Genomic DNA, 57,671 nt, shown 5'->3' on the forward strand with positions numbered 1-57,671 from the left:
CCGCCGAGGCGCGGGCCCGCCGGGCGAACACGGTCATCTCGCGCTGGATGGTCTCCACGGCCGCTTCGGCCGTCGCACCGTCCGCCGTCCCGGCCCCGCCCGACTCCTCGGATGTCATCGGGACCTCCCTTCACCACCTTGGTTGCATAATACAACTCGGTGGTCCGAGAGGGGTGAGAGGGCCGTGGACGGACGCCGACAGCAGGGGGATCCGACGCTCACCGGCCCCCCGTGGACGTGACGCGCACAGGCCGCGTGCCCGCCCGCCGCGTGCCGGACCCCCCCCGCGAAGGAGGCCGAAAAGGGAGCGCTCGGTGACTGATCGTTCCTGTAGGGTGGCCGTCCCGGCCGCGGACCGTCGCGACCGATGAGAGCCGAGGAGGTGAGACCCATTACCGCTGTGTCAGGTCGGGTGCTCTCCTCCCCGAGCAGTACGGTCACCGTCACCGGGTGACTGCGGGAGCGCCCTTCGGATCGTCGAAAGGCTCTCGGCTCCATGCCTCCTCTCACTCCTGATGCCCTCGATTCCGCACGCCCTCTGGTCGCCGCGCTCCGCTCCGCCGGTTGCGTCTTCGCCGAGGACGAGGCGGAGTTGATCCTCTCCACCGCCCGCACCCCGGACGAGGCCGCCCTGATGGTGGACCGGCGTGCCGCGGGACTGCCCCTCGAACACGTCCTCGGCTGGGCGGAGTTCCACGGGCTGCGCATCAGTCTCGACGCCGGTGTGTTCGTGCCGCGGCGCCGTACGGAGTTCCTCGTCGAGCAGGCCGTCGCGCTCGCGCGCGGCGCGTCCCTCGTGGTGGACCTGTGCTGCGGCTCGGGCGCGGTCGGCGCCGCGCTCGCCACGTCCCTCGACGGCCCCGAACTGCACGCCGCCGACATCGACCCGGCGGCGGTGCGCTGCGCCCGCCGCAACCTCGCGCCGTTCGCGGGGCAGGTCCACGAGGGGGACCTCTTCGCGGCACTGCCCGCCACGCTGCGGGGCCGTGTCGACGTCCTGGCCGCCAACGTGCCGTACGTCCCGACCGGCGAGGTCGGCCTGCTGCCGTCGGAGGCCCGCGACCACGAACCGCTGGTCGCCCTCGACGGCGGCGCGGACGGACTCGACCTCGCCCGCCGGGTCGCCGCCGAGGCGCCGCGCTGGCTGGCCCGCGGCGGCTGCCTCCTCGTCGAGACGAGCGAGCGGCAGGCCCCCGCGGCCGTCGAGGCCTTCGCCGCCGCCGGACTGATCGCCCGACTGGCCGTCTCGGAGGAGCGCTGCGCCGACGTGGTGATCGGTGTGAAGCCCTGACCCGGAGGGCCGGACGCGCGGGGCGACATGCCGCGTTCGGCCCCTGATCAGCCGTTCTCCCCGCTTCGCGGGCCACACTCTGGCTGACCGCAGGCGCCAGAGGAAGGCCCGGACATGAGCAGCGCCCCCGAGCAGTTCGACGCGTGGGACATCAAGGAGTCGGGGCCCGCCGACGCGGACACCCGGGTCTTGCTGCTGCCCGGCGCGATGTGCGGAACCGTGTTCTACGAGGACCTGATGGCCGCGCCGTCGCTCGCCTCCGCGCCGGTGCGGCTGGTGGCCGCGACCCTCCCCGGGCACGCGGGCACCACACCGCCGCGCGATCTCTCCATGGAGAACTACGCGGCGCTCGCGGGCGCCCTGGCCGCGGAGCGGGGCTGTGGCGTCGTGGTCGGGCACAGCCTCGGCGCCAACGTCGCCCTGGAGATGGCGGCCGGCGGGCACTTCGCCGGACCCGTCGTGCTGCTCTCCCCGACGTTCTCGGCGTCCGACGAGGACAGGGCGCTCGCGATCGCCAACAGTCTCGGGAGGGTGCCCGGCATCGGGGCGCTGACCTGGATCGGCATGATGAAGGCGACACCGCGGGTCGTGGGGCAGATGCTGCCCCCGGCCCGCCGCGAGGAACTGAGCGCCGACCTGGCCAAGAACGATCCGGAGTTCTGCCGCCTGATGATCCGGCGCTACTTCGACCACCTGGACCGGTACGGGAGCCTGGTCGCCCGGCTCCGTGACTCGGGGGTGCCCGCCTGGGTCGTGCGCGGTGACCGTGACGAGGTCGGCCTGACGGACGAGGAGCGGGCCGGGCTGGAGGCCAGCCCCGACGTGACGATGGTCCCGGTTCCCGACGCCGGCCACATGGTGATGGTCGAACAGCCCGAGGCGGTCGCCGCCCTCGTGGCCCGGGTGGCCCTCGGCTGAGTCGCGCCACCGGCTCCAGGCCGGGTGCTCCACCGGCCGGCGGCGGCACGCCCCGGTTCCGTACCGCCGTACGCCGGTGGCCGGCCGAGTGATCCTCCTCATTGTGCAACTAGTTGCACAATGCGCGGCCCGTCGTCTACAACAGTCGTACGACATCGCGCACGGAGGGCCAGATGAGCCGTTACCCGCACCTGCTGAACCCGCTCGACCTGGGCTTCACCACCCTGCCCAACCGCGTGCTCATGGGCTCCATGCACGTGGGCCTGGAGGAGGCCGAGCGCGGCTTCGAGCGCATGGCGGAGTTCTACGCCGCCCGCGCGCGAGGCGGCGTCGGTCTGATCGTCACCGGCGGCATCGCGCCCAACGACGCGGGACGGCCCTACGAGGGCGGCGCCAAGCTGACCACCGAGGCCGAGGCCGAGCAGCACGCCGAGATCACCGCCGCGGTGCACCGCGAGGGCGGGAAGATCGCGATGCAGATCCTGCACTTCGGCCGCTACGCCTACCACCAGGACCTGGTCGCCCCCAGCGCCCTGCAGGCCCCGATCAGCCCCTTCGTGCCGAACGAGCTCAGCGACGCCGAGATCGAGCGGACCATCGACGACTACGCGCGAGCCGCCCGGCTCGCCCGGCGGGCCGGCTACGACGGCGTCGAGATCATGGGCTCCGAGGGCTACCTCATCAACGAGTTCATCGCCCTGCAGACCAACCGGCGCGAGGACCGCTGGGGCGGCTCGTACGAGAACCGGACGCGCTTCCCCCTCGAGATCGTCCGCCGGGTGCGCGAGGCCGTCGGTGACGACTTCATCATCATCTACCGCCTGTCGATGCTCGACCTAGTGCCCGGAGGCTCCTCGCTGGAGGAGGTCGTCACGCTCGCCCGGGCCGTCGAGGCCGCCGGGGCGACGATCATCAACACCGGCATCGGCTGGCACGAGGCCCGCATCCCCACCATCGCGACCTCGGTGCCGCGCGGCGCGTACGCCTGGGTGACCAAGAAGGTCATGGGGTCCGTCTCCATCCCGCTGGTGACCACCAACCGCATCAACACCCCCGAGATCGCCGAGCAGTTGCTCGCGGACGGCCACGCCGACATGGTCTCGCTGGCCCGGCCGATGCTCGCCGACCCCGACTTCGTCGCCAAGGCCGAGGCCGGCCGCCCGGAGGCCATCAACACCTGCATCGGCTGCAACCAGGCCTGCCTCGACCACACCTTCAGCGGCAAGATCACCTCCTGCCTGGTCAACCCGCGGGCCTGCCACGAGACGGAACTCGTCCTCGCGCCGACCCGGCTGCGCAAGACCGTCGCCGTCGTGGGCGCCGGGCCCGCCGGACTCGCCTGCGCCGTCAGCGCCGCCGAACGCGGCCACGACGTCACGCTGTTCGACGCCGCGGCCGACATCGGCGGCCAACTGAACGTGGCCCGCAAGGTGCCCGGCAAGCAGGAGTTCGACGAGACGATCCGCTACTTCCGCACCCAGCTCGAACTGCACGGCGTGGACGTCCGGTTGAACACCCGGGCCACCGTGGACACCCTGGAGGCGTACGACGAGGTCGTCGTCGCCACCGGCGTCAGCCCGCGCACCCCGCAGATCCCGGGCGTGGACCACCCGAGCGTCGTCGGCTACCTCGACGTGCTGCGTGACGGTGCCCCCGTCGGCGACCGCGTCGCCGTCCTCGGCGCCGGCGGCATCGGCTTCGACGTCGCCGAGTTCCTCACCGACAGCGGCGACAAGGCGAGCGAGGACCCGGCGACGTACTTCCGCGGCTGGGGCGTCGACATGGACTACCGGACGCCGGGCGGCCTCGCGGCCCCCGAACGGCCCACCCCGCCGCGCACCGTCCACCTCCTCCAGCGCAAGGCGTCCAAGGTCGGGGCCGGACTCGGCAAGACCACCGGCTGGATCCACCGCACCGAGCTCAAGCACCGGGGCGTCACCATGGTCCCGGGCGTCCAGTACGACCGGATCGACGACGCCGGGCTGCACGTCACCGTCGACGGCCACAGCCAGGTCCTGGAGGTCGACACGATCGTGCTGTGCACCGGACAGGAGCCGCGCCGCGACCTGTACGACGCGCTGCGCGCCACGGGCCGCGGTGTCCACCTCATCGGCGGCGCCGACGTGGCCGCCGAGCTGGACGCGAAGCGGGCCATCAAACAGGGCACCGAACTGGCGGCGGCACTCTAGAGGGCCAAAACACACGAACCACGGAGAGGACCGTCCGGTGCCCGGCACGTCCGGGCACCGGACGGTACCTCCGGTCTCCCTAGGATGACCCCATGTCACTCCCGCACGCGATCCTCGTCGCCCTGCTCGAGAAGCCCTCGTCGGGCCTCGAACTGACCCGGCGGTTCGACAAGTCGATCGGCTACTTCTGGTCGGCGACGCATCAGCAGATCTATCGCGAACTGGGAAAACTGGAGGGCGAGGGGTACATCCGGGCGCTGGCCCCGCAGCAGCCCGCCCGGGGTCAGAAGAAGAGCTACGAAGTCCTGCCGGCGGGCCGTGCCGAACTCGCCCGCTGGACCGCCGTCTCCACGGACCCGAAGCCGCTGCGCGACACGATGCTGTTGCGCCTGCGCGCCGCCGCCGTCGTCGGCACCGAGGGCATCGAGGCGGACCTGCGACGCCATCTCGACCTGCACCGGAGCCAGTTGGCGGAGTACGAGGCCATCCAGGAACGGGACTTCCCGCCGGGAAAGGACACCCCCGAGGACCGGCTGCGGCACCTCGTCCTGCGGGCCGGCATCGACCTCGAGACCTTCTGGACCCAGTGGCTGACCCACGCCCTGACGGAGTTCGAGGCGCTGCCGGGGCGGGACCGGGACGGTTCCTGACGGCGCCGGGGGCGCGCCTGACCGCCCCGGCGTGACGGACCGCGGATCAGAGCCGGTGGGGCTTGGAACGGCGGCGCAGGAACCAGGCCGCGGCCACGGTGCCGGTCACGACCAGGGCCGCGCCACCGACGACCGTGGCCGTGCCGTAGTCCTTCACGGCGCCGCCGAGCCCGCCCATGACACCGCGTGAGGGCGAGGACGAGGGCGAGGGCGAGACCGTGGCGGCCGGCGTGGCGGTCTGGGTGGCCGTCGCCGAGATCGTGGGGGCCGAGACGATGATCGACTGAGTGCCCGCCGTCGAGCCGTCCTGGCAGACCACGATCACCGTGTAGGTGCCGGCGCCCACGCCCGTCCAGGACGCCGACTGGCTGCCGCTCGTCCCGGTGAGCGACATCTGGCGCCCCTGGGCGAAGTTCGCCTGCCCGCTGGAGAGCAGCGAGGCGTCACCGAAGCTGCTGCCGTTGCTGGGGCAGGCACTGGTGGTGACCGAGACCGTGGTGCCACTGGTGCTCACGGAGATCCCCGAACCCCAGGCGACGGCCGCCGGGGTGGCCAGGGTGAGCGGAAGCGCAGCGGCGGCGGCCACGGTCAGGCCGGAGCGGAGAAGTGACTGAGTGGTACGCATAGGTACTTCCCTCCAGCGGCACGGTTGGCGGTACATCCCATGCGCCGCCGAGGATCGGAAAGGCCCGTACTGCCTCAGAGCGAGCCAATGCGCCCCGGCTCGGGCCCGCACGCGGACGGGGACCGGGCAGGTGACGGATTCCATCGTCCGGCGCACTGCCGACGGACCTGACGCGGCTGACGGCACGCCGATCCGGCGTCCACCGCCGACGGGCGGGGATCGCGCGCGACGCCGGTCACCAGGTGCGGCCGCCCCCGCCCGCGTGCTCACCGGCGGGGGTGCCGCCCGCCGTACGCGTCGCCCCGCACAGGGGTCGGCTCCCGGCGCCGGTCACCAGGCGCGGGCCGCCCGCAGCAGCCGGTCCCGGACCAGGGCGACGTGCGGATTGTCCGAGACCCCCGGCCGCTGGGTCAGATAGCCGGTGTTGATCGGCGGGTCCTCGGGTGCCGCCAGGGCGACCAGCGCGCCGGAGGCCAGCTCGTCCTCGCACAGGTAGCGGGGGAGCACGGTGATCCCGGCGCCCGCCGTGACCGCCGCGAGGACTCCGCGCAGATCGGGCACGGTGACCGCGGCCTGCGCGGACAGCCGTACGCCGAAGACGTGCCGCCAGTAGCGGCGGGCGATGGGCAGGTCCTCGGCGTACGTGACCAGGGGCAGCTCGTGCAGTGCCGCGGCACCCTCGGAGGCCACCCGGCCGGGACCGATGCGCTCGGCCCAGTCGGGGGACGCGACGAGCACGAACTCCTCGTCCATCAACGGGACGGACTCGAGGACGCGCCCGCGCGGCCGGGTCGTGGCGATCACCAGGTCGAAACGCCCGCCGCGCAGGCCCTCCAGGAGGTCGTCGGTCAGCCCGGTGCTGATCCGCAGCCGCACCCCCCGGGCGGTCAGTGGTGCCAGGGCCGGCAGCACCCGGGTGCACAGCAGCTCGGCGGGGCCCGCCACCTGGACCGGATCCGGCGGCCGGCCGACGCCGGGGCCACCCCGTTCGGCGACCGCCGCCAGCGCGTCCAGCGGCGCCCCCACCTGCGCGGCCAGTCCGTCCGCCACGGACGTGGGGATCACACCCCGCGGCCCCCGTTCGAACAACTCCCGCCCCAGTTGCTCCTCCAGGGCCCGGATCTGCGTGGTCACCGTCGGCTGGGAGAGGCCGAGCAGCCGCGCGGCGGCGGTGAAGGACCCGGCCCGGTGCACCGCGAGGAAGGTGCGCAGCAGCGAGAGGTCCAGCGGCGCGCCGGTATTGGATTCCCTATGGGCCATGAGGTCAACCCTATGCGCAGCTATCGCTCGCCCCGCCGGCCGACCCCGACCCGGGCGGACCGCGGGGGCCGGCGCCGGCCGAGCTGTCAGGGGGCGTCGACCCGCCGGTCGGTACGGAGCCGTCGACGGCACCGGCCTGCCGTCCGGCGACCTGGCACGGGTGTCGGCTCACTGGCGGCCGGTCGTCACGGAACGCTCCGGCGAGAACCCTCCCCACGTGCCGTCGGGCAGCTTCGCCCGGATCCGCACCCGGTGCGCCGCGTCCGCTTCACGGCCGACGTAGAAGCTGTGGTGGTTGGTGCCGCGGGGCGCGTCGCCGCCCCAGACGAGCGAGGTCACCGGGCGCCCGTCGAGATGGATCTGGTACTCCGTGATCATTCCGTCGACCTCGGGCGCGATCCACGCCAGGTCGATGTAGTACGCCCCGTCGGCCCGGTGGGTCGTCGCCCGGAAGCCGGTCGGCGCCGTGCCCCGGCCGTCGTCGGAACCTGGTGCGGTGGTGATCCGGACGGTGTCGCTCGCCGGTGAGAGGTTGTCCGCCGCGTCACGGGCCCGCACCGTGAACGCGTAGGCCGTACCGGGCCGCAACCCCGTGACGACGGTGGCCGTCTGGGCGCCGCCGACGCTGTGGATCTTCGAGGTGCCCTGGTAGATGTCGTACGACGCCACCCCCCGCGCGTCGGACGACTTCGCCCACGACAGCTGGGCCGCCCGGCTGCCGACCGTCCTGCCGTGCGGGCCGCCCGGGCGGGTGGGCGGTGTGCGGTCGGCCGCGGCCGCCGCCGGGGTGGTGGCCCGCGCCGCCTTGCCGGGCGGCCCCGGGACCCCGGCGGTGGTACGCGCCCTGACGGTGAAGACGTAGGTGGTGGACGGTTCGAGCCTGGTGATGTCCACCATGTGCTCCGAACCGGGTACCTCCTTGACCTTCGTGGTGCCGCGATACACCTCGTAGCGGGCGACCCGCGGGTCCTCGGGGAGCAGGTTCCACATCACGTGGACGCTGGTCGCGCTGCCCGCGGCGGCGGTCACGCCCTGCGGCGCGGCGGGCGGCCCCTCGCCCCGGCCCGGCGTCCGGGCACCCCATCCGCAGGACGCCAGCACGAGCAGCGCGCCGCACACCAGCGCGCGCAGGAGGGTGGGGGGAACGCGTCGCACGGCTCTGCCTTCCCTCGGCCGGGTTGGTCTGTACCTATAAGACACGGCTGACGCGGCCACATCAAGAGGGGGGCGGTCGTCGCCCGGCCCGTCCGGGAGGTACGTATGCTGATCCCTGACGCGGCGTGAACTCGCCCCGATGTCAGGGGAGTTCTCGCCCTCGGCGCGGACCGCTGTCGTCGCTGATCCCGCGCCGCCGCGTGCGGTCGAGTGGCTGGAGCCGACTCCGGCTCCGGCCCTCGTCCGTGCGGCGCCCGGGGAGGACCTCCCGGAATCACCCGTGCACCGTCCGGCCCCCTCCCGGTGGACGCGCCGAGGGACGCCCACCAGATTTGGGCGAATGAGCGTCCGTATCCCCCAGGAGAGGTTCTCCCATCGTGCGTGTCCAGTCGCTGATGCTGGCCGCGGCCGCCGCCGCCCTGCTCGCCCCGGCCTCGGCGGTGCTGTCCGCCACGCCTGCCGCCGGACCCTCCGGCAACCATGGGGCGCCCGCGCGGGAGGGTGCCGTCCTGGCCGCCGGCCTGCTGGCGAAAGTCCGTGGTTGCGCCGTCGTCTCGAACGGGCGCTACCGCAGCGACGACGGCACCCGGGCCGACATCCCGGTCTGCGGTGCTCCCGGCGCGGTCTACTGGAAGGCCGACATGGACATCGACTGCGACGGCAGACCGGGCCCCCTGTGCAACGGCCGCACTGACCCGCTGTTCTCGGACACCACGGCCTTCCAGCAGTCCGACGGCCGCTACCTGAGCGCCGAGACCCTGCCCTACATCGTCGTACCGGCGGCCAGCGGTGTCTGGAACTTCCGGGACCACGGCATCGGGCAGGGTTCGGTGGCGGCCGTGATCTACGGCGACCGGGTCCAGTACGCCGTCGTCGGTGACACCGGCCCGGAGGACATCATCGGCGAGGCCTCGTACGCGACGGCCAGGGCGCTGGGGATCCGCGCCGATCCGCGCGGCGGCGGCACGCCTTCCGGGGTCACCTACCTCGTCTTCAAGAACTCCCGCGTGTCCCCCATCGAGGACCACGACGCCGCAGTGGCGACCGGTGAGCGGCTGGCCCGGGAGTTCGTGAACGCCGCGAACGACGTGCGGGACGTGTCCGAGGGAAGGGACGCGCACGACGCGAGGGACGCAAGAGATGCAAGAGACGCAGGAGATGCGGGGGGCGCCGCCGACGCGAGGGAACGGCGGGAAGGGAGGAGTGCAAGGGATGTGAGGGGTGCGGCCGACGCGGGGGACGTGAGCGACGCGGACGATCTGAGTGACGTAGGTGATGTGGGGGACGTGGGCGACCTGAGTGATGCCGACGACCTGGGCGACACCGGCGACGTGAGCGACGTCGACGAAGGGTGAGCCGCGGGACCGGTGCGGAGGGTGCCGGGCCGTGCGACGTGGCTTGCCCGCCGGTCGGCGACCCGCCCGGCGACCTGTCTGCCGGGCGGCCTGACGACCCGTCGCCCGGCAGCTTCGTGACCCGCCGCCGGGTGCTCCCGGCGGCCCCCCCCCGACTGGCGGTCCCGGCCGCCCGCTCGCCAGACAGGCCACCCCCGCTCGCCAGACAGGCCACCCCCGCCCGCCGGTCCGGCACTCGCACCGCACTCGCATCGCAATCGGGCCGCCGGGCCCCCGGGCCCTCGCCGTTCGTCCGTCCGTCGGACCGCGGCCCATCCGTTGTCGACGGGCAGGATCGCGCCGTTGATGTTGTTCGCCGTGTCGGAGGCGAGGAACGGGATCGCGGCGGCCTGCTCCTCGGCCTCGGCGAGCCGGCCGACGTTCCCCATGCACGTGCCGAAGGCGGCGGGGCCGTCGGCGCCGGGGTCGACGGCCGAGGAGAGCCGCGTCAGCCCGCTGTTCGCGGCCGGCATCGACGCGATCGCCGCGGCGCTGCGTGCCCGGCCAGCCGACAGCCCGTTCCAGGACGCGCTGGACCGGGCGCCGATGAGCGGTGAGGACCCGTTGGGGAGGCCGCAGCCGTCGAGGGTCCGCACGCTGCTGGGGCTCACTCGCACCGAGCCGGGGCTGCAAGCCGCCTGGCTCCAGGCCCACGACGAGGCCGAGCCGGTGTTCGCCCGCGCCCTCGCCGACCGGGCCGGGCTCGCCACCGTGGATCTGCGTTCGGAGATCCAGGCCGCCGTGCTCGACGCCGCGCTGAGGGCGGCGTCGAGCACTACGCCTGGCACACCGACGACGGGGACGCCACCCCGGACACGGCCCGGGCGGACCGGGCGGCGGCCATCCGCTCCGCCCTCGTCGTCGCCGCGCGGGGCATCTCCTGACACACCGGGGGCCGCGCCCCTCGCCGCGGAGGGTCGGTCGCCGTGGAGACCGCGGGTTCCCTCCGTGGGCCGCGGGTGGGTCCTCAGACCTTCCGGTAGGTGTACGCCTCCGTCGCCGCCGCCTCCACGGCCGCGAGGTCGGCGCCCGTCGAGGCCGTGACGAGCGCGGCCACCGTGCCCTCGACGAAGGGGGCGTCCACCAGACGCGTGTTGTCCGGGAGTTCGTCGCCCTCGTCGAGAAGCGCCTTCACCGTGAGCACGGCGCTTCCCAGATCGGTGAGTACGGCGACCCCGGCGCCCCGGTCCACGGAGGCCGCTGCGGCGGCGATCAGCTGGGCGCTGGTGCCCAGGCCCCCGTCCACGGTGCCGCCCGCCGGGGCGACGGGGGCGGTCGTGCCGCCACCGGCGAGGCCCGTCGCCAGCGCGGCCACCGACTCCGCCACGGCGGCGCTGTGGGAGACCAGCACTATTCCCACGAGTCCGTCGTCGGTGTCACTCATCGGCCGCCTCCACGAGTGCCGCCACCAGCAGCGCAGAGGAGGTGGCGCCCGGATCCTGGTGCCCGATGCTGCGTTCGCCCAGGTAGCTCGCCCGGCCCTTGCGGGCCTGCAGCGGTGTCGTGGCCACGGCGCCCTCCTCGGCGGCGGACTTGGCCGCGGCGAACGACTCGGCCAGCGCGTCGACGGCGGGCACCAGAGCGTCGATCATGGTCTTGTCCCCGGGCGCGGCTCCGCCCAGCGCCATGACCGCGTCGACGCCTTCGCGCAGCGCGTCCGTGAACCGCTCCTCGGTCACCTCGGCGGAATCCCCGAGGGCTTTGCCGGTCCGGCGCAGCAGAGTGCCGTACAGCGGCCCGGACGCACCGCCCACCGTCGAGATCAACTGCCTCCCGGCGAGCGTGAGAACGGCACCGGGGGTGTCCGGCGACTCCTTCTCCAGGGTGGCGCTCACGGCGGCGAACCCGCGCCGCAGATTGCTGCCGTGGTCGGCGTCCCCGATGGGCGAGTCCAGGTCGGTGAGCCGCTGCGCCTCCCGGTCAACGGACGCGGCGGTCGCCGTCATCCAACGGCGGAAGAATTCGGCGTCGAGCACGGAGTCTCCTTGCGTGGTACGAAACGTGACCTGATGACGGTGCGAGGTCGAACGGCGTCCGCTCTCACATGCCCCAGCGCAGCCCCGGTGTCCGCACCGGCGCGTCCCACAGGCGCAGCAGTTCCTCGTCCACCTGGCACAGGGTCACCGAGGCGCCGGCCATGTCCAGGGAGGTGACGTAGTTGCCGACCAGGGTGCGGGCCACGGGGACGCCGCGCTCGGTGAGCACCCGCTGCACCTCCGCGTTGAAGCCGTACAGCTCCAGCAGGGGGGTGCCGCCCATGCCGTTGACGAGGACCAGCACCGGATCGCGCGGCGCGAGATCCTCCAGGACCGCCTCCACGGAGAAGTCGGCGATCTCGTGCGACGTCATCATCGCGCGCCTCTCCCGTCCCGGCTCGCCGTGGATGCCGACGCCCAGCTCCAGCTCCCCGGGCGGCAGGTCGAACGTCGGGCTGCCCTTGGCCGGAGTCGTGCAGGCGCTGAGCGCGACGCCGAGACTGCGGGAGTTCTCGTTGACCTGCCGGGCCAGTGCCTCGACCCGTTCCAGGGGTGCGCTTTCCTCGGCGGCGGCCCCCGCGATCTTCTCCACGAACAGGGTCGCGCCGGTTCCGCGCCGCCCGGCCGTGTAGAGGCTGTCGGTGACGGCCACGTCGTCGTCGACGAGGACCTTGGCGACGCGGATGCCCTCTTCCTCGGCGAGTTCGGCGGCCATGTCGAAGTTGAGGACGTCGCCGGTGTAGTTCTTCACGATGAACAGCACGCCCGCGCCGCTGTCCACGGCCGCCGCGGCCCGCAGCATCTGGTCCGGCACCGGTGAGGTGAAGACCTCGCCGGGGCAGGCCGCCGACAGCATCCCGGGGCCCACGAACCCGCCGTGCAGCGGCTCGTGCCCGGAGCCGCCGCCGGAGACGAGGCCCACCTTGCCCGCGACCGGGGCGTCCCTGCGCACGATCACGCGGTTCTCCACGTCCACGGTCAGTTCCGGATGGGCCGCCGCCATGCCCCGCAGCGCGTCCGCGACCACCGTCTCCGCCACGTTGATGAGCATCTTCATGGGTACCTCCCGGTGAGATTGATAGACGGGTTCCTGGTCTGCGTTTTCCCTGTTCAAGCCTGGTGCGGATAGTTCTTGATCTTGGCGCTTCGTGGCGCTCGTTGTCGGGCTCCGGTGATACTGATGCTGACCCGATGCCGACTTTCGTGACGGTCTGTCAGACGTGTGGGGCAGCGGGACGGGGGTCGGCGGGAGTGCTGTCCCTTGCAGTATTGACCTTGCGGTAGCGAAGGTCACGCGGGCGGACGCTCGGGAATGTACGCGTGTGCTCGAACCGCTCTCTGTCGCCTGCGGTTGGGGCGGGGGACGGGCTGGGCTGATCCCGGACGGTGATCGGCTCCTCGCGCGTGCAGGCTGGCCAGCGGAGTCCCGGCTCGGTCTGCCGAGCATGTTCGGGCGGCGAGCGCTACCTCATCGTCGACGGGTAGGGCGTCCCGCTCGCGGTGTCGCTGGCCGGCCTGGCGGAAACCGCGGGTGACGTCATCCGGCTTCTGGCTCTGTCGGACAAGATCCCGGCGATCGCAAGCCGGGTGGGCGGACAGCGCTGACGTTTCGATGCGCTGTCTGCCGACTGCGGCTGCGACCATGACAAGTACCGCTGTGGGATCCGACCCGTGAGCGTTTTCCCGCCTCACGCTGACGTGTGGTGAAGGACGAGGACAGCCTTCACGATTTCCTTCATGACGATGCCGGACGGAACACCCCCACGTCGGTGGGGAGGACGTCGGCAACGCCCGAACCATGGAGACGGGGGTCGGAACACCCCCACGTCGGTGGGGAGGACAGGAGGCGGTTCCACTCCTGGAACGCGCCCGCGACCTGCTGGGTGACGTCGAGGACCAACGGCTGCTGGGAAGCGTTCTGGAAGAACTCAGCAAGGCCCAGACCATGTGCGGACAGTACAAGGGAGCCGAGGCTTCACTGCTGGCGGCGGAAGAGATCTACACGGAGCTGGGAGACGAGGCCCGTCGCGCGAAGCTGGCGCCCGTACTGGACCTGCTGCGGGCCGCCCTGGGGCCGAATCAACTTGCCCCGGCCCCAGGGTGTGGCACAGCTGGCGGCTGCGCCGGAGCCGATAGCGGCGCGAGCACAGGCTCAAGGGCCTGCTGGGCCCAGCGGCGGGCGGAACACCGCCGCGGCGCAGGCCGCGCTGTGCAGGCAATGGGCAGACACGGCCGGTGTGCTTGACTCCGAAGAGCTGCGATGGCGGCATGCTCAGGGCTGGCTGCGGCCTTCAGCCAGCCAGTGAGTTCTTCGTCTGCTGCTGGTCGGGAGCGATGCCTATGCTGACCTGAGGTAGATGCGACTGCGGGCGCAGCTGGCCGGATCTTGGTCCGGGCGGGCGCTCCAGACCGTGCCGGGGCACCTGGCGGAGGTGGCCAGCGGTTTGCGATGCGCTCCCTGCCGCTTGGCCCGAAACCCGTGAGTGATGCGGCCCGGGTGATTTGAGCCTGATCGGTGTCGGCCGCCGGGGATTGAGGAGCGGACTGCACGGGCGGCGAGACCGCCGGCTACGCAGCTCGACGGGGTGTGAGTACAGCTTGCAGGTGAGGATCAGCAGGCCTAGCCCGCCGATGCACCATGGCGGGCAGCGACACCGGCAGTCCCTCATTGCCGGCAGGTGTACGGCGCTCGGCGCCCGTCGTTGCTGACACGGCTGCTGGCCGTCCGACCCAACAGGGTTTGCCCGTGCCGTGGCGCAGCCTCGGCGCCGGTGCCGCCGCCCAGCTGGCAGGGCCAGCGTTGTTTCCGTCTTGCGGCGCAACGCTTGCGGCAGGTGCCGTCCACGGACTCACATGATCATGAACCGGGCGTTAAGGAACTCGCAGAGACCCTGCCGCAGGGCCGGTCGGGAAAGTATTCCCTTCGGAAGCATGGCATTTGAGGGCTCGGTTTCGCGGGGCTGGCGGGAACAGTGCGGCGTGCCGGGCCAGCAGATTTTCCAGCACGTGCCCCAGTGGCGGACTGCTTCCGTGAGTTGAAAAGGAGCTGCCGGTATTTGATGAGGCAGCACGCTGCGGTTATGTGAACCGGGATATCTGATTGAGGGTATTGGGCGCCCCGGCATCGATTCTGCTCCGCTCACGCCTAAGAGCTTGCATAAATCTATATCGACTCGGGTCAAACCGGACGCAAGCGTCATTCTTCGTGAACCGCTTGCCGAGGCCGCTACATTTTCCATCTGACGGTCTTTTATGCGAAGATGATTGTCGCCTGGGGCCCACTGATGCCTCTTTGGGAGCCGCAAGCAAAGTGCGGTGAGCTGCGCGTCCCAGTGTTTGAAACCGGACAAATTTCCGTCATTGAATGTTCACTTGTTGCAAAAGGGACTTAGGGTCGTATGCAGGAAAAGGCCTCGCCAGATGCGCCGCCGGGCGATCGGTGCTCATCGCCTCTGGATCCGTCAGCACCTGCAAGAGCCGGAGACGAGGATGCAACGCACGTGACGGGTCGCGGCCGTACCGGGATCGCATGCCTGTGGAGGGTGTCTGCCTATCTGGTGATGGCGGCGCTGTGCGCGCTGGTGGCTTACCTGTTCTGGGTTATCACCATGATGGGCGGTGGCTTGTATCTCCTCATCGGCGCTTTCGTCTTGTGCGCACCCCTTCCTACGCTGCACCTGATCACGCGGATTCAGAACAAGCGGCATTGACGTGCTTGCGGCACAGAATTCCGCCGCAATCATCACCGCCGCCTCGTCTCGCCCTCCGCGTTTCTCTCAACCAGGCCGCAAGCGGAGCAGGGCCGTCTGCCGATCCTGTCAGCATACGGTCGGCCAGCGAGGAGCTGTAGTAGATAGGCGGGGTATTTAGCCGGGTAATTTCCTTAGGGGCCGGTCTTTCCGAATGGAGAAGCCGGTCTTTTTTTTGGCCCTTCCTCTCCGGGCCTGGACGGATCATCTCTCAGGGGAGAACGAGACCCGGGTGCCGAGTGCAAGATGCCCGGCCCATGTGTCATGGGCGACTAAGCCTGCAGGCAGGGGACCAACTGCGTGTCGAGGTGACACTTGCGTCACCTTGCAGTCACCTCGCCCGTGCGAAAATCGCGTGAATCGACGATGTTCAGGTCCAGCCGCGGGGAAGGCGGCCGGGTAAGGCGACGGCTCATCCGGCTCATCAGAACCTCACCGAAGCTCGCCAGGGTTTCGCAGTCGTGAGCCACCCGACGTTCGTGCACCAGCGATGGCTGCGCTTGACGATAGCGAGAATGAGCCAGGCCTTTCTCTCGCGCCCAACAGGCAAGACTGCCCGCGCCGCATCTCATACTCGACGGATACCGGACCGCCCAAACAGGCCGGCCGGCTGCGTTCCGTACGCAAACGAGGGGGAATCACGCGATCGGGCACCGGAGTTGACGCCGGCCGCCGCGACTGCATACGACGGCGACAACAGGGCCTCCTGGCACTACTCGGGTTGCTTCGCAGCTCCGAGCCGCCAAGAGGCCCTGCCTTCATTCACCTACCGGGAAAGGCCACCCGGGCGGGAAACCCCTTCCGCAGACACGTTCCATGATCGGTTGAGATACGGACTGTCAGCCGATGGTGACCCTCTTCTGCCAGTAGTCATTGGCAGGGACCACTTCGGTTCCGGATCCGGTGAGGGCGGTCTTTCCGCCCGCGTGGAAGCGGACGGAGCCGTCCGGGCGTACGGACCAGATGTCAGGGATGCCGTCCTTGTTGACATCGGGTGTGCCGAACAGGAACGGCACACTGCTGCTGAACCAGCCGGAGGCACCGTATTCGGTGTCGCTGCCGCCGGATGAGTCGGCGCCGGAGGCCAGTGAGTTGAGGTCGACGCCGCCGTCCGATGAGCTGATGCCCTTACGGAGCATGAGGCGCCCGGTCGCGTCGGTTCGGTAGACGAGGTCAGCGATGCCGTCGCCGGAGACGTCCAGGGCAAGGACGAGGTCGCGGTCCTTCCACGCCGAAGCGGACAGGCGGATGACCTGGTCGACGGTGGCACCGTGGTAGCCGGTGAAGGCCCACAGCTCGTCATCAGTTCCCGCGCTGTTCCTGACAGTGGCGAAAAAGTCGGTGCGGCCGTCGCCGGTGACATCACCTGCGGCCACTATCTGGGTAAAGGAGGCGGGGCTCGGTGCGCCTGAGGGCAGGAGGATCTCTCGGCGCTTGTCGATGTTGACAGCGCCATAGCCGTCTCCGGGGTAGACCCAGAGCCTGCCCTCGGTCCGGACGATGAGGTCCTGCAGACCGTCGCCGCCGTAGATATCGCCGTTGTGCGTGATCAGTGCGCCCTTGAAGTGGCCGCCTGGCGCGGCGATATTCGGGGGCAGGTCGTCGCCGTTGGGATCCTTGTCCGGGTTGGCCCGGTAGGCGCCGGGCATCGAGTAGTCGAGGTCTCCGGTGCCCTTGGCCAGGTCGTCTTTGTTGGCCTGGGAGGGGTAGAGGGAAAGGTTGCCGGCCTCGGTGACCGCCATGAGGTCCGGTAGCTGGTCGCCGGTGAAGTCGCCGGGCTTGTCGGCCTGGTCGCGCGGGGTGACGTAGAAGAAGTACTTGGTCGGCTCAGAGACGTTGTCGGCGCTGTCGACGGTACGGACGTACAACACGTTGGGTCCCGCAGTGGGAGGTTTGGCGTTGGTGATGGTTGCGCTGACGCTGGTGGCGGTGCCGGGGGTACGGCTGACACTGCCGGTGTAGTTGGCTGAGTTGAACCCGTACTCGTAGCGCTTCACGTCGGTGTTGAGCGCGCGCACGGTGAAGGAGCCGGCCGTTCCAAACTTCTTGGCGGACCAGATGGCGTCCTCAGAACCGCTGCCGAAGCCGTTCTCGCTGGCGTCCGCGTTGGGGAAGTCGGTGGAAGTGATCTTGGGCGGGTGGGGGGCGGTGGTGTCGAGCACGAACCGGCAGGGGGTCGTGGCCGGGTACCAGTTGGAGGTGGAGGCGGCGTCGTCGACCGCTCTCACTCGCCAGGAGTACGTGGCCCCGCTCTTGAGTCCGCTGGTGGGAAACGTCTTGGTCGTTTTCAGAGCTGCGCCGGTGTCAGCGCCTACGGAAACCTTCCCCGTCGCCTTCAGAAGGTCGCCGGTGGAATCCCACTTTTTTGTCTCCCACAGGTCGAAGTCGAGGTAGTCGAGGTTCTTGTCCTTGTCGGCGGCCTTGGCGGTGAACGTGAGATCGCCGGAACCCATCCGGACGTACGGCTTGGTGGTGGTGCACTTGCCGTCCGGGCCGAGGTCAAGGGAGTTGGACGTAATCGTGGGCTTGCGGTTGTAGACCAGCTCGAGGACGGGTGCGAAGTCCATGTCGGCCTGGAACTTCTTCCATGCGTACTGAGCATTTTCGTCACGGGCCCGCATGCCGAAGGTGATGCCTTCCTCGCCCCTGTCTGCTGCCTTCTGAGCTCCCTTCTTGACGTCGAACGTCTCGAAGGCATCGCGGCAGCCAGCCTTGTACCCGTGTGCGAAGCTCTTGGTGGCAAGCTTGTTGCCGTCGTGGAGTTTTGGTGCGTTCTTCCAGTTGGTGTGGGAGTTGACCTCACTGGTGAGGTGGACGCTCATGGAGCGGTCCTGACAGGACCAGGAGTAGGTCTCCAGCACCCTCAGCTTCGCTTTGGTGATCTTCGTGCCCTTGAGGTCCTTGTCGAAGGTGATGTTGAAGTAGGAGCGGGAGGTGCCCCAGGTGTCGGACTCGAAGCCGACGCGGGCCTCGTGGCTGCCGCCCTTGTTGAATCCTCTGCCGTTGTAGAAGGTGGCGTTGGGGAATCGGTTGTAGGCGGTGGTCCAGTTCTGGGTGTGCTTCTTGACCGACGGGTCAATGAACACCGGGTAGGTCGTGGCTGAGTCGGCGAGGAAGCCCTGGTCCGGCGTGAGCGTCCACTGGCCGGCGGACAGATCGGCTTCGACGATGTCGCCGCGCGAGTTGGGTGAGGGCCCATCCAGTGAGGCCAGGCTCAGCGTTGCGGCGGATCCGGTCTGCGTAGGCGCGGGCGTCGGCTCGGCAGGTGCGGACGGCAGCGCGGAGTCAGAAGCCGTCGGTTCAGGGCCGTCAGTGGCCGACGGCAATGCCTCGACGTCGGCGTCCTTCTGCTCGTCGGATTCAGTTTCCTCCTCCTCGGACGGGCTGGGTGTGTCCGAGGGGGACGTGTCGGCGGAGTCGGTGGGATTCGGGGACTCGGCCTGTGTGGGCTGCGCGGTGGCGCCGACGGTGCCGTCGGTGATGGCCGGCTGCCCGCTGTTGTCCCACATCAGAGGTGTCGGGGAGACGGCGACTTCTTCTCCGTAGGCATTCTCCGCACTCACGATCCCGGAGACAGGGTCGAGCCGGAAGGTCAGGTCAGCGGAGTGCAGGCCATAGGCGAGCTGCTGCACGTGAGGGTCGGAGGCGGCCTGACGGTTCTTCAGGACGATCACCTGCCCGAAGCCGTCGTCATCGGCGGTCAGTACAAGGTCAGCGCCCGGGAAGATCTCCGGGTACAGGGCGCGGTTGCCGTCGATGACCGGGGCCGGGATCGCGCCGGGCCAGGTGAGCTGGATGCTGTGGTCACCGCCGCCGACGTACAGCGTGATCAGTGGAGTTCCGGTGTCGGCTGCTGCGTTCAGCAGGGAGACTCGTCGCACGGATGAGCGGGAGGCATGCTGCTTGTCATCGCCGTGGGAGCTGTCCTTCGAACCGGCGGAGAATATCATCCGCGTGTTCGTGGCCTTCGGTTCCCAGCCGGCTTTGGTCTGATGCAGGCCAGGGTCGATTTTCTTCCATTCACCGCCGACCTTGGCCTGGAACGGGGAGGAGTGCAGCTGCTTCTCCATCAGCCCGTCGGGACGGGCCCAGGTGCTCGAGCGTGCTGTTCGCGCCGCAGTCACCTCGACGTTCTTGCCCGTCTTGGCGGCCTGCGCCACCGCGGCGGACTCAGTAACCGTCTTGGACTGACGCCCGGCGCCGCCTGCGCCGTCCCCGTTGTCGCCGTCCAGCCGGAATCCGGCGTAGACGATGCCGCTGGTTGCCACTGCGGTCGCGAGCAACGCTGCGCCGACCCGACGGTCGGTCGGGCGAAGCCAGTTGCGCGTCATCAGACGAGGTTCCCTTCCCCAGAATGCCACCGGCCATGAACTTCCGCTTCCTGGTATGGGAGCGGATCCCCTGATGACAAGGGGCATGCCGACGCGAGCCGATGATGACTCATGGAGAGGCTGTCGTCACGGTGCGGAAAAAGGGTGAGGAACGCGCGAGCGAGTTCGAGGAGTAGGAGCTTTCCAACGCAGGCGGGTGCTTTTGCAGGTGAAGCGGGCCCTGGCTCACATGAAGTAATCGCCTGTATCTGTAGCAATTATGACAAAGGGTCAAGCGACTCATGCGCTTAGCTGCTGACTGGAGTCACTGGTCATGAATGTGGCTAATGTCGGATTCATGGGAGCTTTGCTTGATCATGAATATTTGACTGGTGTTGTGCTGTTACGGTGTGTGATCATGCTCACGCCAAAAGAAATGATCTAGCGCTTCTTCACAGTAGGGCCACAGAATCTGACGGTCTGCCAAATCGTCACGCGTGGTCGGTCACCGGTCCCGCCTCGAATGGTCCGGGGGGATCTCGTCGTGTTCGGCCGTCTTCCGCACGCCCGTCGTCGCATGGCCCGCGCTGCCATACCGACCGTGGCTGGCGCATTGCTGGTGGCATTGCTGCCCACTCAGTCACTGGCGCTGCCGCCTGACCCTGATCCCTCGCACGACGAGGCCGGCAGGCAAGCGGTGGAACTTGAACAGCTGGAGAACGAGGAGCCCATTCCGGGCATGAAGTCCTCCCGTGATCTCGACACCCTCAAAGCCGATATCCCTGAGGACCTGCTCACCGCACCAACAGGTACAACAACCGCACCGTCCAACCTGACGGGCACGGTGAGCTTCGGCTCGGCCTCGGCCCCGGCGTCTTTGCGCACCATCACCTCCGCCGGGCAGACAGCTATGTCGCCCGTCGGGAATCTGCCCGTCAGCCTCGGCCAGGCTCCCGACCAGCCGGCCCCCACAGGCACCTGGCAGGTGACCATTCCCGACCGCACGTCCGCTGTCAGCCAAGGTGTTGACGGGGCAGTTTTGAAGGTGCAGGGACCGGCTACCGGGGCCGTCCCGGTCAACGTAAAGCTCGACTACTCCGACTTCGAGAGTCTTTACGGCGCCGACTGGGCTACCCGCTTGCACTTCGTGCAGTTTCCCGAGTGCTACCTGACCACGCCGGACGACGAGGCGTGTCAGGCATACGAGGAGCTGGAAACCACCAACGACACGGCGGCGAAGTCGATCACGGCCACCGTCGACCCGGCAGCGCAGGGCATCACCTCGGCCGTGGGCAAGCCCTCACCGGCATCGCGTTCGGGAGCTGCCCCGGCGGCGTACCACGCTTCAACTTCGGCAACTCCTGTGGCTGCCAGCACTACTGCGGTTGTCGGCGCTGTCGACTCCGGTGCCGGCAGCGGCGGAACTTTCAAGGCGACGCCCTTGGCATCCGACGGAAAATGGGAAGCCGGAGGCTCCTCAGGAGCTTTCTCTTGGTCATACCCATTGACGATCCCCACAGCGCCCGCCGGTCCGGCCCCGAAGATCTCCTTCAACTACAGTTCCCAGACCGTAGACGGCCGCACCGCGATCTCGTCACCGCAGGCGTCATGGATCGGTGAAGGCTGGAACTACGAGCCTGGTCACATCGAGCGCCGCTACCGTTCCTGCCAGGAGGACCGGAAGGCGTTCAAGGCAGGTACCCCCAACAATGCAGCCAAGAAAGACAAGACGTCCGACCAGTGCTGGGTGTCGTACAACGCGGTGATGTCGCTGAACGGCAAAACCACCGAGCTGGTCCGCGACGCCGGCTCCGGCAGCGACCCGGACAAAGACACTGAGCTCTACCGCCCCCAGCAGGACGACGGCACCCGCGTCCAGCATCGCGTCGGCGGGACCAACAGCGACAACAACGGCGAGTACTGGGTCGTCACGACCACAGACGGTACGCAGTACTACTACGGCCTGAACAGCGTGGGCGGCGGCCACGCCAACACGAACTCGGTCTCCACCACACCGGTGTTCGGCAATCACCCGGGAGAGCCGTGCCACGCCGAAGCCTTCGCCGACTCCCGCTGCGGCGCCGGGAAACAGCAGGCCTGGCGCTGGGGCCTGGACAAGGTGGTCGACGTCCACGGCAACACGATGATCGTCAACTGGAACCAGGAGACGAACTACTACGCCGTTCGCAAGAAATTCAAGTCTCCCGAGAAGTATGACCGTTACGCCTACCCGGCCTCCATCGAGTACGGCATGAGACCCGACAGCCTCAACAAGCCGTCCGCAACGGTCGAGTTCGGTGTCAAGCAGCGCTGCCTGAAGTCGACCACCTCCTGCGACCCCGCCAACTTCGCCAAGACCGACGACCCGGGCGCATACCGCCCCTGGTGGGATACGCCCGGCAACCTCAACTGCAAGTCCACGTCCAAGATGTGCCCGGCGTTCCCATCCTTCTGGACCCAGCTGCGCCTGGACACGGTGACCACGAAGGCTGCCCGTGCAGGACAGACCGGCCTCGGCCCGGTCGACACCTACACGCTCCACCAGTCCTTTCCTGAGGACTGGTACGACACCGCACCTGGCCTGTGGCTCAACTCGATAACGCGTACCGGCTACGGCCCCGGAGACACCACAGGCACTCTCCAGTCCAAAGACGGCATCAGTTTCGGGCACTACACCGTGGGATCGGCCTCCCCACTGCACGCCCGGCTGAAGGACAGACAACTGCCGAATCTCGTCCTCACGGGCAAGAGCGACCAGCGGCCCGGATTCACCCGGCCCCGCATCGGCGTGGTCTCCACCGAACACGGCGGTGACATCGAGGTCGAGTACACCGGAGGCTGCGCGAGCGAGCCCACCGAAGACAAGGGCAAGGCCAACAGCACCTGCTACCCGGTGCGCTGGTCACCCGACGGCGACGAGAAGACCCCGGCCAAGACGTGGTTCAACAAATACGTCGTGGCTTCCGTCACCGAGAACGACAAGGTCACCTCGCACGGCAAGCCCGTCATCACGACCTACCAGTACTCGGGCCCGTCCTGGGCCACAAGCGACGACGAGTTCACGCGTCCAGCCCTGCGCACCTTCAGCGACTGGCGAGGATACCGGCAGGTCAAGTCCCTCAAGGGCAGCAAGTCGGCTTCTGAGCAAGGCGACGTGAACTCCCAGTCGATGTCTGTCACCCGCTACTTCCTAGGAAACGGCGGCGAGGTCAAGGACTCCAAGGGCGAGCGCATCCTGCTCCCCGACGACGCTCCCCAGTACGCCGGCATGACCGCAGAGACGATCACCTACCGAGACTCCGACGGCCAGGTCCTCCGGCGCACCCTGAACTTCCCGCGGTCCAAGCAGACCGCCTCCCGACCGCGTGAAAACGAGGACGGCACCGCAGGCGAACCACTGCTGGCCTTCCACACAGACGTCAAACAGACGGACGAGATCCAGTCCCTGGACGACAACGGCTGGCAAGCCCTGCGCACCCTCACACAAGTGGACGACACCTACGGCCTGCCGATCCAGGTGGAGACGGCAGTCGTCAAACCCAACGGCTCCAACGAGACGCTTTCCAACCAGACCTGCACCAAGACGTCGTACGTGCACAACACCTCAGCCTGGCTGATCGGACTGCCCAAGGAAGAGCGGACAACCGCCACCTCCTGCGCCGGCTACGCCGACGCCGACCCGGCCACCCAGCTCAAGGCGGCGATGCAGACCAGCTACGACAAGCTGGCCTTCGGCGCAACTCCGACAAAGGGCTCAGCCACTTCGGTCGCCGAGATCGACGCCACCGGCACGTCCTACTCCAGCGTCACCACCACCACGTTCGACGACCTCGGCCGTGTCCGCACCATCACCCACCCCGGCGTCGGCCCCACCGAGACGCAGTACACGCCCGAGGCAGGCGGCCCAGTCACCTCGACCAAGACGATCAACGCCGCAGGCCAGGCCACCACAACCACGTTCGATCCCGGACGCAGCCTGCCGCTGACCGTGACCGACCCCAACGGCCGAATATCCCGGAGCGAGTACGACTCTCTGGGCCGTCTGGTGAAGGGCTGGTCCCCGTCCCGCTCCTCGGGCGGCAAGTCCCCGAACGTCACCATTGACTATCAACCGGCCATTGCCACATCCAGTGAGAACCGACCAGCGTCCGCAACGGTCAGCACACTCAAAGACGACGGCTCCTACGCCCGCGACATCACCCTGTACGACGGTCTGATGCGCGAGATCCAAAAGCAGTCCGAGGCCCACGGTCCAGGCCGGATCATCGTAGACACCGACTATGACGATCACGGTCTGCCGCGCGAGCGGACCGGTGCCTACCTGGCGAAGGGTGAGCCCGGGACAGAACTCTTCGCTCCTCGGTCGAAGTCACTGATCCCCAGTTCGGTCAGGCACCGCTACGACGGCCTGGAACGCGAGATCCGCTCGTCTGTCTACCACGACGGCGACTACCAGTACGCGACGTACACCTCGTACAGCTGGACCAGCACGTACGTCGACCCGGCAGGCTCGACGCTCCCCAAGACGCGCACCAACTACGACGCCCTCGGCCGGGTCACGTCGGTCAAGCACTACTCCCAGAACGCCGAAGACTCAAGCGCGGGGAGCACGACCACATACGAGTACGACACCCGCGGCAACCAGAACAAGGTCACCGACCCCGCCGGCAATGTCTGGTCGTACGTGTACGACGCTCGCGGACGCATCAAATCCACAAGTGACCCTGACACCGGCACCACCGACACCTGGTACGACTCCGCGGACCAGCCAAACCGAGTCAAAAACGCGCTCGGAAAGGAAACCTTCACCCATTACGACGCCCTCGGGCGTATCACCGACGTACGGCTGGGCTCCGCAACCGCCACCCCCATCAAGGAATACACCTACGACGACGCGCCCGGCGGAATCGGCCAGCCCTCAAGCTCCAAGCGGCACACCGACGACGGCGACTATGTCGACAAGATCACCGGCTATGACGCCGAGTACAACGTCATCGGCACTCAGACGGACATCCCGCCCAACCCGATGACGACGGGGCTCGCCGGCACATACGCCTACTCCTACACCTACACGCCGACAGGCAAGCCGCAGTCGGTCACCCTGCCAGCCGTCGGCGGACTCGCCCAGGAAAAGGTCGTCACCCGCTACAACACCGACGGACTGGCGGAGTCGACGTCAGGACTGACCTGGTACACAGCCGATGCCACCTACTCGCCCTACGGCGAGACATTGCGAACCGTGTCCGGCAACCAGCCCTACCGCCTCTGGACGACGAACTTCGTCGACCCCCACACGGGCCGTCTCCAGCGCACCGTCGCCGACCGCGAGACCGACAGCCCGCACCGCATCACCGACAGCTACTACTCCTACGACATCTCCGGCACGATCACCTCCAACGCCCGACAGCTCAGCGAGGCGACGGGCAACACCTGGGACACCCAGTGCTTCACCTACGACGCCATCGGCGAGCTGACGCACGCCTGGACATCGAACATCGCACCGGATGGTAAGGGAACCGGCTGCAAAGCCTCGAACGGCACGATCTGGGGACCCCGCACCGACTACGCCGCAGCGTCCGGCCCAGTAACTGACGCCCCGGACGAAGCCACAGATACATCCACCCCAGACCCGGCGCTGAGCTCCTCGCTCTCAGCCGCAGCCCCGGACACGACGACGGTATCCACTGGTACGACGGCCTACCGCCAGTCGTACATGTTCGACTGGCTCGGCAACCGGGCGAAGATGACCGAGCACAACACGGCTGACGCGACGAAGAACGTCACGTACACCTACGGATACGGCAAGACGGTTGCCGCAACCGGCACCACGCCGACATACAAGACCCAGCCGCATACAGCAACAGCCATCAGCTCCAGCCCGTCCGGCAAAGGCAGCGTCTACACCTACGACGCCACCGGCAACACCACTGTCCGGGATCTCTCCGCCACCACACAGAACCTGATCTGGACAGCGGAAAGCAAGCTCGACTCCCTCACCGACGACGGTAAGAAGACAACCTACGTCTACGACGCCGAAGGCAATCGCCTACTGGAGAACTCACCCACGGGCACGACCCTGTACCTGGGCGAAACCGAGTTGACAACCGACACCACCGGCACAATCACCCGAGCCTCCCGCTCCTACGCCCAAGCCGGCGCACCCACGGTGGTCCGAACCACCACCAACGCAGCGGCGACGGGCCACAAACTCAGCGTCCTTCTCGCCGACCAGCTCGGTACAGCCAACACAACGGTCGAACTGTCAAACGGCCAAACGGTCACCCGGCGCGCCTTCAAGCCGTACGGCGAACTCCGCGGTCCGGAACCGTCGAGCTGGCCCATCAAGCGCGGCTACCTGGGTGTCGGCATCGAGGACACGGCCACCGGACTGACCCACCTAGGCGCCCGCGAATACGACCAGGCCTCGGGCCGCTTCCTCTCCGCCGACCCGGTTGTCGACATCACCGACCCGCTCCAGATGAACGGGTACGCGTACAGCAGCAACAGCCCCATCAGCAATAGCGACCCCAGCGGGCTCTGCGCAGACCTCGACTGTCCCACCCGTTCATCGCCTGACCATGAGAACAGGACGCCCACACACCCGGCCTCTTCCGGACCGCCGAGATATTCACAGAACTATCAAGCGGCACTGAATGCTGGCAACGTATACCCGGCCTCCTTCACCAATACGCACTTCGAAATCTACCCTGGCGTCTTTGTCGACAAAAGTTGGAAGAATGCCAGCCGATTTGGCGACCGGTTCAACCGGGAGGTCGACAACTGGTGCCGAGACTTTGGTGACACATGCCTTCTCGGGGATGACAGCGAGCATATTGGCCAGAACATTCTGACCCATCTTAAATTCCTCACCTGCATGCGAATGGGACATGACAGCGGATGTAGGGGTCAGGTAACTCCTCTCAGTGCAGTTGCCATGATCTCCATGACAGGCATGGAGGGGTCGGGAGGGCTATCCGGCGCAAGGCCGGGAGGGGTTTCCGGTACAGGGAAGAAGGGTTCATCCTATTCAAGTTCGAAAATGGTCGCAGGATGCAATTGCTTCCTTGCTGGCACCGAAGTCTTGATGGCGGACGGGACAGTCAAAAATATCGAGGACGTCGAACTCGGTGACCGCGTCAAGGCAACTGACCCGGAGACCGGGAAGAAGAAGTCCCGTAAAGTGACCCGACTCATCCGAACGGAGGGAGATAAGTACTTCAATGAATTGTCCATTGCCACGCTGGACGGCATCGAGAAGCTCACGGCGACTCATGAGCACCCGTTCTGGTCCCCGTCCGAGCGTGACTGGATCAAAGCGGGCGCCCTCAAGGCGGGGATGACCCTGCTCACCGATGACGGAAGCGTCGTCATCGTCACACGAAACCACTCATTCACCAGGCATGCGCAGACGTACAATCTGACGGTTGAGGACGTTCACACGTACTATGTACTCGCCGGTACAGTGCCCGTACTGGTGCACAATTCGGGATTGTGCCCCGAGAAGATCGACGACGTCTTCCATAACCCCAGCGGCAGATCTTCTCAGGATCAGTTTGAATACCACTGGGACAAGCATGCAAAGGGGCGCGGTGTCACGCGTGAGCAGTACCTCCAGGATGCGCAAGACTGGGCGACGGGAATTGCCCAGCCAGGCGGGAAGAGGGGGCTCAACGCCAGCTTGGAGACGCTGGCGGACGGTGCGCGTGGGATAAAATACGTGGACCCCCAGACGGGTAAGGGCGGGATCATCGGCCCCCGCGGCAAGGCCGTAACCTTCTGGTATGGCGCCGGCTAATGAGAGGACGAGTCGTTGTCGGATTTCATGGAGAGCTACGCCCTCTGGCGATCCTTGCCTTTTCCCGGCCTACGCCGCGGTGAGATTCTGTTGCGCGCAGGAGAGAACCTTGCACTCATTCATGGCGACCTAGCTCTCGCCGACGAGCATGTGACCCAGGTGATCCTTTTTGTCGATGAGGGGATATTCAGGCCGAGCCGGGCGGACGTCATGGGGTTGCTTGAAGGGGTCATCTCTCGCCTGGAGCGATTCGGCGAAAGCATGGCTGTCGAAGAGCGAGAAGTTGTCAACGCCCATTATCGATATGCAGTTCTGCTGCATAAAATCTATGCTGAATTTCTGCGCATAGGGGCTCCGTAGCTCGTCACCTGACCTGGCAGGGGATAACGATGAGCCGCCCACACGTGTGGGCGGCTCATCGCTTCTGTTGGAGCCTGGGTGTGTCAATTTAACGGCCCTGTCTCACTTTCGGTGGTCGCTCAGGGTGACTGTTATCCGAGGAGGATGCGGTGGCGGAGCAGAGCGAAGCCTGCTCGTCCGTGCATCTGGCGCGCGATGCGCTTGGTCTTGGTGTTGACACCCTCGGTGGGGCCGTTGCTGTACGGAAGCGTGAGAGCTGCGTCCACGGCCTCGCGATCTCGTTCCAGACCTCGGGTGAAGGCATGCAGGTGAGGCAGGTCGGCGTCGCGGACCCGGGCTGCCCAGCGCGTGAGCGCGTCAGGGTTGTCGGCGTGAGGCGACAGGAGCGGGGCGAAGTCCCTTATGCCTGCGGTCAGTTGGGTCATCTCGGCGCAGGCGGCAGTGAGTTTGGCCAGGAGCTCGTGGTGCTCGGCCTTGAGGTTGTCGGGCCGGGTCAGCAGTATCCGGGCGAGTCTGCGCGGGGAGATGTGGCTTCGGTCGGCGTCTGCGCGGCCCTGGTTGATGTACTTGTGCAGGAGGTTGAGGCAGCCGGTGAAGCCGAGAGCCTTGATCTCCTCGAAGAGGTGCTGGACGGGGACGGCGGGGTCCTCGGCCCGGCGTCTGCGCAGGTGCTCGCGGTAGGGGTCGACGAGGCTCGCGCGGTATTTGGGGACGCGGAGCATGCGCTCGGGCCGGTCGGCTCGTGCGTAGCGTTTGATGGTGTTCAGGGCGAGTTGCAGGCGGCGGGCACATTCGAGCAGGCCCACACCTTTCTCGAGCAGGCTGTGCACCTGGTGCCGGCGTTCCAGGGTGGTCTGGGCGCGGGGCCCGTCGTAGATCGGCGCGTCCAGCACTGCGGCCCAGCAGGTGCTGTGTGCCTTCACCTCGTTGAGGGCGGCTTCGCACAGGTTGTGCCACAAGTGCCATCGGTCGGCGACCTGCACCGCGTCGGGCAGCGCGCGGCGGATGGCTTCGGCGTATGTGGTCGAGCCGTCGCGGCACACGACCTCGACGCCCGGATGCCCGCGCAGCCACGCTTCCAGCGTGCCGGCTGTGCGGTCGGGCAGTACGTCGATCCGCTCATGGGTCTCGGCGTCGATCACCACGGTGGCATAGCGGTGCCGTCGGCGCAGGGCGAAGTCGTCGACACCGATCACACGGGGCACCCGCCCGGCGGGCAACGGAATGCGAACCAGGACGCGCAGGGCCGTGTGACGGGACAGGCTCACCGCGAGTATCACCAGCAAACGGGATCCCGCCCGGCCCGCTAACTCCTTGACCACGGCCTTGACCTGCCTGGTCAGACGGGTCGTACGTCGCTGGTACCGCTCCAGCACCCCGGGCACCTGCTCGCGGAAGGTGTGCCGACAGCCGCGCGTTGGACACACCAGACGCCGCACCCGCACACGAACCATCACCCAGCGCCCGTCGACCGGAACGTCGGCCACCGTCCGCCAGTGATAGCTGTGCACCCGTCCCGACGAGGCACCACACACCGGACAGACCGCGGTCTTCCACGGCGTCCGGGCCCGCACCACGATCCGCTCACCTTCGTCAGCCACATCGTCCATGACCAGCGGAGACAGACCCGAAAACACTATCTGTACAAGCCTGTTGACATCCATCACGCAAAGTCAACGACCCTCACAACTCTCCGTTACCACCGAAAGTGAGACAGGCCGTTAGATTTACACTCCCTGCGCTCCAGTCCCAGTGGTCATGCCGTGGTGGAGCGTGGGAGCGTGGCCCTGGATCGTCGGCGATGACCTGTGGGGGGAAGAGGGGCCGGATGAGCGTGGTGTGGGCGGCGACGTCGCCGGAATCGGGACTGTTCCATCCGGTCGAGAGACGTTCAGAGGTGAAGGATCTGTCAGACCGCTTCAACGACCTGCGTTCCCGTGGTCAGGGGTACATCGAGGTTCGGTCGCCGAACAGGGAGTTCCCGCTGTTGGTCCTGGCCTTCCGGGATGATCACGCGGTCGTCCATCTGATGAGTGACACCGAGCGGATGTCTCTGCTCGTAGGAGACGGCACCGTGCCCTCGGGTGCCGAGGTCGACGTCCCGATCATGGACGACTTCGCCGCGTTCACGGGCGACTTTGTCCTGGATGTCGATCGGGCGTGGGACCTGGTGCACGAACTCACCCGGACGCGGGCGGCCGGCCCTTTGGGTGAGTGGTGTGAGCCGTAGCCAAAAGCTCGTGACACGATCATGAGCGGTGCTTCTTCAGTCGCCTCCAGCAGATGAGGCCGCAGGCCAATGAGGCGAAGGCGTCGTGGAGTTCGGTTCGGCGTTCCCGGCGGACGGCGAGGCGCTTGAACTGGTGGAGCAGGGCGAAGGTCTGCTCAACGGCATAGCGGAGTTTGCCCGGGCCTTTGATGTTCGGGGCGCCCTTGCGGGAGATGACGGGCAGGATCCGGCGCCTGCGGAGTTCGCCGCGGTGGTGATGACCTTGAGGGGGGTGCCGCGTCCGTCGCGGATCAGGTGGTGTTTGCTGCCTGTCTTCCGCCGGTCGACCGGTGACGGACCGGTGTCGGCGCCCCCTTTTTTCGCGCGGATGTGGGAGCCGTCCACACACGCGCTGGACCAGTCGAGCCCACCCGCCGCGTTGAGTTCCGTGAGCAGGAGCAGGAGCAGGAGCAGGAGCCGGTGCTACGGGTCGAAGACACCAGCCTGCTGCCACCGCTCAAGCCTGCGCCGGCAGGTCTGCCCGGAGCCGAACCCCAGCTCCAGCGGCAGCGGTTGCCAGGCTATGTCGTCGTGCAGGACATACAGGATGCCCTGCAGGCACAGTCTGTCCGGCACCGGCACCGGCCGAGGCCGGGTGACCGCTCCGGCCAGGGCGGCAACAACGGTTCGATCAGGGCCCACAAGTCGTCGTCCACGATCCACGGCCGAGTACTCACCCCTTCCCGAACGACCGAATCACCCCGACAGGCACGCCCGACCAGGGCACTTCAACAAGATCGCGTTACGAGCTCCAAGGGGCCGCCCGGCCCCACGCCTTGGGCCGGGCGGGCACGAGATTCCCGGCGCGGCAGTGGCACCCGGCACCCGGCACCCGGTGGGTAGGGTGGCCGCGCCCGATCGAGCGGCTGCCGGTCGGGGGGACACCACCACCCTCGATGCCGAGGGCGACACACGCCCAGGACCGCTCTTCTTCTTCTGCGCGAGTGCGGACGAAGTCGGTCCGACAGGCCATACAGGTTGGTCCCGCCCGGAGCCAGGAGACCGACAAGCCTGCGGGAAAGGGCCGTTCAACCCAAGAAGCACGGCCCTTCGGCATCCGGCACGGCGTGTGCCGTCTCGGGAGAGTGATTCGTGTCGGGTACCAGCTCGGCATCGTCCTTCTTCCGAAGGGATCATCACCATGTCGGTCCACGAGCAGTCTCACCGTCACGCGGGGTTCGGCTTCTCGCCGTTGCGCAGGATCCGTTCGGCGAACGCGCCGGGTGAGGCCGCGGCCACGTCGGTCGGCTCGTACGCCTTCGCGGGTCTGCGTCTGCTGACCGGTTTCGTGTTCCTGTGGGCTTTCCTCGACAAGACGTTCGGGTTCGGTTACGCCACTCCGTCCGGCAAGGGCTGGATCGACGGCGGTTCGCCCACGAAGGGCTTCCTGGGCGGGGTCGCGGCCGGGCCGATGGAGTCGACGTTCCATTCCTGGGCGGGTGCCGGCTGGGTGGACTGGTTGTTCATGGCCGGTCTGCTCGGTGTCGGGGTCGCTCTGGTCGCGGGTGTGGCGCTGCGGCTCGCGGCGCTGGCGGGCACGGTGATGATGGCGTTCATGTGGCTGGCCGAATGGCCGCCCGCCCGGCATCTGTCCGACGGCTCGCCGAGCATGTCGCCCAACCCGTTCACGGACTATCACGTGATCTACGCGGTCGTCCTGATCGCGCTGGCCGCGGCGGGCGCCGGCACGACCTGGGGCCTCGGGAAACTCTGGGAGCGACTGCCCATCGTGAACCGCAACACCTGGCTGCGGTGACCTGCCGGCAAACATCGGGGCGCCCCCGCGAATGTGCGGGGGCGCCCCGCCCGCGCTCCGGCGTGCGGGGACCGGGGCGCTCCGCTGACGGATGCCCGACCCGCCGGCCCGCAATCCGCCGGTCGGCGCGACCACCCTGGCTGGACCGTGTCGGCGGGGTCGTCAAATCCCCTTCCGTACAGGGCTGGTTGGTCCCCGTGGAGGACCAGTGGCCCCTCCTCCCACAGCCGGGCGAACACGAGACTGATCACGTATCCCTCAAGGAGGCCATCACATGTCGCACATCATCGTCGTCGGTCTGGACGGTTCGCCCGAGAGCCTCGCAGCGGCCGATTGGGCAGCTCGCGAAGCCCTGCGCACGGACGCGCACCTGCGTGTCGTACACGCCTGGCAGTGGCACCCTTACATATACGCCCCGCTGGCCGGCGTCTCCGTTCCATCGCCGGAGGACGATCCGCAGCGCGCGTGGGCCGAACGCCTGCCGCACGAGACCGCGGAGCGGCTGGCCGCGATCCATCCGGGTCTGTCGGTCAGCGCCGAGCGCGTCGCCGAGCAGCCTGTCACCGTACTGACGGCCATGGCCGAGGAGGCCGAACTGCTGGTCCTCGGGTCCAGGGGGCTGAGTGGCGTCGCCGGTTTCCTGACGGGTTCCGTCGCGCAGGCCGTGGTGGCCCGGAGCCGGATTCCGGTCGTCCTCGTACGCGCGGCAGAAGTCTCCGAAGAGGTTCACGAAACCCGGGACGTGGTGCTCGGCCTCGACCTGGAGCACTCGGATGCCTCCGTGATCGAATTCGCCTTCCAGGCGGCGGCCCGCAGGGTGGCGGACTTGCGGGTCGTCCACGGCGGGAGCGTGCCGCCCTACCACGGTCACAGCGGAGCCACGGATCCGGCGGCCGAAGCGGAACTGCTCGTCGAGACGCAGCGGCGCCTGACCGACGTACTGCAGCCCTGGCGTGAGAAGTTCCCCTGCGTCCCGGTCCACGAGCAGGCCGTGGTGGGCGGTGCGGGCCCCCACCTCGTGGATGCTTCACGGAACGCGGACCTGGTCGTGATCGGTCGCCGAAGCCGGCAGTCCCCGGTCGGCGTCCACATCGGCCCGGTGACCCAGGCGGTACTGCACCACTCCGTCGCCCCGGTCGCGGTGGTCCCGCACGACTGAGTGTCCGGGGCCGGGACATGCCATGAGAGCCCCGGAGGACTCCGCCCCGGGGCCTCGCGCCCTGTGCGCAGGGCACCGCTCCTCCTCGCTCTACCTCAACGGTGCAAGGGGAACGCGGCGCGCGCGAGCGGTGGCAGGGGCCGCCCGGTCCCGCGGTGGGGACCGACCGGCCCATGCGCGAAGCCCCCGCCCCGGTCAGGCTGGAGATACCAGGTCACGTCACGACGTGAAGGGATTGTCATGAAGGGACTCGTGTTCCACGGCCCGGGGAAGTCCGCGTGGGAGAGCGTGGCGGATCCCGGTATCCAGGAGGCCACCGACGCCGTCGTCCGGGTCGACACCGTCACCATCTGCGGCACCGATCTGCACATCCTCAAGGGCGACGTGCCGGAAGTGACCCCTGGCACGGTGCTCGGCCACGAGGCCGTCGGTGAGATCGTCGAGGTCGGCAGCGACGTGCGTACGGTCCGGCCGGGCGATCGGGTCCTGGTCTCCTGCATCACGGCGTGCGGCCGTTGCCGCTTCTGCCGGGAGGGCGCGTACGGCCAGTGCCGCGCCGACGGTGGCTGGATCCTCGGTCACCTGATCAACGGCACACAGGCCGAGTACGTTCGCGTCCCGCACGCGGACCTGTCCACACATCTCCTGCCGGGGGCCGTGGACAGCAAGGACGCGGTCCTGCTGGCCGACATCTTCCCCACCGCTTACGAGGTCGGCGTGCTCAACGGGCGGGTACGCCCCGGAGACACCGTCGCCGTCGTGGGAGCGGGCCCCATCGGGCTCGCCGCGATCGCGACGGCGCGCCTCTACTCGCCCGAGAAGATCATCGCCGTCGATCTCGCTACGGCCCGGCTCGACGCGGCCAAGCGCCTCGGCGCCGACGCCGTCGCGACGGGCGAGGAGGCCGAGCAACTCGTCTCCGATCTCACCGACGGGCTCGGAGCCGACGTCGTCATCGAAGCGGTCGGTGTCCCGGAGAGCTTCGAGATGTGCACGCGCATGGTGCGGCCCGGCGGACACGTCGCCAATGTCGGCGTGCACGGCAAGCCCGCGACTCTGCACCTCGAGAGCCTGTGGATCAAGAACGTGACGATCACCACCGGCCTGGTCGACACCCACTCCACCCCCATGCTGCTGCGCATGATGGCCGCGGGCCGGCTCCCCACGGCCTCCCTCGTCACCCACACCTTCCCGCTCGACCACATGGAGGAGGCGTACGACGTCTTCGCGCGGGCTGCCGACACGGGCGCGCTCAAGGTGGTCCTCGGTGAGCCGCAGCATGACGCCCTGACGGTCAGGACGCCCTGACGGAAGGAGGCGAATGACATGTCCGAACAGACCCGAAGGGGCACGTCCGGCGCGACACCGCAGGGCGAGGGCGCACCCGGGGCACCGTCGGCCGCGACAGCGGACATCGGGGAGACACCCCGGCCGACGGTTCGCACGGCGGCTTCGGCCGCGGCCGCACCGGGCGACATCGGACGGCGTATCGCCGCGCGACGCGAGGAGCTCGGCCTGACCCGGGAAGACGCGGCCGTCCGCGTCGGCACAGCCGCCGGATACCTCCAGTACCTGGAGGAACAGTCCACGGCGAGACCCGGAACCAGCGTCCTGATCCGGCTCGCGGGCGCCCTCGACACGAGCGTCGCCGCCCTGCACGGCGGTGAATACGACCTGCCGCCCGGCCTCGGCCAGGCGGCCGACCACTCCGAACCGATCGAACTCGGCCCCGAGGACTGCCTTGCGCGCCTGTCGACGCACGGCGTCGGAAGGCTCGCCACCGCTGCTGAGGACGGCCTTGTCATCCTTCCCGTCAACTACAGCGTCATCGACGGCACGATCGCCTTCAGGACCGCGCCGGGTTCGGCGATCGCGGCAGCGGTCGGACCGAACGTCGCCTTCCAGGTCGATCACGTCGACGAGGCCCTCAGCCAGGGCTGGAGCGTACTCGTCCAGGGCAGCGTCCGGGCCGTGACCGACCCGGACGTCAGGCGCCGGTTCGACGCCCTCGCCCACAGCCGTCCCTGGGCCGGCGGCGAGGAGCGCGACCTGTGGGTACGCGTCGAACAGGACCGGATCAGCGGGCGGCGGATCGCGGTGCGGTGATCCAGGCTCCGCGCGCGGACCGCAGGAAGGAATGAGCCTCTCCGTTCTCCGGAGACCGGCGAGGCCGATGAGCCTCGGCCTCGATCGTTGTCCCGTCACAGGTGGAAGCGTCGCTCGTGGCCGGAGAACTGTACGCGTGAGAGTTGAGTCCGCTGATGAATCCCGACGACGGCTTTCGTGAACTCGGTCGGCAGGAATGCCTGGACCGGCTCGGTGACGTGCCCATCGGCAGGGTCGTCCACACGCGTGACGCCCTGCCCGCTGTCCTGGCGGTCAATTTCTGCCTCGACGCCGAGTCCGCCGTCGTACTGCGGACGTCGGCGGACTCGGAACTGGCCCGCTCCATCGACGGTGTGGTGGTGGCGTTCGAGGCCGACGCGGTGGACGCGGCCGCGCACTCCGGCTGGAGTGTCGTCGTGACGGGCCACGCCCTGGTGGTGGACGATCCCGCCGAGCACGATCGCCTCACCCGGACAGGACCCCGTTCCTGGGTGGTCTCGCCCCATGACGTCTTCATCCGGATCACGCCCGAACTGGTCACCGGCCGGGAACTCGTCGGCGGCCGCACGCGGTACGGGCTGGAGCGGTATTCCTGACCTCCGCAATCGCGGGGTGGGCCGAACGGCCCCTCGGACGAGGGTGTTCGGCGCCCCGGCCGGTGCTGTCCGGCCCTCGTCCCGGCCCCCCGAACGACAAGTATCGACAGCGCAGGACGTTCCGGGCGGCGTGAGGGGAGACCGGCGATGACCACGACAGTGACGGCTGGGAGCCCGACCCGTTCGTCACCAAGGTCTTCGGGACCTACCGCAAGACCCACAACAGGGTCTGCCGGGCCTGTTCGGCAGCGGCGCCCCCGGCCGCGTACACCGGGTGCTCGCGCAGCGCCGGCGGCAGGAAGGTGAGCGGGTCGGGGTTGTCGGAGCGCCACAGCGTGCCCTCCCGGTCGACTCCGCCGTCGAACGGTTCGGGATGGTTCTCCAGCTGCCAGCGGACCAGGTAGCCGCCGTTGGAGATGCCGGTGGCGATCGTGCGGACCGGGAACCGGTGGTAGCGCTGCCCGACGACGGAGCGGGCGGCCCGGGTGAGCTCGGTGAAGCGCGTGTTCCACTCGGCGATGACGTCGCCGGGCCGGCGGCCGTCGCGGTGGAAGGCGAGGCCGGTGTCGCCCTTGTCGGTGGCGGCGTAGGCGTAACCGCGGGAGAGCACCCAGTCGGAGATCGCGCGGTCGCCGGCGTACTGCTCGCGGTTGCCCGGTGTTCCGGCGACGACAAGGTGGTCGAGCCCAGCAACTGCACCAGCGGCACCGTGGACGGCGCCTGATGGGCCGCGCGGCGGGCGGGCTCGGTCAGGGCTCCAGGCGGACGTCGACAGAGGGAGGCTGATGCAGGGTGTTGTGGACGGTGCAGTGCGAGGCGACGGCCAGGAGGGCGGCCCGGCGCTGCTCGGTCAGTCCGGCAGGGGGCAGGACGGCGACGCGGATCGTGTCGACCCGGGCCGGGCGGTCGGCGGCCATCGTGAACTCGGTCCGCACGCACAGTCCACTTCGGTCGAGGCCGTGCCGGTGCAGGTAGCGGCCGGCGTAGAAAGCGACACAGGTGGCCAGGGACGCGGCGAACAGCTCGACGGGCGTGGGGCCGCTGTTCTTCCCGCCGGCGTCCTCTGGCTGGTCGACGCGCAGCCGGTGACCGCGTACATCCGCGACGTACGCGTCGCCGTCGATGTGGGCGACCTCGAGCTCATGCACAGCGGGTTCCGGTGGACGGGCGGGGGCGGCCGTGTCAGGTGCTGTGCGGGTCATGGCCACATCGCCTCGGTTCCCTCGAGCTGTTCGGTGAGAGGACTGCGGGCGCCCTCGGCGGGCGACGGATCAGACCGTCCGCGGTACGACGGCCACCGGGCAGGCGCTGTGGTGCAGGAGGGTGTGGGACACCCGGCCGAGCTGGAGACCGAAGCGACCGGACCTGCGGCGCGCTCCGAGGACCACCAGGTCGGCGGCGGCCGAGCGATTGACGAGCACCTTGCGGGCCGATCCTTCGATCGGGGTCCTCTGCAGCCGCACAGCGGGATGCTCCGCCGCCGCGTCGGCGACGAGGGTGTCGAGCAGGGCGGAGGCCCGCTGCTCATGCTGATGCGCCGGATCCTCGGCCGACGCCCGGTCGTCGGCTGTCTCGTGTGCGGGGCGGCGCCAGGCGCGGACGACGTCCAGCTCACAGCCACGTGCCTCGGCCTCCCGGAACGCGAACCGGACGGCCTCGCGGCTCGTCCCGGGGTCTCCGGCGCCGAGCAGGACGCGCCCGTGCGAGCCGGCCAGAGCGGCCTTGTCACCCCTGACCACGATGACCGGGCAGGATGCGCGGGCCGCGACCGCCAGGCGCACCGAGCCGAGCAGCGTTCCCTTCAGCTCGCCGCGGCCTCTTGAACCGGTGACCAGGGCGGCGGCGTTCATACCTTCGTCCAGGAGCGCGGACACCGCCTCTGCGGCCACCGCTTCCGTGGAGACCTCGAGATCGGGGTTGTGCCGGTGGACGCGTTCCGCCGCCGAAGCGACGATGTGCTCCACCAGTACCTTCTCGGAGGTGCGCTCCCGGCTCATCGTCGGCAACGCTCCCTCGTACCGTTCCCACAGCGAGGCGTGGACCAGCCGCAGCGGAAGCCCGTCGCGGGTGGCCTCGTCCACCGCCCAGTCGATGGCCAGGAGGCTGCCGTCCGATCCGTCGACGCCCACGACGAGGGGAGGAGTCATGGTCTCCACCGCCTTTTTCCGGCTGCGATGTCGTACGGGGGTACCAATTCCACGATCGTCCCCGGCGTCAGGCGGTGGCAGGGGCCGTCCAGCCCTTTCCCGGGACTGACGGCCCTGGTGCGTGCAGCCGGACGGCGGTCACCGGCACAGCCGGTTCTTCGGCTTACCGGCTCAGGTCGGGGAGGGCTACCGTGATGACGTCCCCTTGCGCGCGGGCCCGTTCGCCGACCGGGACGCACAGAGAAGCCGGGAGGAACAACGTGGGAACCCCGGACGAGTTGTTGGAGGAACTGCAGGCCAGGCTGGACGCGGCCCGGAGCACACGTGACCGGGTACAGAGCCTGCTCGAAGCCGTCCTGGCCGTCGGCCGGGAACTGGACCTGGAACAGGTCCTGCGCTCGATCGTCGAGGCGGCCGCGACGTTGGTCGACGCCAAGTACGCCGCGCTCGGTGTCATCGGATCCGACGGTATGAGCCTGTCGGCGTTCCACACCATCGGAGTAAGCGAGCAGCAGATCTCCGACATCGGCTCCCTCCCGGAGGGGCACGGCATTCTCGGCGAGCTGATCCGCCACCCCGACCCCCTGCGTCTGGAGAAGCTCTCGCAGCACTCGGCGTCCTACGGCTTCCCGGCCGGCCATCCGCCGATGAACAGCTTCCTGGGTGTTCCGATCCGCGTACGCGGCAAGGTCTTCGGCAACCTGTATCTGACCGAGAAGCGGGGCGGGGCGCAGTTCGACGGGGAGGACGAGTCGTTGCTGTCCACGCTGGCCGTGGCAGTCGGCGTGGCGATCGACAATGCCCGCCTGTACGAGTACTCCCGGCTCCGCGAGCGCTGGCTGAAGGCCAACGTGGAGATCAGCCACCGGCTGATGTCCGGAAGCGAACGCGCCGAGGTGCTGAACCTGATCGCCGAACACGCCCGGGACATCTCCTGCTCGGCCCTGGCGGCGGTCGCGATGCCCGTCGAGGGCGGCAGGTCGCTCAGCGTGGAGATCGCCGTCGGGGTGGACGCGGAAGAGCACCGGGGACTGGTGCTGCCTCTGAAGGAAACCTTGGTGGGACTGGCCTTCTCCACCGCTGCCCCGGTCAACAGCGACGACGTCACCCAGGACGAGCGGATCTCCCCCGAACCACCGCGCTTCCAGGGGCTGGGTCCAGCGGTGGCCGTCCCTATCGTCACCCGTGCCGGTGACGTACGAGGGGTGGTACTGCTGGCCCGCGAGACCGGCCGACCGGTCTTCTCCGGCACGGAGACCGCGATGCTGCAGGGATTCGCCGTGCAGGCCGCGATCGCCATGGAACTGGCCGAGCGGCGTCTGGACGCCGAGCAGATCGCCGTGCTGCAGGACCGCGACCGGATCGCCCGTGACCTGCACGACCTGGCCATCCAACGGCTGTTCGCCACCGGGATGACGTTGCAGAGCGCGGGCCGCTTCATCACCCACCCCGAGGCTTCCGAGCGGGTGCTGCGGGCCGTGGACGACCTGGACGAGACCATTAAGATCATCAGGTCGGCCATCTTCGGCCTTCGGGCCCGTGAGAACGACGCGACCGGGAGCGGACTGCGGGCCAAGGTCGCCAAGGCCGCCGACGAGGCCAGGCCGGGACTGGGCTTCGCGCCCAGCGTGCGTATGGAGGGTCTCCTCGACACCGACGTTCCGCGCGAGATCGCCGGCCATGTCGTGGCCGTGCTCGTCGAGGCTCTGGCCAACATCGCCCGGCACTCCCACGCGAGCCGGGCCGACGTGGTGCTGACGACCGACGGTCGTGAGGTACGTCTGAAGGTCTCCGACGACGGGGTGGGCCTTCCGGCGGACGGCCGTCGCAGCGGACTGCGCAACATGGCCGAGCGGGCCGAGCAGCTCGGCGGGCGTCTGGAACTCTCCGCTTCGGCCACCGGTGGTGCCTTGGTCGACTGGCAGGTCCCGCTGCCGGTGAAGTAGAGAGCGCCCACGAGCGCCGGGTCCGAACGGACCGCCGAGGCTCACGGCGTCCGCGACCCGGCCACGGCATGGCTGGACGGGAAGGGCACCCCCCGTTTCTCGCGGATCCGGATCGCCCGCCACGCGAACGGCCGGAGCGAGCCTCGGCGCGTCGCGGGGGTGCGGTCCGGCGTGGGAAGAGAAGATCTGGTCGTGACCGACGCGACAAAAGCAGTTCTCGAGGGTGGCCCTGACGATCTTCCTGAGCGGATCGTCTCGGTTCCGGCGCCCGGCCTCGACATCAAAGTGCCGTTCCGTGGAGGGTACGAGCACTTCCGGGCCACGACGCGGCAGCAGGGGACCGGGCAGGGTCAGTTGCCGGTCTACGAGTGGTGGGAGCGCACGGAGCTCCCGGGGTAGCCGGCTGCGGGGAGCATGCGACCGGAGGGGCGGTGTCGGGCGGCGAAGTGCACCGGGGGCGTGGTCCGTCCCCACAGCGCATGCCGTGTCGGCCCGCTGTCGGATCCGGTGCCCGGCACCGGACCGGGTTCTCGCGGGCTGAGGCCGGTGCCCGCGTGACACCGGGGACGTCGTTGACGTGTGTCCCCCGGACCGGGCCCCGGTTCTCTGGCTGATTTCCCGGGCTTGTGTCGTTGTCCGCAAGTCGCTGCCCGCGCGTTCCGGCTGCCTGCTCCGCCCTCTGTGACGTGAGTGGATCAGCCGGTGAGGTGGCAAGAGCCCGTACGGGCCGAAGGCGCCCATCGCGCCTGACGGAGATCAGCGGCTTCGGCCGACCTCAGTCGCACCGGCCGGAGAAGCTCCGGATGGCGGACCTCGGTCGCGTTGTGGACGATCCGGCGGACACAGGCGGCGAGGTGACCGACGGTGGGGAAGGTCGCGCGCCTGGCGCTCACGGCGCCCGGGGTGTGGACACCGGCACGGTCGCCAACGTCACGAGCGTCAGGACGGGCAGGATCAGACCGAGCCGCCGGGCCGCGCCGGGCCACACCGCGCACGCTATGAGTGCCAGGGCGCTCAGAGGCACGAGCACGATGACGAAGTGCACGAACAAGATGTGCGCGGGCAGTCCGTTGACAACAGTGAGACTCATGCGGGCTTTCTCCATGGGGAGTTGGGGGCTGGCCGGACCGTAGGCGCGCGGACTGGATCTCCAGCCCGCAGACGATCGTCGGGGCCCAGGTGTTCCGGATCAGGGAGCGAGCGAGAAGTAGCTCTCCTCCTCCTGGCTGAAGTGCAGCCGGAGAACGGAATGGAGCCCGTACAGGCAGGCGCGCAGGTCGTCGATCTGTTCCGGCCTCAGTCCGCCCGACTCGTCCGCCATGCGCAGGTGGGTCGTGACGCGGCGGGACAGGCGGGCGATCTCGATGTGGGCGCGGCTCATGGTTTCGGTCGTTCCCGGTCCGCCGAGTTGTCTGTTCAGCGCGGGGTAGAGCTGATGCTCCTCCGCGAGTTCGTGCGGGAGCAGCCGGGTGGTGAGCAGGTGGTCGACGTGGCGCACGGCGGCCAGTGATCCCGGACCGTCCCGCGTGGAGAGCAGGCCGGCGGCTTCACGGATGGCGTCCAGGGTGTCCCTGAGATCGTCGTGTTCGGCCGCGAAGCGGTGGATGAGGTCCTCGGCGTCCGGTTCGAGAGCGGTACGGGTGCCGCGAGCCGGCAGCAACGCGCGCAGGGCGTTGAGGATGACGGCGACGTCGATGGCTTCCTGGAGAAGGGCTCCGACGGCGGGCGGCAGCCATCCCAGGAGGGCCGCGATCATGGCGACCAGCGACAGCGCCATCCCGCCCGCAGCGCTCTGGACCGCGATCCGGCGGGCCCTGACGGCGATCTCCATGGCGTCGGCGAGCCGGTCCACCCGGTCGGTCGTGAGGATGATGTCGGCGGCTTCGGAGGTCGCGGTGGAGCCGCGGGCGCCCATGGCCACGCCGATGTCGGCGGCGGCCAGGGCGGGTGCGTCGTTGACGCCGTCGCCGACCATGACGGTGACGGCTCGTGAGCGTTCGGCCCGTACCGCCCCCACTTTGTCGGCGGGAAGCTGACCGGCCCGGACGTCGTCGAGGCCGAGCACCGCTCCCACCTCTCGGGCGGGCTCCGCACGGTCGCCGGTGAGCATCAGCAGCCGGGTCAGCCCGGCCGACCGCAGCCTGCGGACGGTGCGTGGCGCGTCGTGGCGCAGCGGGTCCTGGAGCAGGACGGCACCGGTGAGGGCGTCGTCGACGGTGAGCCAGGCGACGGCGGCCCCGTCGAGAACGGCGCGGTTGTCCACGGCATGGGCCCAGTCGGGGAGTGCCGCCGGGGAGAGGCCGGACCTGCCGACGGCGAGGCGGAGGCCGTCCACGGTGCCGACGGGTCCGCGCCCGGGTTCCTCCGTGACGTCGGCGGGCACGGACAGCGTGAGGTTGCGGACGCGTGCCTCGCGGACGATCGCGTCGGCCAGCACATGCGCCGAGACCTGGTCGAGTGAGGCGGCCAGCCGCAGCACCTCGGACGGGGAGCGCCCGGGGGCGGCGGCGACCGCCAGGACGCGCGGTCGGCCCGCGGTCAGGGTGCCGGTCTTGTCGATCACCAGGGTGCGCGCCCGGCCCAGCCGCTCCAGCGCCCCGCCGTCCCGGACGATGACACCGCGACGGGCCGCCCTCGACAGTCCGGAGACGACGGCGACCGGGGCGGCGAGCAGCAGCGGGCAGGGTGTCGCCACGACGAGGACGGCGACCGCGCGTTCGGCGGATCCGCTCAGCAGCCAGGCGAGGCCGGCCATCCCGAGGGACAGGGGCAGGAACCACGCCGCGTAGCGCTCGGCCAGCCGCACGGTCGGTGCCCGCTCCGCGGCCGCGTGCTGAGCCATCCGTACGATCTCCGCGTACGTGCTGTCCTGCGCTGTGGCGCTCGCCCGGAGTTCGAAGACACCGCCCGCGTTGACGACGCCACTGCGTACGGGCTCGTGCGTGCCGCGCTCGACCTGGACCGACTCGCCGGTCAGCACGGACTCGTCGAGTTCCGCCGTACCGGCCAGGACGCTGCCGTCGACCGGGACCACGTCTCCGGGGCCGACCACGAGCACGTCGCCGACGACGACATCGGCGAGCGGGACCACGGAGACCTTCCGGCCGGTCCGGCGGCGGGCCGAGCGGGGGGCGTGCTCCAGCAGGGCCCGCAGGTCGTGGGAGGCGCGGCGCTCGGCCGCGGCGTCCAGCGCCCGACCGGTCGCCAGCATCAACGCGATCAGCGCCCCCGCCAGGTACTCGCCCACCGCGAGGGTACCGACCAGCGCCAGCACGGCGATCAGATCGACGCCGGCCCGTCCCTTCCGCAACGCGGCCACGACCCATGCCACGGCGGGAAAGACGGCCAGGACCGTGCCGGCCGCCCAGCAGACGTCGGCGACGCCCTGGTTCCCGGCCGCCCAGGAGATTCCCCCGCTCACCAGGGCGACCGCCGTCACGGCCAGCAGCGCCGGTTCGAGCAGCCGACGGACATCCCGGGCCCGCGGTGGTGCCTGTCCGTCTCCGGTGTCTCTCGTGTGCGACACGGCAGCGGCCCTCCGACGTCTCCGCACATGCCACGCCTCCGGGCGCGGCAGTGTCTCCGCGTATCCATGCAACCGCGCGCACCACGCCGGACGGCAGGGCCGAACGGTCCACAGAGAGGGGCCCACCGGCCGATCCGGGCGGGAAGCACGGTGACGGCGGCACTCAGCCGGGCCGGCTGCCCGCAGGGACGGCTCGGCGCCGTGCTCGCGGGCGGCTTCTTCGGCAGCCGGCTTCCGGTGCCGCTGAGCACCGCGGCGCCGGAACGCGGCGCGGGTGTCCTGGTGGCGCTGCCCGAAGACGCCTGCGGACTGGCCGAGACGGCAGCCGCGCCGGGCTGCCTGGCCGCGCAGAGCGCCCGCCAGTGCGGGCCGTGCCGCTTCGGCCTGCCGTCCGTCGCCGAGGACTTCGCCGCGCTCGCCCGGGGCCGCGCCGACGGTCGGCTGCTGAACCGGCTGCACCACCGCCTCGGACTGCTCCCGCGACGCGGCGCGTGCAGCCATCCCGACGGCGCGGCGCGGCTGGCCGCCTCGGCGCTGCGGGTCTTCGCCGACGACGTCCACCGGCATGTGCACACCGGACCGTGCGGAGCCGCGTTCGCCCCTCTCGTCCTGCCGGTGCCCGCCGCCCGGCCTCCGGAGGAGGGCGATTGGCGATGACCCTCACCCGGATCCACGTCCTGGCCGTCGACTTCGCCGCCTGTGACGGCCACGGACTCTGCGCCGGACTGCTGCCCGAACTGATCGGCTCGGACGAATGGGGCTACCCCGTGCTCCGGGACTCCGCGGTCCCGCCGGACCTGCTGTCCCACGCCCGACGCGCGGTCGCCGCGTGTCCGGTGATGGCGCTCCGTCTGAACCGTGTACCGGCTCCCACGCCCGACCAGCCCCCGAGCCGCGCCTCGCGGCCGGCAGGCGCTTGACGACGCCGGGCGGTGACCGGGATCGTCCCGGGGTTCGCCCATGACAGCGGAACCCCTGAGAGGAGGTACGCCCGCCACTCGCAGGTCACCACCGCCGGTTCACCCGGCTCGCGCCGTTCGGGCCATCGGCGTGCTGAACCGTACGCTCGCCGCCGGCGGCACGGTGGTGGTCCCGGCCTTCGTCCCGGACCGGACCGAGGCCGTCATGCACGGGCTCGCCGAACCGCGCCGCACGTCGACAGTCCCAGCATCAACCGGGCGGTGCGGGAGCCAGGCGCAACGCGAGGGAGCGATCTGGAGTCGATCCGTCGGGGCCGTCGCGTCGGCAGGGCCCGCGACGTCACCGGGAATCACTGTCCGGCACCACGAGTGAACAGGTTTCCCCGGGCGCGATGGTCACCGCGCGATCGGCCAGCATCACGCGAATGGCTGATTCCTCCGAGTCGGGCACGCTGATCTCCAGCCGCCCGTTCCGGCGCCGTACGCCGATGCCCCAGTGACCGCGATAGCGCAGCGTAAAGCCGTACTCGGAGAGCGCCGGGAGCGGGACCGGGTCCAGCCACAGGGCGTCCTCGCGTGTTTCCAGCCCCGTGAGGCCGCGCTGGACCAGGTCGAGGGTGCCGGCCATGGCCCCCAGGTGGATGCCCTCGCCGGTGGTCCCGCCCTGGATGTCGGCGATGTCGGCCTCCAGGGCCTCGTGGACGTACTGCCATGCGTCGGCCCGTCTGGCCTTGGCGAGGACCAGTCCGTGCACGAGTTCACTGAGGGTGGATCCGTGGCTGGTGCGCCGCAGGTAGTAGTCGACGGTTCTGCGCCAGATGTCGTCGTCCAGCTCGTATCCGAGACGCCGGAACAGCGCCGCCAGTTCGGCGGGTGAGAACAGGTAGCCGAGCATGAGGACATCAGCCTGCTTGGACGCCTTGTAACGGTTGACCGTGTCGCCCTCGGCCTCCAGGATCCGGTCCAGCCTGCGGATGGCACCGTACCGGGCGCGGTATGCGTCCCAGCGCAGTTCGGCAAGGTCGTCGTAGCCCCCGAACTGGCTGATGACACCCTGATGGAACGGCACGTTCAGTCGCCGGGAGACCTCCTCCCACTTCGGCAGTTCGTCGGCGTCCAGCCGCACCCGGGAGAACAGTTCCTCGCGGCGCCACACAGGAAGGCGCCGCAGGAGTTCCAGGGTGCGGGTGAGGACCCAGGCGGCCGTGACGTTGGTGTACGCGTTGTCGTCCAGCCCAGGCCGGACCGCGCCCGGGTAGCTGTCGTGGTACTCGTCGGGACCGACGACGCCACGGATCCGGTAGCGGCCCGTCGAGGGGTCGAGGACGGCGAGGTCCGCCCAGAAGCGGGCGATCTGCAGCATCATCTCCGCGCCTTTGGTGTGCAGGTACTCCGTGTCTCCGGTGGCCTCGCAGTACTGCCACACGTTGTAGGCGATCGCCGAGCCCACGTGGTGCTGCAGCCGGGAGTGGTCCGGCAGCCAACGGCCCGAGGCGGGGTTGAGATGCCACTCCTGGGTCTCCTCGCGGCCGTCGCTGCCGCTCTGCCAGGGGTACATGGCCCCCGCCCGGCCGGCCGTGGCGGCCGCTCCGCAGGCCCGGGGGAGGCGTCGGTGCCGGTAGTCGAGCAGGGCCCGCGAGATCTCCGGAAAATGCAGGTTGAGGTACGGCAGGACGAAGAGCTCGTCCCAGAAGACATGGCCCCGGTACGCCTCGCCGTGCAGTCCACGGGCGGGGACGCCCACGTCCAGGTCCGCGGTGTGCGGTGACAGCGTCTGGAGGACGTGGAAGAGATGGAAGCGCAGGATGCGGCCTGCCTCGCCGGGCACCTGCAGGTCCGTTCGCCGCCAGAGCCGTTCCCATGCGGCGACGTGGGAGTCGAGCAGGTCGGGAAAGCCCGGCGCTGTGGACACGCGGTCCACCGCTTCGCCCAGCGGATCGCTGATCGCCGGGTCCCGTGAGGTGTGCACTGCCACGGTCTTGTCCACGGTCACCGGCCGGCCCGGGGAGATCGGGACGATCAAGCGGTGCACGGCCCGGTGGCGGGCCGGACGCAGCACCGATGAGACGGGAGACCGGTCGGCGAGGACAGTGGTCCGGGCGGCCAGCGCGACAGTGATGTCCGACGTGCTGGTCCGGCAGCTCAGCCAGACGGTGCGGGGGTCTTCCGCGCCCGTCCGCACGTGGGTCACATGGCGGCGGTCGAGAGCCCGGTACCGGTGCACGTTGCCGTTGAGCACCTGGCCGTCCAGGGAGCTCTCGATCTCGATCTCCCCCGACCAGTCCTCGGCGGTGAAGACCGTCCGCAGGGCGGCCAGATGCGGATCCCCCATGTGAACCAGGCGGGTCTGCTCGACGCTCATCGAGCCGGTCTCGCCGTCCCCGTGCCGGAAGGACCGGGTGAGCGTGCCGCGCCGCAGATCCAACGTGTGCCGGTGGTCCAGGAAGACGTGCTTGCTCGGGGAGAACCACGATCCCCACGCGCCCTCGGCGCGGCGCAGACGGAACCGGAGAAGCAGCCAGTTCGGGAGATTGACCAGGTCCTCGTTCACGACCTTTCGCCCTGCCACCGTCGACTCCCGGCGGTTGTAGCAGCCGGCCACATAGGTTCCCGGGTAGTGCACCAGGCCGGCCCGGCACTCGGGCAGCGCACCCCGCGTGGCGAAGTAGCCGTTGCCGAGCGTGCAGAGCGATTCACGCAACCGCTCGGCGGCGGGGTCGTAGCCTGTCCACTCCCACATCCACTCCGACATCCGCCACCCGTCCCTCTCCTCGCCTGGATCCGAACCGTGACCGGCTACTGATCGGCCGGGGTGATACGGCGGCCCGTGAGGCTCGTGGGCCGGATCGACACCCACATGTCGCGCTCACCGCCCGCCCAGGGTGTGGTGTGCGCGTTTCGGGCGAGCCTGCCCACGGTCCCGGGGTCCGTCACCATGTCGGCGAGGCCGACCGCGAGCACGCTCCAGCCCTGACTCAGAGCGTCGTCCACGTGGTCGACCTCGAAGGCGACCTCGGCTCCCGCGGCAGCGGCGGTCACGGAGCCGGGGGTGGTCCGGAAGGCGATGGCGTCGTCGACGACCTCGTAATTGACCGGGACGACCGCCGGGCGGCCGTCCGGCGCCGACACCGAGACGCGCCCCACGCCGTGCGTGGAGAGCAGGGCCCGGCATTCGTCCGGGCCCAGGTCCCGCAGCTGAGGGTGAAGCAGTGCGTAGCCCTGCCCTGGCGGGAGATCGGTGCCTCCACCGCGTAGAGCGGGGACGGTGGTGCCCAGCGCGTCGGCCAGCCTGAGGAGAGTCGCCAGGCTCGGGTCGGCGGGCCGTTCCTCCACGTAGGCGAGGTAGCCCGGTGACATGTGGGCCCGGCCGGCTGTTTCCTCCCGGCTGAGCCCCTGTCTCCGACGTTCGGCGGCCACGCGTCGGCCGATGTCCCCAGGATCGGGTGCCCGGGTGGATGAGGTGGCAGTGGAACTGTCTCCCGCCTCGCCCGCGCCCGGTTTCACCTCACGTGCGGTCATCGGCTGTTCATGCTCGAGATGGTGGACGTGGGCATCGGGTCCGGGAAAGACGAGCGTCACTTCGTCCGTGTCCGACCAGCGCACGTCGTACGGGGGCGTTCCGTCCTCGTGGTGAAGTCCGACGATCTCGCCGTCGCGCCTGGTGGCGCCGGTCGCCTGGCTTTCGACGACGAGTTGGTCGCCGAGGTGAGCTCGCATGATCGCCACCCGCTCCCCAGAACGGTGATGTATCCAAAGAATGGTGATGTGTCCAACCTGCCACGCAGGACACGGCGCCGCCTGGGCGGCACTCCCGTGTCCGCGAAGCGGGTGGTACGTACCGGGAGGCGACATGCACCACCGAACGGTCGAGGCGCTCATGAGCCGGGACGTCGTTCGGGCGCAGCCTGACACGCCGTTCAAGGAGCTCGTCAGGCTGTTGGAGGAGAACGACATCACCGCCGTACCCGTGGTGGACAAGCTGGGCCGCCCGGCGGGGGTGGTCTCCGAGGTCGACCTGTTGCGCAAGAGTGCCGATCAGAGCGACCCGTCGGGCAGGACCCCTGTTCCGCACCTGGAAGCCTGGAAGCCTGGAAGCCTGGGAGCGGGCCAAGGCCGAGGGATCGAGGGCCGAGGAACTGATGTCCGCTCCCGCGGTGTGCGCGTGTCCGGAGTGGACCGTGGCCGAGGCCGCCCGCCTCATGGAGACCCAGAACGTCAAACGGCTGCCCGTGGTGGACGAGGCGGACCGTCTGGTCGGCATCGTCAGCCGTGGTGATCTCCTGCGGATCTTCCTGCGACGTGACGAGGCCATCCGTGAGGAGATCACCGGGGACCTTCTGCAGCACACATCGGGGCTCGATCCACGGGACGTGACCGCGGAGGTGCGTGACGGGAGGGTCACCCTTGCCGGCACCGTGGGGCACAGGACGCTCATTCCCGTCATCGAGCAGCTGTGCCGTGGCATCGACGGGGTGGTATCGGTCTCAGGAAGGCTCGGCCACCGGACGGACGACGCTGGGGACGCTGCATCCGGTACCTGAACGGGGTGGGCCCGAGATCGTGGGTTGTCGCGTTGTTCCGTCCGGGTTCAAGCGGGCCACCCAAGTGGCGCAGGTGTGATGGGTCGGTGCGGCGACATGCCTTCGACGTCCCGCAGGGCGACGTTCAGCAGTTGGTGGGCGAGGTCGTCCATGGCCCTGCCCGCCGCGAGCTCGTCGCCGATTTCCGGCACGTTCGTGTCCTCCGGACTGCAGTGTGCGGTGCCGCGGCCCGTGAGCGTCGTGGTGCCGGTGTCCAGCACGACGCGTGCCTTCGTTGCTCCGTCGTCCTCGAAGAGGTGCAGACGTACGTTCCACTGTCTCGTGTGCGACATCGCCTTCTCCTTGCCTGCAGGGCCGCGTCCTGCTGAACGCCGCGACGCCAGTGGTGCGTGGAGTGACATCAGCGGACGGGCGAGATGTCCAGGTAAGGCCTGGTCGGTCTCCAGCGGATGCCGATCGGCCCTCTGGTCCTTCCACGATCGAACAGCAGGCGTCTTCGATCACAGAGCCGAAGGTCCCTGAAGGACCTGCGACCGACCCGGAAGCAGGTGTCGATGCCTCGCCTTTTGCTGCGGCGGTCACATCTGGGGGACGATGGCGACGGGACACGGGGCGTGATGCAGCACCGCGTGGTTGATCAGGCCCAGCTGCAGACCCGGATGCCCGAGTCGCCGCTGGGCGCCCACGACCAGCAGGTCGGCCGTCGACGCGGCTTCCAGCAGAACCGGGCGTGCCGGTTTCTCGATCGATCGTCGGCTCACCACGGCGTCGCGGTACCTCTGGGCAGAGCCGCGCAGTGCGTCGTCCAGTACCTGGGCCGGCGGACGCCGATGGGCTTCCAGGAGCCACGACGGGGCTCGCGGTGTCGTACAGGCACCGGCCGGGGTACTCCAGGCGTGCACCGCCACGAGCCGACAGCGCCGCAGATGCGCCTCACGCAAGGCGAAGTCCACGGCCGTGCCACTGCCCTCCCCGTCCTCGACACCCACGACGACGCTGCCGAACCGGTGTGCGCGACGCTCCGAGGTGCCGCGGACCACGACGACCGGGCAGTCGGCGCGTGCCGCCACGGCGAGGCCGACCGAACCCAGGAGCATGTCGGCGAAGTCCCCGGGTCCTCTGGAGCCCAGTACCAGGGCGAAGGCGTTGCGTCCCTTCTCGAGCAGGGCCGAGGCCGCGTCCTTGTGCGAGATCTCGCTGGACAACCGCAACGCGGGAGCGGTCTTCATGGCCCGTGCCGAGGCGGCGCCGATCACGTCGGCCGCTTCCTGCCCGTAGGCGACCGCGTGCAGGAGATGGAGCGGCGCCGCGTGCAGGACCGCCTCGTCCGCTGCCCGGTCGACCGCGTCCAGGCTCGTCTCGGATCCGTCCACTCCGACCACAAGGGGAAGCGTCATGCTCGTGTCACCTCGTCATGCCGGATTCCGTGCCTTCCGCTCCCTCTCCGTGGCTCCACATGCGCCAGGCGGAGATTGGGGGTGATCCTGAGAGAACGCATCTCCCCGGTGCGCAGGCGACGCAGTGACCAAACTCCGGTCGCGGACTCGTTCATCGTCATTTCCAGCTTCTTACGAGATGGAGGCCGTCGCCATGCAACCAGCCGTCACCGTAGGCCTGGACGGATCGCCCGAGAGCCTGGCCGCCGCCCGCTGGGCCGCCGACGAAGCCGAGAGGCGCGAGCTCCCTCTGCGCCTGCTGCACGCGTGGCCGATGCTGGCGCCGGAGCCGCCCCGGGCCGCCGCCGAAGTCGATCAGAACTATTGGGCGAAGCGTCTGGTCGACACCGCGCAGGCGGAGCTGCAAGCCCGTCACCCGGGCCTGTCCGTCGTCGGGAGCCTGGTCGCCGACGACGCCCAGAACGCCCTGCTCCAAGCGGCGTCGGAGTCGGAGATCACGGTGCTCGGTTCCCGCGGGCTGGAGTCCGTCGAGAGCTATTTCCTGGGCGACATCAGCATGCCCGTCGTGGCACGCGCCGAACGGCCGGTGGTGCTGGTCCGCGCCGACCTGCGGGAGCAGAAGGCGCCCCCCGTACCAGCGGGCCCTGTGGTCGTCGCGCTGAAGCTGCACGGGTCCTCCGACGACCTGCTCGAATTCGCGTTTCGGACCGCCGCGGTCAGAGGCGCACCTCTCCTGGCCGTGCACGGTCGCAGTGTGCCGCTCCACGCACATGTGCCTTGGGGCGTGGACCACGGCGTCGTCGAGGAGATGACGCGCGAGGCTCACGAGGAGGTGAGCAAGGTGCTGCACCGGTGGCGGGAGAAGTACCCGCGGGTGGAGGCGGGCGACAGCATCCTTCTCGAAAGTCCCGCCAAGGCCGTCGTACGGTCCGCCGAGGGCGCGACGCTGCTGGTGGTGGGCCGACGTCGGCACCGTCATGGTCTGGCACCGCACCTGGGGCCGGTGGCGCAGGCCGCCATTCACCATGGGCGCTGCCCGGTCGCCGTCGTTCCTCATGACTGAACGAGGCCCCGACCGGACCCCGGGGCCTCACGTCGCTGCCTCGCCCCGATCGGGTGCCCGGGACGACGGAGACCCGCTGTCCCGGGCGGGCGTGTGCGAGATCCACACAGCGGTCCTGTTCTTCGTCGGCGCCCGTGCTTGCAGCTCGAGAAGCCGGTCGATCCGGGCTTCCTGGACCACACCACGGTGGCGGCGCGACGGGTCGCGTGCGAGCGGGAAGTCGCCCTCAACCGTCGGTTCGCCCCCGACGTCTACCTGGGGCTGGGAGAGTTCCGTAATCCGGGCGTGTCGGCGACCGAACCGATCGTGGTGATGCGCCGCATGCCGGAGGACCGCCGCCTCTCCCGCCTGATAGGAACAGGAGCCTCGGTCGACGGCATCCTCCGAGCACGGAGACGTCGTTGAGGCCGACGTCGAGGATCGTCTCCATCATGCCGGGCATGGAGAACCGCCCCCCCCCGGAGCGGACGGACAGCAGCAGCGTACGGGCCTCCACTGGGCCGATCGGCCCAGTGGAGGCCCGTAGGCGCGCCTGAAGCTGTCCGTCGTGAGGCGGTGTGGCGCGTGGGGCAGCGAACCGGGCAGGCCGCGCTGTCCGATGACCACGGGGCACTGAAGCGGAGTCCCGGAACGCGGCTCCAGCCGCTACCGCACATCCAAGCCCGCCATCACCACCAACGCCCTCGACGCCTCGCCCGAAAGCCTCGCCACCGATCAGCATCCGGCATCCGGATCGAGCGGTATGCGTTCAACCCGGCCAGACGCGCCATCTCCCTCTTCCGGACCTGCGACGCGCTTCGGACAAAGGGGCCGGACGGCCCCCGGAGGGCCCGGGCAGCCTCTGTCCCCGCACGGGCCGCGGCGTGACGCTGGTACCGGACGACAGACCGAGTCCTGGAGGTGCCGACATGCTTTCGCCCGTGGTCGTAGGAGTCGACGGATCCGCCGAGAGTCTGGCCGCCGCCGTATGGGCGGCCCGCGAGGCCGAGCGGCGGGACCGACCGCTGCACCTGGTGCACGCCTGGGACTGGCACCCCCGTCGGCAGGAAGGCGAGATCGTCGGCGCCGCCCAGCGGCATCTGGCCCGGAGTTCGCTGCGTCGGGCGGAGGAACACGTCCGCGCCGAGTGCCCCGACGTCCGTCTCAGCGACGAGCAGACGGAAGGCCCCGCCACCGCCGCCCTGCTGAAGGCGGCGGACCGGGCCGACCTGATGGTCCTCGGCTCACGAGGACTGAGCGGCTTCACCGGATTCCTCGTGGGCTCCGTGGCACTCGGCGTGGTCGCGCAGGCGACGCGCCCCGTCGTCCTCGTCCGGGCGGACGAGCAGGCGGCCGACGAACACGTGCCGGCACCCGACGGAAGCCCCTCGACGGATACCGGCCACCGGGACGTCGTGCTGGCCGTGGACCTCGATGATGCCTGTGACGAGGTCATCGAGTTCGCCTTCGAGGCCGCCCGGCTCCGGCACGCACGCCTGCGGGCCGTGCACGCCTGGCACGCCGCCGGCCCGGTCGGCCTGGGATCGGGTGACATCGGCATGGTCGAGGAGCCCTGGCAGGGCGAGGAGTGGCTGGGTTTCCTCAAGGCCGTGCTCCAGGTGTGGCGCGACAAGTACCCCGACGTGGAGGTCCTGGAGACGGTGGTGGAGGACAAGCCTTCGACGGCGCTCGTGAGGGCCGCGACCGGAGCGGGTCTCCTCGTCGTCGGCCACCGCCTCGCCGAACGCCCGCTCGGCCCCCGCACCGGCCCCGTCACCCATGCCGCGATCCACCACGTCGGCTGCCCCGTCGCCGTCGTACCCCATTTCTAGAGGAGCACCCGAGAGTGCGGGCCCTTTCTCCAAGGGCTCGCACCAGCACCGATGGACGAAGGACGCGACGGTCATGACAAGGCCAGTCGTAGCCGGCCTGGACGGTTCGAAGGAGAGCCTCGCCGCAGCCGACTGGGCGGCGAGGGAAGCTGTTCGCCGCGGACTGCCGTTCGCCGGCGAGCTGTCGGGCGGGTTCCGTGTCCTCCGGCTCCGGCGAGAGGGCGCGGAAGAACCCGAACACCGTCCGCCCGTCGCAGCGGTGGTCCAATGTCCCTCGACCAGAATCCAGCCACCGTCCACTCCATGGATCTTCTCGGGCGACCACACCTGGTCCGGTACGGCCACCGTCTCCGAGGTGAGCCAGATGTGGTCGTCTGTGGACTCCATGGGTGCCCACAGCGGAAGAGCCATGGGCGCTACCGGGGTCTGCCGGGGAGGTCGGGTCGATGCCGGACATCAAGCGTTCTGCGTCCCCGAAGGGAGTTGGTGCGCGGTCGGCGTCCACGAGGCGGCCGACCACACCAAGCCCGACAACCTCAAGGCCGAGCATCACGTGTGGGTGGGCTCCGGTGGGTGCCCTTCGGTGGGTGGGTGCTCGGCGACGCGCACCCACCCTTTCCCACGTCCTGAGGAAGCCGCCGACACCAGACGCTCGACCGTCTTCGCCGGGGGCCACCGCCCGCCCGTGCTACTGCTTGCCCGTGGTGCTCACCCGGAGCGTACCGCGGGAGTCCTCCTTCAGCGCACGGCCGATGATGAGGCGCTGGATCTGGTTGGTGCCCTCGAAGATCTGCATGACCTTGGCCTCGCGCATGTAGCGCTCGACGGGGAAGTCACGGGTGTAGCCGGCGCCCCCCAGCACCTGGACCGCGTCGGTGGTGACCTTCATGGCGTTGTCGGTGGCGATCAGCTTGGCGATCGACGCCTCGGTCTGGAACGGGAGCCCCTCGTCCTTGAGACGGGCAGCGGCGAGCGTGGTGGCCCGGGAGACCTGCACGGACGCGGCCATGTCGGCGAGGACGAAGGCCAGGCCCTGGTGCTCGATGATGGGGCGGCCGAAGGTCTCCCGCTCCCGCGAGTAGCGCAGCGCGTGGTCCAGCGCCCCCTGCGAGAGGCCGGTGGCCACCGCCGCGATGCCGAGGCGTCCGCAGTCCAGCCCGGCGAACGCGATCCTGAGCCCGTCGCCCTCCGCGCCGAGCCGACGGCGGGCGGGGACGCGTACGTTCTCCAGGCGCACGGTGGCGGTGGCGGACCCGGTCAGGCCCATCTTGTGCTCCGGCGGATCCGCGACCAGGCCCGGCGAGTCGGCCGGGACGAGGAAGCAGGAGATGGCCCGTGAGCCCGTGTCGGCCGTGCGCGCCATGACGGTGTAGAAGTCCGCGTGGCCGCCGTGGGTGGTCCAGGCCTTCGCGCCGTTGAGCACGTAGTCGTCACCGTCCCGGACGGCGCGCGTGCGCATCGCGCCCGGGTCGGAACCGGCGTGCGCCTCGGACAGGCAGTAGGCGCCGAGCAGTTCTCCGCCGAGCATGTCCGGGAGCCACTCCTTCTTCTGCTCCTCGGTGCCGAACGAGGCGAGGGCGAAGCAGGACAGCGCGTGCACCGAGACGCCCACCGCCACGCTCGCCCACACGGCGGCGATCTCCTCGACGACCTGGAGGTAGACCTCGTAGGACTGGTCCCCGCCGCCGAATTCCTCGGGGTAGGGCAGGCTCAGCAGCCCGGCCCGGCCGAGCGTGCGGAAGACCTCGCGCGGGAACCGTTCCTCGGCCTCCGCCTCGGCCGCGCGCGGGGCGAGCTCCTTCTCGGCGAGCTCGCGGGTCAGGGCGATCAGGTCGACGGCTTCCGGAGCGGGGAGCGTGCGGGTCGCGGGCATGGCGTGTCCTCGGTGGTGGCGGGCGCGCTGACGATTTTGATACGCCAGACGATACAAGAGTATCGTTTTTGGTACCGCTCGGCCATGGCGGGCATCACGGGACCCGCCGGTCCGTCGCCCCGGAACACTGTTGCCCGGGCCTGCGCGGCTCGGCGGCCCCGTTGTCGGGCCCGGCCTGGCCCGACCCTGACCCCGGCCCCGGCCGGACGTGGCTGCCTCGGCCCGGGGGCGTCGGGGGGCCGCACCACGGTGTCGACGGGGTGCGCGTCGGGCTCGGGTCCGGGCGAGGTCGCGGCGGCGTGCGGCACCGTCGGGCTCCCGTGGGCCGGGTCTAGCGCGTACGCGCCTTCGGATCGCCCCGGCCGCCGGTTGCAGGGCCGCTGCTTCGGGAGTGGTCGGTTCCGAGGGTGCCGGTTCCGGGGCGCGGGCCGCGGGACGGCGCCCGTGTCGAGGGCGGCGCCGATTCAGGGGCGGCGGGATCTCAGGTGATCGTCACCGAGGCGGCCGCGCCGGGGTCAGGGGGAGACGGCGTGGACGATGAGCGACGCCAGCTCGGCGTAGGCCTCCGCGTCGCTCAGTCCGGTGCGGGCCGCGACCTCGCCCCGCTGGATCTCCTGCATGGTGGCGCCCACCACCTCGCCCACGAACGCGGCGTGGACGTCACGGAAAGCGCCCGCGGCGACACCGTCCGCGATCAACTGCCGGATCCTGCCCGCGGCGAGGCGCGTGTTGGCCTCGTACACCTCGCGGGCCGGCTCGAACCGGGCCATGTCGTCGAGGAATTGCCGGGACAGCGGCCTCAGCTGATGCGCGACCGCGTCCAGGTAGACCACCACGCGCTCGGACGGCGCCGAGGTGTCGGCCACCTGCTTCTCGACGGCCTGGGCGGCCTCGCGGAAGTAGTGCTTCACCGCTTCCCGGACCAGTTCCTGCTTGCTGCCCGCCAGTTGGTACAGCGTCGTCTTCGAGCAGTGCAGCCGCTCGGTCAGCTCATCCAGGGTGAACGCCGCGAAACCCTCCGTCACCAGCAGCGCGACCAGCCGTTCGAGCAGGTCGGTCTGGCGCGCTGTGCGGCGTGTGGACGGCATGATCTCAGCGTAACCGTTCCTGCTCGACCGTAACCGTCCCCCCCTCGGGGTGCGGCCTCGGCGGTGCGTCAGGGGTGGGGCGCGTCGTCGGGCGCCGGCGGGAGCGCACGGGGCGCCGTTGCCGACGCCGTTGCCGATGTGGCGGACGGTCCGGGCGAGCGGACGGCCGGGCTCGTCGGCGCGCCCGCGTGGCCGGGCGCGTGGGTGTGCGCGACGGCGCGCGCGGGCGAGGGCGGCTCGGGCCCGGTCCAGGGTGGTCACGGCGTCAGGTGGCACCTCCGGGGGCGTCGGGCGTTGGTGACGGTGGGTCCACCCGGTCGGGGAGCTCCTCCACGTCGACCCCGGGCACCTGCGCCAACTCATGCTTGAGAGCGGCGAGTTCTGCGCCGCCCGCCATGTGTTCGGTGAGTTCCTCCAGGGTGACCTCGCCGCGGGCGGCGCTGAGTTCGAGCGTGCCGAGCCGCAGCACACTGAAGTGGTCGCCGACCATGTAGGCGTGGTGCGGGTTGTGGGTGATGAAGACGACGCCGAGGCCGCGGTCCCGGGCGGCCGCGATGTACTTGAGGACGACACCGGACTGCTTGACGCCGAGCGAGGCGGTCGGTTCGTCGAGGATGAGGACGCGGGCGCCGAAGTGGACGGCGCGGGCGATGGCCACGGACTGGCGCTGGCCGCCGGACAGCGTGCCGATCGGCTGGTCGAGGTCGTCGAGGACGATGCCCATGGCGCGCAGTTCCTCGTCGGCGGTCCGCTTCATCCGCGCGATGTCGAGACGGCGTACGGGCCAGGGTCCCCTGGTGAGTTCGGAGCCGAGGAAGAAGTTCCGCCATACGGGCATCAACGGGACCGTCGCGAGGTCCTGGTAGACGGTGGCGATGCCCTTGTCGAGCGCCTCGCGCGGCGTGCCGAACCGCACCGCCGTGCCGTCCACGAGGAACTCGCCCTCGCTGTGCCGGTGCAGTCCGGAGATGATTTTGATGAGGGTGGACTTGCCGGCGCCGTTGTCGCCGAGGACGCACGTCACTCGGCCGGGGTGGACGGCCAGGGAGACCCCGTGCAGGGCGCGGATGTTGCCGTACGACTTGCCGGCGCCGCGCAGTTCGACGATCGCGGCGGAGCCGTCCCCGGGCGGGGTGTCCGGGAGGACGGCGTTCGTGGTTCCCGAACCTTCTTCGTTCATGGGGCGGTTCACTTCCGGGTCGCCGTACGGCGGACCCACAGATTGACGAGCGTGGCGCCGAGCAGCATCACGCCGAGGAAGGCCTTGAACCAGTCGGGGTTCCAGCCGGCGTAGACGATGCCCTGGTTCACCATGCCGAACATGAAGGCGCCGAAGACCGGGCCGATGGCGGAGCCGTAGCCGCCGGTGAGCAGACAGCCGCCGATCACCGCCGCGGCGATGAAGATCAGTTCCTGGCCGACGCCCTCGCCCGACTGCACGGTGTTGAACGAGAAGAGCTGGTGCATGCCGACGAACCAGGCGCCGAAGCCGACCGTCATGAACAGCGTGATCTTGGTGAAGGTCACCGGCACGCCTACCGCGCGGGCGCTGTCCTGGTCGCCGCCGACGGCGAAGACCCAGTTGCCGAACTTGGTGCGCAGCAGCACCCAGGTGGCCAGCGCCGCGAAGACCAGCCACCACACGATCGTGATCTTCACCTGGACACCGCCGACGTCGAACGACGAGGCGAAGACCTTCTTCGCCGGGCCGAAGCCGTCCATGTCGCTGATGTCGTCCGTGGCGACGTTGGTGGTGACCAGCTTGGTGACGGCGAGGTTCACGCCTTGCAGGATCAGGAAG

Annotated in this window: 40 protein-coding genes and 6 pseudogenes (2 of these 46 cut by a window edge); 23 read left to right on the forward strand and 23 right to left on the reverse strand. The window is 69.5% G+C overall.

The window, feature by feature from the left end:
• Window positions 1–118 carry the 5' end (the start) of a MarR family winged helix-turn-helix transcriptional regulator gene (locus ACFYW7_RS26595; RefSeq protein ID WP_389506662.1) on the reverse strand. The gene continues 395 nt to the left of window position 1, outside the view, so only the first 118 of its 513 coding nucleotides appear in the window; it begins with the start codon at window positions 116–118; the stop codon falls past the left edge of the window.
• Window positions 119–496: 378 nt separating this feature from the next.
• Between ACFYW7_RS26595 and ACFYW7_RS26600 the strand changes: the two genes are divergently transcribed.
• The 4 genes from ACFYW7_RS26600 to ACFYW7_RS26615 all read left to right on the forward strand — a co-directional run bounded on the left by ACFYW7_RS26600 (window position 497) and on the right by ACFYW7_RS26615 (window position 5,048).
• A complete protein-coding gene (locus ACFYW7_RS26600; RefSeq protein ID WP_389506664.1) occupies window positions 497–1,291 on the forward strand; it encodes a putative protein N(5)-glutamine methyltransferase in 795 nt (264 codons plus the stop codon).
• A gap of 114 nt (window positions 1,292–1,405) precedes the next feature.
• The gene (locus ACFYW7_RS26605) at window positions 1,406–2,209 is read left to right on the forward strand and encodes an alpha/beta fold hydrolase (protein ID WP_389506666.1); all 804 of its coding nucleotides are present in this window, start codon (window positions 1,406–1,408) and stop codon (window positions 2,207–2,209) included.
• Window positions 2,210–2,382: 173 nt separating this feature from the next.
• Entirely contained in the window at window positions 2,383–4,398 is a 2,016-nt protein-coding gene (locus ACFYW7_RS26610; RefSeq protein WP_389506668.1) for an FAD-dependent oxidoreductase, read from the forward strand.
• A gap of 92 nt (window positions 4,399–4,490) precedes the next feature.
• Window positions 4,491–5,048, forward strand: a complete 558-nt coding sequence (locus tag ACFYW7_RS26615) for a PadR family transcriptional regulator (protein ID WP_389506670.1) — start codon at window positions 4,491–4,493, stop codon at window positions 5,046–5,048.
• Window positions 5,049–5,094: 46 nt separating this feature from the next.
• Here the strand turns inward: ACFYW7_RS26615 and ACFYW7_RS26620 are convergent, their stop codons facing one another.
• The 3 genes from ACFYW7_RS26620 to ACFYW7_RS26630 form a co-directional block, all read right to left on the reverse strand.
• On the reverse strand, window positions 5,095–5,673 hold the full coding sequence (locus ACFYW7_RS26620) for a hypothetical protein (protein ID WP_389506672.1): 579 nt from the start codon (window positions 5,671–5,673) through the stop codon (window positions 5,095–5,097).
• A gap of 330 nt (window positions 5,674–6,003) precedes the next feature.
• Complete coding sequence (locus ACFYW7_RS26625) at window positions 6,004–6,933, reverse strand: LysR family transcriptional regulator (protein ID WP_389506674.1); 930 nt, start codon at window positions 6,931–6,933, stop codon at window positions 6,004–6,006.
• Between the two features lie 168 nt (window positions 6,934–7,101).
• The gene (locus tag ACFYW7_RS26630) at window positions 7,102–8,088 is read right to left on the reverse strand and encodes a fibronectin type III domain-containing protein (RefSeq protein ID WP_389506676.1); all 987 of its coding nucleotides are present in this window, start codon (window positions 8,086–8,088) and stop codon (window positions 7,102–7,104) included.
• A gap of 377 nt (window positions 8,089–8,465) precedes the next feature.
• On the opposite strand from ACFYW7_RS26630, the pseudogene ACFYW7_RS26635 reads away from it, so the two are divergent.
• Window positions 8,466–9,161: pseudogene (locus tag ACFYW7_RS26635) on the forward strand (glycoside hydrolase family 75 protein); the annotation flags it as partial.
• Window positions 9,162–10,449: 1,288 nt separating this feature from the next.
• On the opposite strand, the gene ACFYW7_RS26640 reads toward ACFYW7_RS26635, so the two are convergent.
• From ACFYW7_RS26640 to dhaK, 3 genes are all read right to left on the reverse strand, one after another.
• On the reverse strand, window positions 10,450–10,866 hold the full coding sequence (locus tag ACFYW7_RS26640; protein WP_389506679.1) for a PTS-dependent dihydroxyacetone kinase phosphotransferase subunit DhaM: 417 nt from the start codon (window positions 10,864–10,866) through the stop codon (window positions 10,450–10,452).
• On the reverse strand, window positions 10,859–11,458 hold the full coding sequence (gene dhaL / locus ACFYW7_RS26645; RefSeq protein WP_389506682.1) for a dihydroxyacetone kinase subunit DhaL: 600 nt from the start codon (window positions 11,456–11,458) through the stop codon (window positions 10,859–10,861). The genes ACFYW7_RS26640 and dhaL overlap by 8 nt, the downstream gene beginning before the upstream one ends.
• Window positions 11,459–11,522: 64 nt before the next feature.
• Window positions 11,523–12,515 (reverse strand): dihydroxyacetone kinase subunit DhaK, encoded by a 993-nt coding sequence (gene dhaK / locus ACFYW7_RS26650; protein ID WP_389506684.1) that lies wholly within the window; start codon window positions 12,513–12,515, stop codon window positions 11,523–11,525.
• 2,485 nt (window positions 12,516–15,000) lie between these two features.
• On the opposite strand from dhaK, the gene ACFYW7_RS26655 reads away from it, so the two are divergent.
• Window positions 15,001–15,168 (forward strand): hypothetical protein, encoded by a 168-nt coding sequence (locus ACFYW7_RS26655; protein WP_389506686.1) that lies wholly within the window; start codon window positions 15,001–15,003, stop codon window positions 15,166–15,168.
• Between the two features lie 878 nt (window positions 15,169–16,046).
• Here ACFYW7_RS26655 and ACFYW7_RS26660 read toward each other — a convergent pair.
• Window positions 16,047–19,538, reverse strand: coding sequence for an FG-GAP-like repeat-containing protein (locus ACFYW7_RS26660; RefSeq protein ID WP_389506688.1), 3,492 nt, complete (start codon window positions 19,536–19,538; stop codon window positions 16,047–16,049).
• Window positions 19,539–20,094: 556 nt separating this feature from the next.
• On the opposite strand from ACFYW7_RS26660, the gene ACFYW7_RS26665 reads away from it, so the two are divergent.
• Window positions 20,095–27,312, forward strand: a complete 7,218-nt coding sequence (locus ACFYW7_RS26665) for a polymorphic toxin-type HINT domain-containing protein (protein ID WP_389507229.1) — start codon at window positions 20,095–20,097, stop codon at window positions 27,310–27,312.
• Window positions 27,313–27,327: 15 nt separating this feature from the next.
• Complete coding sequence (locus ACFYW7_RS26670) at window positions 27,328–27,672, forward strand: hypothetical protein (protein ID WP_389506690.1); 345 nt, start codon at window positions 27,328–27,330, stop codon at window positions 27,670–27,672.
• Window positions 27,673–27,803: 131 nt separating this feature from the next.
• Here ACFYW7_RS26670 and ACFYW7_RS26675 read toward each other — a convergent pair whose 3' ends face one another.
• Entirely contained in the window at window positions 27,804–29,336 is a 1,533-nt protein-coding gene (locus ACFYW7_RS26675; RefSeq protein ID WP_389506692.1) for an ISL3 family transposase, read from the reverse strand.
• Window positions 29,337–29,500: 164 nt separating this feature from the next.
• Between ACFYW7_RS26675 and ACFYW7_RS26680 the strand changes: the two genes are divergently transcribed.
• Window positions 29,501–29,902 carry a hypothetical protein gene (locus tag ACFYW7_RS26680; protein ID WP_389506694.1) on the forward strand — a complete coding sequence of 134 codons (402 nt, stop codon included), beginning with the start codon at window positions 29,501–29,503 and terminating at the stop codon, window positions 29,900–29,902.
• A gap of 19 nt (window positions 29,903–29,921) precedes the next feature.
• Here the strand turns inward: ACFYW7_RS26680 and ACFYW7_RS26685 are convergent.
• Window positions 29,922–30,600: pseudogene (locus tag ACFYW7_RS26685) on the reverse strand (transposase).
• 482 nt (window positions 30,601–31,082) lie between these two features.
• Between ACFYW7_RS26685 and ACFYW7_RS26690 the strand changes: the two are divergent.
• The 5 genes from ACFYW7_RS26690 (at window position 31,083) to ACFYW7_RS26710 (ending at window position 35,558) form a co-directional block, all read left to right on the forward strand.
• Window positions 31,083–31,697: a hypothetical protein gene (locus ACFYW7_RS26690; RefSeq protein WP_389506696.1), complete on the forward strand. Its 615-nt coding sequence runs from the start codon at window positions 31,083–31,085 to the stop codon at window positions 31,695–31,697.
• A 274-nt stretch (window positions 31,698–31,971) separates the two neighbouring features.
• Window positions 31,972–32,856 carry a universal stress protein gene (locus ACFYW7_RS26695; protein WP_389506698.1) on the forward strand — a complete coding sequence of 295 codons (885 nt, stop codon included), beginning with the start codon at window positions 31,972–31,974 and terminating at the stop codon, window positions 32,854–32,856.
• Window positions 32,857–33,096: 240 nt separating this feature from the next.
• A complete protein-coding gene (locus ACFYW7_RS26700; protein ID WP_389506700.1) occupies window positions 33,097–34,164 on the forward strand; it encodes a zinc-dependent alcohol dehydrogenase family protein in 1,068 nt (355 codons plus the stop codon).
• 18 nt (window positions 34,165–34,182) lie between these two features.
• On the forward strand, window positions 34,183–34,962 hold the full coding sequence (locus ACFYW7_RS26705; protein ID WP_389506702.1) for a helix-turn-helix domain-containing protein: 780 nt from the start codon (window positions 34,183–34,185) through the stop codon (window positions 34,960–34,962).
• 155 nt (window positions 34,963–35,117) lie between these two features.
• Window positions 35,118–35,558 carry a pyridoxamine 5'-phosphate oxidase family protein gene (locus ACFYW7_RS26710; RefSeq protein ID WP_389506704.1) on the forward strand — a complete coding sequence of 147 codons (441 nt, stop codon included), beginning with the start codon at window positions 35,118–35,120 and terminating at the stop codon, window positions 35,556–35,558.
• A gap of 223 nt (window positions 35,559–35,781) precedes the next feature.
• Here ACFYW7_RS26710 and ACFYW7_RS26715 read toward each other — a convergent pair.
• The 3 genes and pseudogenes from ACFYW7_RS26715 to ACFYW7_RS26725 all read right to left on the reverse strand — a co-directional run.
• Window positions 35,782–36,234 (reverse strand): annotated as a pseudogene (locus ACFYW7_RS26715) (prolyl oligopeptidase family serine peptidase); the annotation flags it as partial.
• 73 nt (window positions 36,235–36,307) lie between these two features.
• A complete protein-coding gene (locus ACFYW7_RS26720; protein ID WP_389506706.1) occupies window positions 36,308–36,706 on the reverse strand; it encodes an OsmC family protein in 399 nt (132 codons plus the stop codon).
• A gap of 123 nt (window positions 36,707–36,829) precedes the next feature.
• Window positions 36,830–37,705 (reverse strand): universal stress protein, encoded by an 876-nt coding sequence (locus ACFYW7_RS26725; RefSeq protein ID WP_389506708.1) that lies wholly within the window; start codon window positions 37,703–37,705, stop codon window positions 36,830–36,832.
• 194 nt (window positions 37,706–37,899) lie between these two features.
• Here ACFYW7_RS26725 and ACFYW7_RS26730 point away from each other — a divergent pair, with 194 nt between their 5' ends.
• Both ACFYW7_RS26730 and ACFYW7_RS26735 read left to right on the forward strand, forming a co-directional pair.
• Complete coding sequence (locus ACFYW7_RS26730; protein ID WP_389507231.1) at window positions 37,900–39,651, forward strand: GAF domain-containing protein; 1,752 nt, start codon at window positions 37,900–37,902, stop codon at window positions 39,649–39,651.
• A 192-nt stretch (window positions 39,652–39,843) separates the two neighbouring features.
• Entirely contained in the window at window positions 39,844–40,050 is a 207-nt protein-coding gene (locus ACFYW7_RS26735) for a DUF5988 family protein (RefSeq protein ID WP_389506710.1), read from the forward strand.
• Window positions 40,051–40,540: 490 nt separating this feature from the next.
• Here the strand turns inward: ACFYW7_RS26735 and ACFYW7_RS26740 are convergent, their stop codons facing one another.
• Window positions 40,541–40,741 carry a hypothetical protein gene (locus tag ACFYW7_RS26740; protein WP_389506712.1) on the reverse strand — a complete coding sequence of 67 codons (201 nt, stop codon included), beginning with the start codon at window positions 40,739–40,741 and terminating at the stop codon, window positions 40,541–40,543.
• 99 nt (window positions 40,742–40,840) lie between these two features.
• On the reverse strand, window positions 40,841–43,114 hold the full coding sequence (locus ACFYW7_RS26745) for a heavy metal translocating P-type ATPase (protein ID WP_389507233.1): 2,274 nt from the start codon (window positions 43,112–43,114) through the stop codon (window positions 40,841–40,843).
• 213 nt (window positions 43,115–43,327) lie between these two features.
• Here ACFYW7_RS26745 and ACFYW7_RS26750 point away from each other — a divergent pair, with 213 nt between their 5' ends.
• Both ACFYW7_RS26750 and ACFYW7_RS26755 read left to right on the forward strand, forming a co-directional pair.
• Entirely contained in the window at window positions 43,328–43,834 is a 507-nt protein-coding gene (locus tag ACFYW7_RS26750) for an NADH-ubiquinone oxidoreductase-F iron-sulfur binding region domain-containing protein (protein ID WP_389506714.1), read from the forward strand.
• Window positions 43,831–44,097: a ferredoxin gene (locus ACFYW7_RS26755; RefSeq protein WP_389506716.1), complete on the forward strand. Its 267-nt coding sequence runs from the start codon at window positions 43,831–43,833 to the stop codon at window positions 44,095–44,097. Before ACFYW7_RS26750 ends, ACFYW7_RS26755 begins: the two co-directional genes overlap by 4 nt.
• Window positions 44,098–44,437: 340 nt before the next feature.
• Here ACFYW7_RS26755 and ACFYW7_RS26760 read toward each other — a convergent pair whose 3' ends face one another.
• Both ACFYW7_RS26760 and ACFYW7_RS26765 read right to left on the reverse strand, forming a co-directional pair.
• Complete coding sequence (locus ACFYW7_RS26760; RefSeq protein WP_389506718.1) at window positions 44,438–46,849, reverse strand: glycoside hydrolase family 65 protein; 2,412 nt, start codon at window positions 46,847–46,849, stop codon at window positions 44,438–44,440.
• Window positions 46,850–46,893: 44 nt separating this feature from the next.
• Window positions 46,894–47,814, reverse strand: coding sequence for a DUF1918 domain-containing protein (locus tag ACFYW7_RS26765; RefSeq protein ID WP_389506720.1), 921 nt, complete (start codon window positions 47,812–47,814; stop codon window positions 46,894–46,896).
• Between the two features lie 133 nt (window positions 47,815–47,947).
• Between ACFYW7_RS26765 and ACFYW7_RS26770 the strand changes: the two are divergent.
• A pseudogene (locus tag ACFYW7_RS26770) lies at window positions 47,948–48,638 on the forward strand (CBS domain-containing protein).
• 47 nt (window positions 48,639–48,685) lie between these two features.
• Here the strand turns inward: ACFYW7_RS26770 and ACFYW7_RS26775 are convergent.
• Together ACFYW7_RS26775 and ACFYW7_RS26780 are read right to left on the reverse strand one after the other, a co-directional pair.
• On the reverse strand, window positions 48,686–48,970 hold the full coding sequence (locus ACFYW7_RS26775) for a DUF1876 domain-containing protein (protein WP_389506722.1): 285 nt from the start codon (window positions 48,968–48,970) through the stop codon (window positions 48,686–48,688).
• Window positions 48,971–49,216: 246 nt separating this feature from the next.
• Window positions 49,217–50,035 (reverse strand): universal stress protein, encoded by an 819-nt coding sequence (locus ACFYW7_RS26780; RefSeq protein WP_389506724.1) that lies wholly within the window; start codon window positions 50,033–50,035, stop codon window positions 49,217–49,219.
• 193 nt (window positions 50,036–50,228) lie between these two features.
• Between ACFYW7_RS26780 and ACFYW7_RS26785 the strand changes: the two genes are divergently transcribed.
• From ACFYW7_RS26785 to ACFYW7_RS26800, 4 genes and pseudogenes are all read left to right on the forward strand, one after another.
• The gene (locus ACFYW7_RS26785) at window positions 50,229–51,098 is read left to right on the forward strand and encodes a universal stress protein (RefSeq protein ID WP_389506726.1); all 870 of its coding nucleotides are present in this window, start codon (window positions 50,229–50,231) and stop codon (window positions 51,096–51,098) included.
• A gap of 91 nt (window positions 51,099–51,189) precedes the next feature.
• Window positions 51,190–51,497, forward strand: a pseudogene (locus tag ACFYW7_RS26790) (gluconate kinase); the annotation flags it as partial.
• 509 nt (window positions 51,498–52,006) lie between these two features.
• Window positions 52,007–52,909 (forward strand): universal stress protein, encoded by a 903-nt coding sequence (locus tag ACFYW7_RS26795; protein WP_389506729.1) that lies wholly within the window; start codon window positions 52,007–52,009, stop codon window positions 52,907–52,909.
• Between the two features lie 73 nt (window positions 52,910–52,982).
• Window positions 52,983–53,078: pseudogene (locus ACFYW7_RS26800) on the forward strand (universal stress protein); the annotation flags it as partial.
• A 519-nt stretch (window positions 53,079–53,597) separates the two neighbouring features.
• On the opposite strand, the gene ACFYW7_RS26805 reads toward ACFYW7_RS26800, so the two are convergent.
• The 4 genes from ACFYW7_RS26805 to ACFYW7_RS26820 all read right to left on the reverse strand — a co-directional run.
• On the reverse strand, window positions 53,598–54,782 hold the full coding sequence (locus ACFYW7_RS26805) for an acyl-CoA dehydrogenase family protein (protein WP_389506732.1): 1,185 nt from the start codon (window positions 54,780–54,782) through the stop codon (window positions 53,598–53,600).
• 515 nt (window positions 54,783–55,297) lie between these two features.
• Window positions 55,298–55,870, reverse strand: a complete 573-nt coding sequence (locus ACFYW7_RS26810; RefSeq protein ID WP_389506734.1) for a TetR/AcrR family transcriptional regulator — start codon at window positions 55,868–55,870, stop codon at window positions 55,298–55,300.
• Window positions 55,871–56,135: 265 nt separating this feature from the next.
• The gene (locus ACFYW7_RS26815; protein ID WP_389506736.1) at window positions 56,136–57,050 is read right to left on the reverse strand and encodes an ATP-binding cassette domain-containing protein; all 915 of its coding nucleotides are present in this window, start codon (window positions 57,048–57,050) and stop codon (window positions 56,136–56,138) included.
• An 8-nt stretch (window positions 57,051–57,058) separates the two neighbouring features.
• On the reverse strand, window positions 57,059–57,671 hold the 3' portion of the coding sequence (locus ACFYW7_RS26820) for an ABC transporter permease (protein ID WP_389506738.1). The gene runs 464 nt beyond the window's last position; the window shows 613 of its 1,077 coding nt (coding positions 465–1,077); the start codon falls outside the window, past its right edge; the stop codon is at window positions 57,059–57,061.

It is taken from the genome of Streptomyces sp. NPDC002580 (assembly GCF_042889485.1).
GTDB lineage: Bacteria > Actinomycetota > Actinomycetes > Streptomycetales > Streptomycetaceae > Streptomyces.

Bases quoted from the DNA above. Each gene is read 5' to 3' on its own strand.
- ACFYW7_RS26600 (WP_389506664.1), top strand. From the start codon at position 497: ATGCCTCCTCTCACTCCTGATGCCCTCGATTCCGCACGCCCTCTGGTC.
- ACFYW7_RS26605 (WP_389506666.1), top strand. From the start codon at position 1,406: ATGAGCAGCGCCCCCGAGCAGTTCGACGCGTGGGACATCAAGGAGTCG.
- ACFYW7_RS26610 (WP_389506668.1), top strand. From the start codon at position 2,383: ATGAGCCGTTACCCGCACCTGCTGAACCCGCTCGACCTGGGCTTCACC.
- ACFYW7_RS26615 (WP_389506670.1), top strand. From the start codon at position 4,491: ATGTCACTCCCGCACGCGATCCTCGTCGCCCTGCTCGAGAAGCCCTCG.
- ACFYW7_RS26620 (WP_389506672.1), bottom strand. From the start codon at position 5,673: ATGCGTACCACTCAGTCACTTCTCCGCTCCGGCCTGACCGTGGCCGCC.
- ACFYW7_RS26625 (WP_389506674.1), bottom strand. From the start codon at position 6,933: ATGGCCCATAGGGAATCCAATACCGGCGCGCCGCTGGACCTCTCGCTG.
- ACFYW7_RS26640 (WP_389506679.1), bottom strand. From the start codon at position 10,866: ATGAGTGACACCGACGACGGACTCGTGGGAATAGTGCTGGTCTCCCAC.
- dhaK (WP_389506684.1), bottom strand. From the start codon at position 12,515: ATGAAGATGCTCATCAACGTGGCGGAGACGGTGGTCGCGGACGCGCTG.
- ACFYW7_RS26660 (WP_389506688.1), bottom strand. From the start codon at position 19,538: ATGACGCGCAACTGGCTTCGCCCGACCGACCGTCGGGTCGGCGCAGCG.
- ACFYW7_RS26665 (WP_389507229.1), top strand. From the start codon at position 20,095: ATGGCCCGCGCTGCCATACCGACCGTGGCTGGCGCATTGCTGGTGGCA.
- ACFYW7_RS26675 (WP_389506692.1), bottom strand. From the start codon at position 29,336: ATGGATGTCAACAGGCTTGTACAGATAGTGTTTTCGGGTCTGTCTCCG.
- ACFYW7_RS26680 (WP_389506694.1), top strand. From the start codon at position 29,501: ATGAGCGTGGTGTGGGCGGCGACGTCGCCGGAATCGGGACTGTTCCAT.
- ACFYW7_RS26690 (WP_389506696.1), top strand. From the start codon at position 31,083: ATGTCGGTCCACGAGCAGTCTCACCGTCACGCGGGGTTCGGCTTCTCG.
- ACFYW7_RS26695 (WP_389506698.1), top strand. From the start codon at position 31,972: ATGTCGCACATCATCGTCGTCGGTCTGGACGGTTCGCCCGAGAGCCTC.
- ACFYW7_RS26700 (WP_389506700.1), top strand. From the start codon at position 33,097: ATGAAGGGACTCGTGTTCCACGGCCCGGGGAAGTCCGCGTGGGAGAGC.
- ACFYW7_RS26705 (WP_389506702.1), top strand. From the start codon at position 34,183: ATGTCCGAACAGACCCGAAGGGGCACGTCCGGCGCGACACCGCAGGGC.
- ACFYW7_RS26710 (WP_389506704.1), top strand. From the start codon at position 35,118: ATGAATCCCGACGACGGCTTTCGTGAACTCGGTCGGCAGGAATGCCTG.
- ACFYW7_RS26725 (WP_389506708.1), bottom strand. From the start codon at position 37,705: ATGACTCCTCCCCTCGTCGTGGGCGTCGACGGATCGGACGGCAGCCTC.
- ACFYW7_RS26730 (WP_389507231.1), top strand. From the start codon at position 37,900: ATGACGTCCCCTTGCGCGCGGGCCCGTTCGCCGACCGGGACGCACAGA.
- ACFYW7_RS26740 (WP_389506712.1), bottom strand. From the start codon at position 40,741: ATGAGTCTCACTGTTGTCAACGGACTGCCCGCGCACATCTTGTTCGTG.
- ACFYW7_RS26755 (WP_389506716.1), top strand. From the start codon at position 43,831: ATGACCCTCACCCGGATCCACGTCCTGGCCGTCGACTTCGCCGCCTGT.
- ACFYW7_RS26760 (WP_389506718.1), bottom strand. From the start codon at position 46,849: ATGTCGGAGTGGATGTGGGAGTGGACAGGCTACGACCCCGCCGCCGAG.
- ACFYW7_RS26765 (WP_389506720.1), bottom strand. From the start codon at position 47,814: ATGCGAGCTCACCTCGGCGACCAACTCGTCGTCGAAAGCCAGGCGACC.
- ACFYW7_RS26775 (WP_389506722.1), bottom strand. From the start codon at position 48,970: ATGTCGCACACGAGACAGTGGAACGTACGTCTGCACCTCTTCGAGGAC.
- ACFYW7_RS26780 (WP_389506724.1), bottom strand. From the start codon at position 50,035: ATGACGCTTCCCCTTGTGGTCGGAGTGGACGGATCCGAGACGAGCCTG.
- ACFYW7_RS26785 (WP_389506726.1), top strand. From the start codon at position 50,229: ATGCAACCAGCCGTCACCGTAGGCCTGGACGGATCGCCCGAGAGCCTG.
- ACFYW7_RS26795 (WP_389506729.1), top strand. From the start codon at position 52,007: ATGCTTTCGCCCGTGGTCGTAGGAGTCGACGGATCCGCCGAGAGTCTG.
- ACFYW7_RS26805 (WP_389506732.1), bottom strand. From the start codon at position 54,782: ATGCCCGCGACCCGCACGCTCCCCGCTCCGGAAGCCGTCGACCTGATC.
- ACFYW7_RS26810 (WP_389506734.1), bottom strand. From the start codon at position 55,870: ATGCCGTCCACACGCCGCACAGCGCGCCAGACCGACCTGCTCGAACGG.
- ACFYW7_RS26815 (WP_389506736.1), bottom strand. From the start codon at position 57,050: ATGAACGAAGAAGGTTCGGGAACCACGAACGCCGTCCTCCCGGACACC.